Annotated in this window: 51 protein-coding genes, 2 tRNA genes and 1 pseudogene (2 of these 54 cut by a window edge); 17 read left to right on the forward strand and 37 right to left on the reverse strand. The window is 69.3% G+C overall.

The genetic code is table 11. The features are described from left to right. The 18 genes from ERL55_RS09215 to prmB all read right to left on the reverse strand — a co-directional run. Positions 1–776 carry the 5' portion of an NADH-quinone oxidoreductase subunit D gene (locus tag ERL55_RS09215; RefSeq protein ID WP_232140677.1) on the reverse strand. It extends 454 nt beyond the left edge of the window, so only the first 776 of its 1,230 coding nucleotides appear in the window; the start codon lies at positions 774–776; its stop codon lies off the left edge, out of view. Between the two features lie 92 nt (positions 777–868). Then, entirely contained in the window at positions 869–1,630 is a 762-nt protein-coding gene (locus tag ERL55_RS09220) for an NADH-quinone oxidoreductase subunit C (RefSeq protein WP_129136159.1), read from the reverse strand. Then, a complete protein-coding gene (locus ERL55_RS09225; protein ID WP_100322415.1) occupies positions 1,627–2,211 on the reverse strand; it encodes an NADH-quinone oxidoreductase subunit B in 585 nt (194 codons plus the stop codon). Before ERL55_RS09225 ends, ERL55_RS09220 begins: the two co-directional genes overlap by 4 nt. Beyond that, positions 2,202–2,558 (reverse strand): NADH-quinone oxidoreductase subunit A, encoded by a 357-nt coding sequence (locus ERL55_RS09230; protein ID WP_100322414.1) that lies wholly within the window; start codon positions 2,556–2,558, stop codon positions 2,202–2,204. Before ERL55_RS09230 ends, ERL55_RS09225 begins: the two co-directional genes overlap by 10 nt. A gap of 385 nt (positions 2,559–2,943) precedes the next feature. Further along, positions 2,944–3,028 (reverse strand) — tRNA-Leu (locus tag ERL55_RS09235). Between the two features lie 50 nt (positions 3,029–3,078). Beyond that, positions 3,079–3,507, reverse strand: coding sequence for a preprotein translocase subunit SecG (gene secG, locus ERL55_RS09240; protein WP_129136160.1), 429 nt, complete (start codon positions 3,505–3,507; stop codon positions 3,079–3,081). A 16-nt stretch (positions 3,508–3,523) separates the two neighbouring features. Further along, positions 3,524–4,276: a triose-phosphate isomerase gene (gene tpiA / locus ERL55_RS09245; RefSeq protein ID WP_129136161.1), complete on the reverse strand. Its 753-nt coding sequence runs from the start codon at positions 4,274–4,276 to the stop codon at positions 3,524–3,526. 114 nt (positions 4,277–4,390) lie between these two features. Next, positions 4,391–5,344 (reverse strand): 2-oxoglutarate and iron-dependent oxygenase domain-containing protein, encoded by a 954-nt coding sequence (locus ERL55_RS09250; protein WP_129136162.1) that lies wholly within the window; start codon positions 5,342–5,344, stop codon positions 4,391–4,393. 12 nt (positions 5,345–5,356) lie between these two features. Beyond that, positions 5,357–6,709: a phosphoglucosamine mutase gene (glmM, locus tag ERL55_RS09255; RefSeq protein ID WP_129136163.1), complete on the reverse strand. Its 1,353-nt coding sequence runs from the start codon at positions 6,707–6,709 to the stop codon at positions 5,357–5,359. Further along, a complete protein-coding gene (gene accD / locus ERL55_RS09260) occupies positions 6,706–7,587 on the reverse strand; it encodes an acetyl-CoA carboxylase, carboxyltransferase subunit beta (RefSeq protein WP_129136164.1) in 882 nt (293 codons plus the stop codon). The genes glmM and accD overlap by 4 nt, the downstream gene beginning before the upstream one ends. A 150-nt stretch (positions 7,588–7,737) precedes the next feature. Next, positions 7,738–8,556, reverse strand: a complete 819-nt coding sequence (gene trpA / locus ERL55_RS09265; RefSeq protein WP_129136165.1) for a tryptophan synthase subunit alpha — start codon at positions 8,554–8,556, stop codon at positions 7,738–7,740. Between the two features lie 160 nt (positions 8,557–8,716). After that, on the reverse strand, positions 8,717–9,919 hold the full coding sequence (trpB, locus tag ERL55_RS09270) for a tryptophan synthase subunit beta (RefSeq protein WP_129137295.1): 1,203 nt from the start codon (positions 9,917–9,919) through the stop codon (positions 8,717–8,719). A 22-nt stretch (positions 9,920–9,941) separates the two neighbouring features. Further along, positions 9,942–10,622: a phosphoribosylanthranilate isomerase gene (locus tag ERL55_RS09275; protein ID WP_129136166.1), complete on the reverse strand. Its 681-nt coding sequence runs from the start codon at positions 10,620–10,622 to the stop codon at positions 9,942–9,944. Then, positions 10,619–11,401, reverse strand: a complete 783-nt coding sequence (gene truA / locus ERL55_RS09280; protein ID WP_129136167.1) for a tRNA pseudouridine(38-40) synthase TruA — start codon at positions 11,399–11,401, stop codon at positions 10,619–10,621. Before truA ends, ERL55_RS09275 begins: the two co-directional genes overlap by 4 nt. Positions 11,402–11,475: 74 nt before the next feature. Then, complete coding sequence (locus ERL55_RS09285) at positions 11,476–13,266, reverse strand: FimV/HubP family polar landmark protein (RefSeq protein WP_129136168.1); 1,791 nt, start codon at positions 13,264–13,266, stop codon at positions 11,476–11,478. Between the two features lie 97 nt (positions 13,267–13,363). Beyond that, complete coding sequence (locus tag ERL55_RS09290) at positions 13,364–14,392, reverse strand: aspartate-semialdehyde dehydrogenase (RefSeq protein WP_129136169.1); 1,029 nt, start codon at positions 14,390–14,392, stop codon at positions 13,364–13,366. 123 nt (positions 14,393–14,515) lie between these two features. Further along, on the reverse strand, positions 14,516–15,616 hold the full coding sequence (aroC, locus tag ERL55_RS09295) for a chorismate synthase (RefSeq protein WP_129136170.1): 1,101 nt from the start codon (positions 15,614–15,616) through the stop codon (positions 14,516–14,518). Positions 15,617–15,637: 21 nt separating this feature from the next. Continuing rightward, positions 15,638–16,597: a 50S ribosomal protein L3 N(5)-glutamine methyltransferase gene (gene prmB, locus ERL55_RS09300; RefSeq protein ID WP_129136171.1), complete on the reverse strand. Its 960-nt coding sequence runs from the start codon at positions 16,595–16,597 to the stop codon at positions 15,638–15,640. 101 nt (positions 16,598–16,698) lie between these two features. Between prmB and ERL55_RS09305 the strand changes: the two genes are divergently transcribed. Then, positions 16,699–17,337, forward strand: a complete 639-nt coding sequence (locus tag ERL55_RS09305) for an SCO family protein (protein ID WP_129136172.1) — start codon at positions 16,699–16,701, stop codon at positions 17,335–17,337. Positions 17,338–17,342: 5 nt separating this feature from the next. Then, positions 17,343–18,206 (forward strand): archaetidylserine decarboxylase, encoded by an 864-nt coding sequence (gene asd / locus ERL55_RS09310; protein ID WP_129136173.1) that lies wholly within the window; start codon positions 17,343–17,345, stop codon positions 18,204–18,206. Between the two features lie 38 nt (positions 18,207–18,244). Here the strand turns inward: asd and ERL55_RS09315 are convergent, their stop codons facing one another. Continuing rightward, a complete protein-coding gene (locus tag ERL55_RS09315) occupies positions 18,245–19,810 on the reverse strand; it encodes a transglycosylase SLT domain-containing protein (protein WP_129136174.1) in 1,566 nt (521 codons plus the stop codon). Between the two features lie 124 nt (positions 19,811–19,934). Here ERL55_RS09315 and ERL55_RS09320 point away from each other — a divergent pair, with 124 nt between their 5' ends. From ERL55_RS09320 to greB, 3 genes are read left to right on the forward strand one after another with little or no spacing between them, the layout of a single operon-like run. After that, a complete protein-coding gene (locus ERL55_RS09320) occupies positions 19,935–21,431 on the forward strand; it encodes a helicase HerA-like domain-containing protein (RefSeq protein WP_129136175.1) in 1,497 nt (498 codons plus the stop codon). A 7-nt stretch (positions 21,432–21,438) separates the two neighbouring features. Further along, on the forward strand, positions 21,439–21,924 hold the full coding sequence (locus tag ERL55_RS09325; RefSeq protein ID WP_129136176.1) for a copper resistance protein NlpE N-terminal domain-containing protein: 486 nt from the start codon (positions 21,439–21,441) through the stop codon (positions 21,922–21,924). After that, positions 21,924–22,445 (forward strand): transcription elongation factor GreB, encoded by a 522-nt coding sequence (gene greB, locus ERL55_RS09330; RefSeq protein ID WP_129136177.1) that lies wholly within the window; start codon positions 21,924–21,926, stop codon positions 22,443–22,445. The genes ERL55_RS09325 and greB overlap by 1 nt, the downstream gene beginning before the upstream one ends. A gap of 15 nt (positions 22,446–22,460) precedes the next feature. Here greB and ERL55_RS09335 read toward each other — a convergent pair whose 3' ends face one another. Next, complete coding sequence (locus tag ERL55_RS09335) at positions 22,461–22,988, reverse strand: type 1 glutamine amidotransferase domain-containing protein (protein ID WP_129136178.1); 528 nt, start codon at positions 22,986–22,988, stop codon at positions 22,461–22,463. Positions 22,989–23,050: 62 nt separating this feature from the next. After that, positions 23,051–24,436, reverse strand: a complete 1,386-nt coding sequence (gene rimO / locus ERL55_RS09340; RefSeq protein ID WP_129136179.1) for a 30S ribosomal protein S12 methylthiotransferase RimO — start codon at positions 24,434–24,436, stop codon at positions 23,051–23,053. Between the two features lie 142 nt (positions 24,437–24,578). On the opposite strand from rimO, the gene ERL55_RS09345 reads away from it, so the two are divergent. Next, a complete protein-coding gene (locus ERL55_RS09345; RefSeq protein WP_129136180.1) occupies positions 24,579–24,845 on the forward strand; it encodes a hypothetical protein in 267 nt (88 codons plus the stop codon). Between the two features lie 4 nt (positions 24,846–24,849). Then, positions 24,850–25,278 (forward strand): HIT family protein, encoded by a 429-nt coding sequence (locus tag ERL55_RS09350; RefSeq protein WP_129136181.1) that lies wholly within the window; start codon positions 24,850–24,852, stop codon positions 25,276–25,278. Positions 25,279–25,284: 6 nt separating this feature from the next. Here ERL55_RS09350 and dcd read toward each other — a convergent pair whose 3' ends face one another. After that, positions 25,285–25,857: a dCTP deaminase gene (gene dcd, locus ERL55_RS09355; protein ID WP_129136182.1), complete on the reverse strand. Its 573-nt coding sequence runs from the start codon at positions 25,855–25,857 to the stop codon at positions 25,285–25,287. Between the two features lie 177 nt (positions 25,858–26,034). Between dcd and ERL55_RS09360 the strand changes: the two genes are divergently transcribed. Continuing rightward, positions 26,035–29,013, forward strand: a complete 2,979-nt coding sequence (locus tag ERL55_RS09360) for a TonB-dependent receptor (RefSeq protein WP_241685739.1) — start codon at positions 26,035–26,037, stop codon at positions 29,011–29,013. A gap of 102 nt (positions 29,014–29,115) precedes the next feature. Here the strand turns inward: ERL55_RS09360 and apbC are convergent, their stop codons facing one another. Continuing rightward, complete coding sequence (gene apbC, locus ERL55_RS09365) at positions 29,116–29,964, reverse strand: iron-sulfur cluster carrier protein ApbC (RefSeq protein ID WP_129136184.1); 849 nt, start codon at positions 29,962–29,964, stop codon at positions 29,116–29,118. A 228-nt stretch (positions 29,965–30,192) separates the two neighbouring features. Here apbC and ERL55_RS09370 point away from each other — a divergent pair, with 228 nt between their 5' ends. From ERL55_RS09370 to rnfB, 5 genes and pseudogenes are all read left to right on the forward strand, one after another. Beyond that, complete coding sequence (locus ERL55_RS09370) at positions 30,193–32,949, forward strand: TonB-dependent receptor (RefSeq protein ID WP_129137296.1); 2,757 nt, start codon at positions 30,193–30,195, stop codon at positions 32,947–32,949. 186 nt (positions 32,950–33,135) lie between these two features. Beyond that, positions 33,136–33,498, forward strand: a pseudogene (locus tag ERL55_RS09375) (DUF2147 domain-containing protein); the annotation flags it as partial. A 147-nt stretch (positions 33,499–33,645) separates the two neighbouring features. Further along, a complete protein-coding gene (metG, locus tag ERL55_RS09380) occupies positions 33,646–35,709 on the forward strand; it encodes a methionine--tRNA ligase (RefSeq protein ID WP_129136186.1) in 2,064 nt (687 codons plus the stop codon). An 11-nt stretch (positions 35,710–35,720) separates the two neighbouring features. Further along, positions 35,721–36,326: an HAD family hydrolase gene (locus tag ERL55_RS09385; protein ID WP_129136187.1), complete on the forward strand. Its 606-nt coding sequence runs from the start codon at positions 35,721–35,723 to the stop codon at positions 36,324–36,326. Positions 36,327–36,385: 59 nt separating this feature from the next. Next, positions 36,386–36,892: an Rnf electron transport complex subunit RnfB gene (gene rnfB / locus ERL55_RS09390; protein ID WP_129136188.1), complete on the forward strand. Its 507-nt coding sequence runs from the start codon at positions 36,386–36,388 to the stop codon at positions 36,890–36,892. Here the strand turns inward: rnfB and ERL55_RS09395 are convergent. The 7 genes from ERL55_RS09395 to ERL55_RS09425 form a co-directional block, all read right to left on the reverse strand. Then, the gene (locus tag ERL55_RS09395; protein WP_129136189.1) at positions 36,823–38,403 is read right to left on the reverse strand and encodes a sulfotransferase; all 1,581 of its coding nucleotides are present in this window, start codon (positions 38,401–38,403) and stop codon (positions 36,823–36,825) included. The two genes, rnfB and ERL55_RS09395, sit on opposite strands and share 70 nt — an antisense overlap. Beyond that, a complete protein-coding gene (locus ERL55_RS09400; protein WP_129136190.1) occupies positions 38,400–39,362 on the reverse strand; it encodes a TraB/GumN family protein in 963 nt (320 codons plus the stop codon). Before ERL55_RS09400 ends, ERL55_RS09395 begins: the two co-directional genes overlap by 4 nt. Before the next feature lie 25 nt (positions 39,363–39,387). Further along, positions 39,388–40,335, reverse strand: coding sequence for a DUF1684 domain-containing protein (locus ERL55_RS09405; RefSeq protein ID WP_241685740.1), 948 nt, complete (start codon positions 40,333–40,335; stop codon positions 39,388–39,390). Beyond that, the gene (gene mutL / locus ERL55_RS09410) at positions 40,335–42,152 is read right to left on the reverse strand and encodes a DNA mismatch repair endonuclease MutL (RefSeq protein WP_129136191.1); all 1,818 of its coding nucleotides are present in this window, start codon (positions 42,150–42,152) and stop codon (positions 40,335–40,337) included. The genes ERL55_RS09405 and mutL overlap by 1 nt, the downstream gene beginning before the upstream one ends. 67 nt (positions 42,153–42,219) lie before the next feature. After that, complete coding sequence (locus tag ERL55_RS09415) at positions 42,220–43,839, reverse strand: N-acetylmuramoyl-L-alanine amidase (RefSeq protein ID WP_129136192.1); 1,620 nt, start codon at positions 43,837–43,839, stop codon at positions 42,220–42,222. 87 nt (positions 43,840–43,926) lie between these two features. Continuing rightward, a complete protein-coding gene (tsaE, locus tag ERL55_RS09420) occupies positions 43,927–44,400 on the reverse strand; it encodes a tRNA (adenosine(37)-N6)-threonylcarbamoyltransferase complex ATPase subunit type 1 TsaE (RefSeq protein WP_129137298.1) in 474 nt (157 codons plus the stop codon). A 14-nt stretch (positions 44,401–44,414) separates the two neighbouring features. Then, positions 44,415–45,908, reverse strand: a complete 1,494-nt coding sequence (locus ERL55_RS09425; protein ID WP_129136193.1) for an NAD(P)H-hydrate dehydratase — start codon at positions 45,906–45,908, stop codon at positions 44,415–44,417. Between the two features lie 47 nt (positions 45,909–45,955). Here ERL55_RS09425 and queG point away from each other — a divergent pair, with 47 nt between their 5' ends. Then, the gene (gene queG / locus ERL55_RS09430; protein ID WP_232140674.1) at positions 45,956–47,008 is read left to right on the forward strand and encodes a tRNA epoxyqueuosine(34) reductase QueG; all 1,053 of its coding nucleotides are present in this window, start codon (positions 45,956–45,958) and stop codon (positions 47,006–47,008) included. Between the two features lie 94 nt (positions 47,009–47,102). Here the strand turns inward: queG and pgi are convergent, their stop codons facing one another. The 6 genes from pgi to pcnB form a co-directional block, all read right to left on the reverse strand. After that, complete coding sequence (pgi, locus tag ERL55_RS09435; protein WP_129136195.1) at positions 47,103–48,626, reverse strand: glucose-6-phosphate isomerase; 1,524 nt, start codon at positions 48,624–48,626, stop codon at positions 47,103–47,105. Then, entirely contained in the window at positions 48,626–49,006 is a 381-nt protein-coding gene (gene panD / locus ERL55_RS09440; protein WP_129136196.1) for an aspartate 1-decarboxylase, read from the reverse strand. Before panD ends, pgi begins: the two co-directional genes overlap by 1 nt. Positions 49,007–49,106: 100 nt before the next feature. Further along, the gene (gene panC, locus ERL55_RS09445) at positions 49,107–49,958 is read right to left on the reverse strand and encodes a pantoate--beta-alanine ligase (RefSeq protein WP_129136197.1); all 852 of its coding nucleotides are present in this window, start codon (positions 49,956–49,958) and stop codon (positions 49,107–49,109) included. A 145-nt stretch (positions 49,959–50,103) separates the two neighbouring features. Then, complete coding sequence (gene panB, locus ERL55_RS09450; RefSeq protein ID WP_129136198.1) at positions 50,104–50,904, reverse strand: 3-methyl-2-oxobutanoate hydroxymethyltransferase; 801 nt, start codon at positions 50,902–50,904, stop codon at positions 50,104–50,106. Between the two features lie 23 nt (positions 50,905–50,927). Next, complete coding sequence (folK, locus tag ERL55_RS09455) at positions 50,928–51,482, reverse strand: 2-amino-4-hydroxy-6-hydroxymethyldihydropteridine diphosphokinase (RefSeq protein WP_129136199.1); 555 nt, start codon at positions 51,480–51,482, stop codon at positions 50,928–50,930. A 6-nt stretch (positions 51,483–51,488) separates the two neighbouring features. Next, complete coding sequence (pcnB, locus tag ERL55_RS09460) at positions 51,489–52,841, reverse strand: polynucleotide adenylyltransferase PcnB (RefSeq protein ID WP_129136200.1); 1,353 nt, start codon at positions 52,839–52,841, stop codon at positions 51,489–51,491. A gap of 153 nt (positions 52,842–52,994) precedes the next feature. On the opposite strand from pcnB, the gene ERL55_RS09465 reads away from it, so the two are divergent. Both ERL55_RS09465 and fdxA read left to right on the forward strand, forming a co-directional pair. After that, positions 52,995–53,070, forward strand: a tRNA-Glu gene (locus ERL55_RS09465). A gap of 133 nt (positions 53,071–53,203) precedes the next feature. Then, entirely contained in the window at positions 53,204–53,527 is a 324-nt protein-coding gene (gene fdxA / locus ERL55_RS09470; protein WP_129136201.1) for a ferredoxin FdxA, read from the forward strand. Positions 53,528–53,681: 154 nt separating this feature from the next. Here fdxA and ERL55_RS09475 read toward each other — a convergent pair whose 3' ends face one another. Continuing rightward, positions 53,682–55,019, reverse strand: a complete 1,338-nt coding sequence (locus tag ERL55_RS09475; RefSeq protein ID WP_129136202.1) for a DEAD/DEAH box helicase — start codon at positions 55,017–55,019, stop codon at positions 53,682–53,684. A 434-nt stretch (positions 55,020–55,453) separates the two neighbouring features. Between ERL55_RS09475 and ERL55_RS09480 the strand changes: the two genes are divergently transcribed. Next, positions 55,454–57,146 carry the 5' portion of a M13-type metalloendopeptidase gene (locus ERL55_RS09480; RefSeq protein WP_241685741.1) on the forward strand. 416 nt of this gene lie beyond the right edge of the window, so only the first 1,693 of its 2,109 coding nucleotides appear in the window; it begins with the start codon at positions 55,454–55,456; its stop codon lies off the right edge, out of view.

Below are 57,146 nucleotides of genomic sequence, written 5' to 3' on the forward strand. Positions count from 1 at the left end.
TCGACTTCGGCGTACTTGGCGTAGGGCTGGGTCTTGCGCAGATCCCAGGCCACGCCCGAGCCGCGCAGCATCGGGCCGCTCATGCCCCAGGCCTTGGCCTGCTCCGGCGGAATCACGCCGATGCCGACCGTGCGCTGCTTCCAGATGCGGTTGTCGGTGAGCAGGGTCTCGTACTCGTCGACGCGGCGCGGGAAGTCGTCGGCGAACTGGTCGAGGAAATCCAGCATCGAGCCTTCGCGCCATTCGTTGAAACGCTTGAGCTTGGCACCCTTGCGCCACGGCGAGTCGCGGTACTGCGGCATGTGGTCCGGCAGGTCGCGGTACACGCCACCCGGGCGGTAGTACGCCGCATGCATGCGCGCGCCCGACACCGCCTCGTAGACGTCCATCAGCTCTTCGCGCTCGCGGAACGTATACAGCATCACCGCCATCGCCCCGAGGTCGAGGCCATTGGAGCCGAGCCACATCAGGTGGTTCAGGATCCGGGTGATCTCGTCGAACATCGTGCGGATCCACTGCGCACGTTCCGGCACCTCGATCCCCATCAGGGTCTCGACCGCGCGGACGTAGGCGTGTTCGTTGCACATCATCGACACGTAATCCAGCCGGTCCATGTACGGGACCGACTGGTTGTACGGCTTGGACTCGGCGAGCTTCTCGGTGCCGCGATGGAGCAGGCCGACGTGCGGATCGGCACGGACGATGGTCTCGCCGTCCATCTCCAGGATCAGGCGCAGCACGCCATGCGCGGCCGGGTGCTGCGGGCCGAAGTTCATCGTGTAGTTGCGGATCTGCTGGCGCAGCGCGGCCGGGCCGCCCGTCGCCGCCTGATCCGTGGAGTACACCTGGTTCACAGGCGAAGGGGTGCTCATTTCTGCGTCTCCGCGCCCCGCGCCCGCGATTCGCCGGCAGCGGTCAGGTAGCGTGCGTCGTCGCGGATCACGCGGGGCACGCCCACGCGCGGCTCGACCGACGTCACGGGCTCGTACACGACACGCTTCTTCTCGGCGTCGTAGCGGACCTCGACATTGCCGATCAGCGGGAAGTCCTTGCGGAACGGATGGCCGACGAAACCGTAGTCGGTCATCAGGCGGCGCAGGTCCGGGTGGCCCGCATAGACGATACCGAACAGGTCGAACGCCTCGCGTTCGAACCAGTTCACGCCTTCCCACACCGGCACCAGTGAATCCACCACCGGCATCGCATCGTCTTCCGGATACACGGTCACGCGCAGGCGACGGTTGTGCTCGATCGACAGCAGCTGCGCCACCGACGCGAAGCGGTTCACCGGCACCGACAGCGGGCCTTCGCTTTCCGGTGAATCCAGCTGGCGGCTGGGCGCCTGGCCATAGGCGAAACGACCCGGGCCGCGCCCTTCCACACCACGGCTGAAGCCGGCGGACGACACTTCGGTGTCCCACTCGTCACTGCCGTAGCCGAGGTTGTCGACGCCGCACAGATCGATCAGCGACTCGAATGCGAACTCGTCGCGCAGCGCCCGGCAACCGGCGAGGTAGTCCGCCGGGGCGAACACGATGCCGACTTCGCCCCGCGGCTCGGCGACCGTCACCGTCGCATCCGCGAAGCGCGCACGCAGCTGCGCGGCAAAGGCTTCAGCGGTCCCGCTCATTCGCGCAGCCCCGTCTTGTTCTCGCCGAAGTTGGTGCCGCGACGGATCTTGCGCTGCAGCTGCAGGATGCCGAACACCAGCGCCTCGGCCGTCGGGGGGCAGCCCGGCACGTAGATGTCAACCGGCACGATCCGGTCACAGCCGCGCACCACCGAGTACGAGTAGTGGTAGTAGCCACCGCCGTTGGCGCAGCTGCCCATCGAGATGACCCACTTCGGGTCGGGCATCTGGTCGTAGACCTTGCGCAGCGCCGGGGCCATCTTGTTGACCAGCGTACCGGCCACGATCATCACGTCGGACTGGCGCGGCGACGGGCGGAACACCACGCCGTAGCGGTCGAGATCGATGCGCGCGGCACCGGCGTGCATCATTTCCACCGCGCAGCACGCCAGACCGAACGTCATCGGCCACATCGAGCCGGTGCGCGCCCAGTTGAGCAGCACGTCGGAACTGGTGGTCAGGAACCCGCGCTCGAGCAGCGGATTGTCGCCCTCGGGCCGCAGGATGTCCTCGACGCGCCCTTCCGGCAGCGGATTGCTGGCGAAGTCCGCGGCCTTCTGGATGGACTGGATCACTCCCATTCCAGGGCTCCCTTCTTCCATACGTAGATGAAGCCGAGCAACAGCATGCCGGCGAAGATGCCCATCTCGACCAGGCCCACGACGCCGAGGTCGCGGAACACGGTGGCCCAGGGCACGATGAAGATGATTTCCAGGTCGAAGATCAGGAACTGGATCGCGATGAGGTAGTAGCGCACGTCGAAACGCATGCGCGCGTCCTCGAACGCGTTGAAGCCACTCTCGTAGGGCGACAGCTTCTCGGCCGTCGGACGCTTCGGTCCCAGGACGTTGCCGATCACCAGCAATGCAATGCCGATGCCGGTGGCAACGATCAGGAACAACAGGGTCGGCAAATATTCGGCCAGCACGTGATGTTCTCTCGGCTACTTGCCACCCGCAGGTGGCCGTTGCTCGGCGCTTTGCGCCGCTCGCACATGGCGCCGGAGCGCCGCGTGCGTCGTGTTTACTCAGGGGTGACCGACATTCCGTCGCTTCCGGCCACACCCGGCGCGGGTGCTACGCGGCTGGCCCTTCCTGGGCGGTTCCGGTCGCTGCCGGACACCGTCCTCGAAACCAGCCTATTGTACCGTTTCGTGAACTGACGAGTAAACCAATTCGGTCCCGCAAACGCATTGCACGCACGCGCCGCGTGCACGCACCGTGTAACGCCGGAAACCCTCGGCGCACACGCCCGGATACGCAAACACCCCGCGCTGGGCGGGGTGCTGGCGCTGGCGGCAGAACCGCCGGTATTGGTGCCCAAGGGGGGACTCGAACCCCCACGACTCTCGTCGCTACCACCTCAAGGTAGTGCGTCTACCAATTCCGCCACCTGGGCAAGGTGTCCGCGGCGATGGTGCCTGCCGCGGGGTGCGCATTGTACGCGCTTTACTGCTCGTTTTGCGGTGCCGGCGCAGGAATTTCCGCATCGGCTGCCGGCTGCGCCGGAGGCGCGGCAGGAACCGCCTGGTCACCCTGCTGGGCAGGCGCCTGCGGCACGCTGGCATCGGCCGCCGGAGCGGCGGGCGCCTGCGGAATTGCCGACATCACACCGAGATCCTGCTGCTGCACCACCGGCTGCGCCTGGCGGGTCGCGTACCAGGCCATGAACAGTGTCAGAGCGAAGAACGAGATCGCCAGCCACTTGGTCGCCTTGGACAGGAAGTTGGACGACCCACGCGCACCGAACACGGTGGACGACGCGCCGCCACCGAAACCGGACCCGGCCTGGGCGCCGGCGCCGCGCTGCATGAGGATCAGCGCGATCATCGAGATCGCGATGAGGACGAAGAGGACGTTCAGGACGAGCAGCAGCATCGTGGCTAGACCGGGTTCAACGCGCGGCGGCTGCCGCGGCGATGGCAAGGAAGTCGGAGGCCACCAGCGAGGCACCCCCGATCAGGCCGCCGTCCACGTCGGGCTGCGCGAACAGCTCGGCCGCATTGGCGGGCTTGACGCTTCCACCGTAGAGGATGGGCAGCGAATCGGCGATCTTAACATCCCGCGCGGCAACCTCGCTACGGATGAACGCGTGCACGGCCTGGGCCTGTTCCGGGCTGGCGGTGCGGCCGGTGCCGATGGCCCAGACCGGCTCGTAGGCGACCACGGCGTTGGCGAACGCGGCGGCGCTGACGAGGTCCAGCACCGGGCGAAGCTGCGAGGCGATGGTGTCCTCGGTCATCCCCGCCTCGCGCTGCTGCAGCGACTCGCCCACGCACAGGATCGGACGCAGGCCGGCGTTGACCGCCGCAAGGAACTTGCGCGCGACATGCTCGCTGCTTTCGTTGTGGTACTGCCGGCGCTCGGAATGCCCGACCAGGCCGAAGCGCGCGCCGACATCGACCAGCATCCGCGCCGACACCTCGCCGGTGTAGGCGCCCTCCTGGTTGCTGCTGACGTCCTGGGCGCCGAACGCGACCGGGCGGCCCTCGAAGTCCTCGACCAGGTCGCCGAGATAGGGCAGTGGCGGCAGCACCACCACCTCCACGCCGGCGGGCACCGCATCGGCAACGCGGGAAACCAGCTCGGTGGCGAAATCGCGGCTGCCGTGCAGCTTCCAGTTGCCGGCGACGATACGTGGACGCATGACCTACCTCGGGATGTGGACAACCGCCCATTCTAGGCGGTGGGCGCCTTGAAGACATGGCCGTACCGGGTTGCGGGGCCGACGCGGCTGCGCCCTGCCCCGCGTGACGCGGCGCTACTTCAGCTTGATCTCGCGCAGGCGCTCCTCGAGGAAGCCGTGCGCGGTGATCGGCTCCGGATAGCGGCTGGGGTTGTCGTCGCTGATGCACGACGGCAGCACGTCGATCAGGTAATCGGGGTTGGGATGCAGGAAGAACGGCACCGAGTAACGCGGCTGGCGCGCCTGCTCGCCCGGCGGGTTGACCACGCGATGGATCGTCGACGGGTACACATGGTTGGTCAGGCGCTGCAGCATGTCGCCGATGTTGACCACGATGGTGTCGGCATCCGAGGTGAACGGCACCCACTCGCCCTCATGCGACTGCACTTCCAGCCCGGCCGCGCTGGCGCCGACCAGCAGGGTGATGAAGTTGATGTCGCCATGCGCGCCGGCACGCACGTTGGGGATGTCGTCGGCGGTGATCGGCGGGTAGTGGATCGGGCGCAGGATCGAATTGCCGTTGTCGGTCTTGTCGGCGAAGAACTGCTCCGGCAGGCCGATGTGAAGCGCCAGCGCCGACAGCACCTGCGACCCCAGCGCATCCAGGCGCTGGTAAAGCCGGTAGCCGTGCTCGCGGAACTCCGGCACCTCGTCGGGCCAGAGGTTCGGAGGCATCACCTCGCGGTAGGGCGAGTCGTCCGGGATCTCGCGGCCGATATGCCAGAACTCCTTGAGGTCGAAATGCTTCGAGCCCTTGGCGGTCTCCACGCCGAACGGCGTATAGCCGCGCGCGCCGCCGCCGCCGGGCACGTGGTACTGCTTCTTGACGTCCTCCGGCAGCGCGAAGAACGCCTTGAACGCGGCGTAGGCGGCATCGATCTCGTGCTGGGCGATGCCATGGCCGTTGATGCCGGCAAAGCCCCACTGCCGGTACGCCGCGCCGAGTTCGGCGACGAAGGCGTCGCGGTCGGCCGGGCTCTGCGGCCGGGTGAAACGGCGGATGTCGAGGGTCGGGATGCGGGAGGTCATGGGGGTCTACCGTCAGGAAGCGGCCGCCGCGCGCACGGCGTCGGCCAGTGAATCGAGGGTGGTCTGCATCAGGGCGGTGTCTTCGGCCTCGACCGTGACGCGCACCACTGGCTCGGTGCCGGACGGGCGCAGGAATGCGCGGCCCCTGCCCTGCACCTGCGCCTGGGCCTGCGCGAGTGCGGCCAGCACCGTCGGCGCATCGGCGGGCCTGGCGCCCGCAGGACAGGCGACATTGATCGTGCGCTGCGGATAGCGCTGCAGGCCGTCGAGGGCCTGCTGCAGGGTGATGCCACGGCGCTGCAGCACCTCCAGCACCTGCAGCGCGCTGACGATGCCATCGCCGGTGCTGCTGCGATCCAGGCACAGCAGGTGGCCGGAGGCTTCGCCGCCGAGCACGCCGCCGTGTTCGGTCAATGCGTGGTGCACATGGCGATCGCCGACCTTCGTGCGCACGAAATCGATGCCCTGGCGCTCCAGCGCCTGCTCCAGCCCGTAGTTGGTCATCAGCGTGCCGACCACCGGGCCCTGCAGGCGACCACTCGCCTGCCAGTCCAGCGCGAGGATGTAGATGAGGTCGTCGCCATCGACGACGCGGCCCTCGCCGGTGACGAACATCACCCGGTCACCGTCGCCGTCGAAGGCGATGCCGAGCGCGGCGCCGCAGCTGCGCACATGCGCGGCCAGTGCCTCGGGATGGGTCGAACCGACGCCGGCATTGATGTTGACGCCGTTGGGCTCGATGCCGATCGCATCGACCTGGGCGCCGAGTTCGCGCAGCACCAGCGGCCCGATCTGGTAGGTGGCGCCGTTGGCGCAGTCCATCGCGATGCGCAGGCCGTCGAGGTCGAAGCCGCGCGGCAGCGAGTTCTTGCAGGCTTCGAGGTAGCGGCCGACGGCATCGCGCGTGCGCACCGCCTTGCCGAGCTGTTCCGACGCAACCGTGCGGAACGGCTGTTCCAGCGCCGCCTCGATGGCGAGTTCGGTGGCGTCGTCGAGCTTCTCGCCGTCGGCGGAGAAGAACTTGATGCCGTTGTCGTGGTGCGGGTTGTGCGAGGCGGAAATGACGATGCCGCCATCGGCGCGCAGCGAACGCGTGAGGTGGGCAACCGCCGGCGTCGGCATCGGGCCCATCAGCTGCACGTCGACACCGGCAGCCACCAGGCCCGCTTCCAGCGCGGCCTCGAACATGTAGTTCGAGATGCGCGTGTCCTTGCCGATCACCACCAGCGGCTTGCGCCAGGTGGGATCGCCCTCGCGCAGGGCGTGGCCGTAGGCGTTGCCCAGGCGCAGCACGAAGTCCGCCGAGATCGGACCCTCGCCCACCCTGCCGCGGATACCGTCGGTGCCGAAGTACTTCCGGCTCATGCGGCGGACTCCGCGGCCGGCGGCGCCTTCATCAGCAGCGCGACCAGCGACGCGATGCGGTCACGCAATTCGCGACGGTCGCAGATCTGGTCGATGGCGCCATGCTCGAGCAGGAACTCCGAACGCTGGAAGCCTTCCGGCAGCTTCTCGCGCACGGTCTGCTCGATCACCCGCGGGCCGGCGAAGCCGATCAGTGCTTCGGGCTCGGCGAGGTTGATGTCGCCCAGCATCGCGAACGATGCCGACACCCCGCCCGTGGTCGGGTGCGTCATCACCGAGATGTACGGCAGGCCCGCGGCGCGCAGGCGGCCGAGTGCGGCGGACGTCTTGGCCATCTGCATCAGCGAGAACAGGCTTTCCTGCATGCGTGCGCCACCACTGGCGGCGAAGCACACGAACGGCGAGCCGATCTCCAGCGCACGTTCGGCGCCCAGCGCGAAGCGTTCGCCCACGACCGAGCCCATCGAGCCGCCCATGAAGGCGAAGTCGAACGCGGACGCCACGATCGGCCGGGCCTTGAGCGTGCCTTCCAGGGTCACCAGCGCGTCGCGCTCGCCGGTGGCCTTCTGCACCGCCTTGATGCGGTCGGCGTACTTCTTCTGGTCCCGGAAGCGCAGCACGTCGACCGGACCCAGCTCGCCGCCGATCTCGCTTCCGGTATCCGGATCGAGAAAACCGCGCAGGCGCGCACGCGCGCGGATCGGGCGATGGAAGGCGCACTTCGGGCACACCTCGAGGTTCTCCTCGAGCTCCGGGCGATACAGCGCGGCACCGCAGCGCTCGCACTTCTCCCAGAGACCTTCGGGCACGCTGCGCTTGCGCGGGGCGCCTGGTTCGGTGCGGATGCTGGATGGCATCACTTTCTTGAGCCAGCTCAAATCGTCGTACTCCGGTAGCGGCCGGCGACTGCGTCGCCCGGCCGGGACAAGGGCGCAAGTCTAGCAGGCGGAGGGCCGGAGCCCGGCACCCGCTTCCCCGCGCAAGTCCATGATTCGAAAGGGTTACCCCGTACGCCGGCGCATGCCGGCCTATGCGCCGGCGGAGGCCTTGTCCAGCGCCGCGCGCAGCGGGGCGAAGAATGCCGCGCCACGTGCGGCGGCGTCGGCGGGATCGCCGGCGTCGGCCATCGCGGTGACCAGCGCGCTGCCGATCACCACGCCGTCGGCGGCAGCGGCCAGCGCGGCGACGCCGGCGGCATCGCGGATCCCGAAGCCCGCCACCACCGGCACCGCGGTGGCGGCACGGATGCCTCGCAGGCGCGCGGCCACCGCGCCGGTGTCGAGCCGCTCGGATGCGCCGGTGACCCCGGCAAAGCTCACGTAGTACAGATAGCCCTGCGCCTCGGCCAGCAGCCGCGCCATCCGCGCATCTCCGGTGGTCGGCGAGACCAGCAGGATCAGCGCCACGCCGTGCGTGGTGAACGCCGCACGGAATTCCGCCGCTTCCTCGGGCGGCAGGTCCACCAGCAACATGCCGTCCACGCCGGCCGCAGCCGCGTCCGCGGCGAAACGCTCCGGTCCGCGGATCTCCACAGGATTCAGATAGCCCATCAGCACCACCGGCGTGTCGCCATCACGCGTGCGGAATTCGCGGACGCAGTCGAGCACATGTCCGAGCCCGCCCCCACGCGCCAGCGCGCGTTCGGAACTGCGCTGGATCGTCGGGCCATCCGCCATCGGGTCGGAAAACGGCACGCCCAGCTCGATCACGTCAGCACCCGCCTGCACCAGCGCATGCATCACCGGCACCGTGGCCTCCAGCGACGGATCACCCGCGGTGATGAAGGGGATCAGCGCCTTGCGGCCGGTGGCGGCGAGTTCGGCGAATCGGGCATCGATACGGGACATCTGGGGTTTTCCTGGTATCGCCTGCTGGCGCGATGTCCGCGGCAAAGCGCGGATCACCGGTAGCCGCCGGCGGGAGCTGGATGGCACGCAGGGCGGCGGCCATCGAGGGTCGGTGCTTTCTGGATCCGCACGTGTCCGCGCGGATTCCCCGGCAGCGTCGCTACACCTCGACACCCTCGCGCGCGGCGATGGTGTGCACGTCCTTGTCGCCGCGCCCCGAGAGGTTGGCAAGCACCAGCGCGTCCCGTGGCAGTTCGCGGGCAAGCTTGATCGCCTGGGCGATGGCGTGGCTCGACTCGAGGGCGGCGAGGATGCCCTCGGTGCGCGCAAGCAGGTGGAACGCGGCGAGCGCCTCGTCGTCGGTCACGCCGACGTATTCGGCGCGGCCGGCATCGGCCAGGAACGCGTGCTCCGGGCCCACGCCCGGATAGTCGAGACCGGCCGAGACCGAATGCGTCTCGATGATCTGGCCATCGTCGTCGCACAGCACGTAGGTGCGGTTGCCGTGCAGCACGCCCGGTCGGCCGGCGGCGATCGATGCGGCATGGCGGCCGCTGGCGATGCCGTCACCGGCGGCCTCGGCGCCGACGATGCGCACGTCGCGGTCGTTGAGGAACGCGTGGAACAGGCCGATCGCATTGCTGCCGCCGCCGACGCAGGCGGTGATCGCATCCGGCAGGCGCCCGTAGTCCTCCAGCATCTGCGCGCGCGCCTCGCGCCCGGCCACCGCATTGAAGTCGCGCACCATGCGCGGATACGGATCCGGGCCGGCGACCGTGCCGATGATGTAGAACGTCCCGGCGACATTGGTCACCCAGTCGCGCATGGCCTCGTTGAGTGCATCCTTGAGCGTCGCCGATCCGCTGGTCACCGGCACCACCGTGGCGCCGAGCAGCTTCATCCGGTAGACGTTGATCTTCTGCCGCTCGATGTCGGTGGCGCCCATGTAGACCACGCACTCGAGGCCCAGGCGTGCGGCGACCGTCGCGCTGGCCACGCCGTGCTGGCCGGCGCCGGTCTCGGCGATGATGCGGGTCTTGCCCATGCGGCTGGCGAGCAGGGCCTGGCCGATGGTGTTGTTGATCTTGTGCGCGCCGGTGTGGTTGAGATCCTCGCGCTTGAGCAGGATGCGCGCGCCGCCGACCTCGCGGCTCAGCCGCTCGGCCTCGTAGATCGGGCTCGGCCGGCCCACGTAGTGCTTGAGGTCGCGGTCGAACGCCGCCACGAACGCGGGGTCGACGCGCGCCGCGTCGTAGGCGGCGGCAAGCTCCTCCAGCGGGCCCATGAGGGTCTCGGCCACGAAGCGCCCGCCGTAGCGGCCGAAGCGGCCCTGTGCATCGGGCCAGGCATGGAAATCCATCATGTCCGGGGTGGTTGCGGACTCATCACGCATCACAGCTCTTTCCAAGTTCGGCGCAATCGGCCCGTCGCACTTCCTCGACGAAACGGCGCATGAGGTCCCCGTCCTTCAGCCCGGGCGAACGCTCGATCCCGCTGCTGACATCCACGCCCCAGGGCAGCAGGGCCAGCGCCGCCTCATGGACGTTGTCGGGAGTAAGCCCGCCGGACACGAAGAATGGCGTCTCGATCCCGGGCTTGAGCCGCGCCCAGTCGAAGGTCCGGCCCTGCCCCGGCGATTCGCCGGCGCCATGGCTGTCGAACAGGAATCCGGACGCGCCGGCGTAGCGCACGCGCAGGGCGATGAAGTCGACCGCACCCTGTCCGCTGCCGGCACCCATCGCCACCGCCTTGAGGTAGGGCAGGCCGAAACTCCGGCAGAAGGCGTCTTCCTCGTTGCCGTGGAACTGCAGCAGCACCGGGCGCACCCGGCGGACCACGTCGCGCACTTCGTCGGAGGTGTTGTCGCGAAACACCGCCACCGGGCTCACCATCGGTGCCAGCGCCACGCGCATGGCGCGGGCTTCCTCGGCATCCACGCGGCGCGGGCTGTCGGCGGCGAAGATGAAGCCGACGGCGTCCACCCCCAGTTCGCCCGCCAGGCGGACATCGCCGGGGCGCGTCATTCCACAGAACTTGATGCGCGTGCGGAACAGGGTGCGCTTCACTCGGTGACCTCGTCAGGCAGTCCCCATTCGGGGGGATACAGGGGGCCGACGAAGACCAGCCCCGCGGATGGGGCGGTCGGGCCGGCCAGGGTTCGGTCGCGTGCGGCCAGCACCTCGGCGATCCAGGCCTCGGGCCGTTCGCCGGCACCGACTTCCATCAGCGAGCCGACGATGTTGCGCACCATATGATGCAGGAAAGCATTGGCCTGCACATCGATGACGATCTCCGCCTGCTCGCGGCGGACCTCGATGCGCTGCAGGTTGCGCCGGGCATGCAGCGCCTGGCAGTGCACGGTGCGGAAGCTGGAGAAGTCGTTCTCGCCCAGAAGCGCCTGCGCGGCGCGATGCATCGCGTCGGCATCCAGCGGCCGGCGCGACCACGCGAGGTACTGCCGGCCCAGCGCCGGCCGCACCATGCGGTCGAGCAGGCGATAGCGGTAGCGGCGCGCGCGTGCCGAGAACCGGGCATGGAAGTCGTCGCGCACCGGTACGCACCAGCGCACGGCGATACCCTGCGGCATGCGCCCGGTGGTGCCCAGCACCCACGCACGGGGATCGCGCACCACATCGGTGTCGAAATGCACGACCTGGCAGAGACCATGCACGCCGGCATCGGTGCGACCGGCGCAGACGGTGTCCACCGGAACATCCGCCACGCTCGACAGCGCGGCTTCGAGGGCGGCCTGCAGTGTCGGCGGGCCGTCGGTGCCGGGCTGGCTCAGCCGCTGCCAGCCGAGAAACGCGGTGCCGTCGTATTCGACACCCAGGGCAAAACGCATGGAAATCCCGATCGCTGGGGGACCGGCATCCTAGAACGCGGGGCTGCCGGCGTCATCCGCCGGCACCGGTCCGTTCAGGCCAGTTCGCTCAGCAGCTGCGCGGCCTCGCCACGCACCGCCGGCGTGCCGCAGTCCACCACTTCCTGCAGCAGCGTGCGTGCGGTCTCGACGTCGCCCAGTTCCACATAGGCGCGCGCCAGCTCGATGCGCTCCTGGCCCTGCGCGTCCTCGAGCGCGTCGGCAACCGCTTCCCCATCGCCCGTCGCACCGGCAGCGGTGGGCACCGCGGTGGCGATGGCCGGCGGCGTGACCGCGGCGCGGCGACTGGCGGTCATGGCTTCCGCACGTGGATCCACGGCCCCGGGTGGGGGTTCGGCGGCAACGGTGGAGGTCGCAGCCCCGGTCGCGTGCCAGGTCGGCTTGCCTGCGACCGGTACCGGCGCAGGTGCCGCAGGCCCGGCCGGAGCGTCGACGCGCGGCGAGGCGGCGGACGGTGCGCGGAACGCCGGCTGCCGGGCGTTGCGACGGCTGAGCAGCCAGAACACCAGCGCGCCCAGCAGCAGCAGGCCCAGGCCGCCCAGGACCCACGGCAGCGCACCCGCGCCTTCCGCGGCCGCCTGCTGGTTGCTGGTTTCCAGCCGCTGCTGCGCTGCTGCGAGCTCGCTGTCCTTGAGCGCGATCAGTTGCTGTTGCTGCTGCTGCAGGCGTTCGAGCTCCGCCAGCCGCGCCTTGAGTTCCTCGACCTCGGCCTCGCGCGCGGCCACGGTTTCCTGTGCCTGTTGCAGTTCCTGTCGAAACATGTCGCCCTCGCCGCCGGCGGAAATGCCCGACCGGGTTGCTGCCTGTTGGGTGCCGCCCGCTCCGGGCGGCACGATCTCCAGCCGCGCGTCCTGCGCTGCCGGCTGTGGTGCTGCCGCGGTACGGCCATCGGCATCGCCATCCGCGGGCGCTGCGGCCAGCTCGGGCTGCGGCGCCGGCTGCGACAGTTCGCGCCAGCGCGCGACCTGCGCACGCACCTCGGCGGTCGCCTCGCGCGTGCTGATGCTCAGCGCCTCGTCGTGTGCCGGAATGCGTAGCACGGCGCCCTGGCGGAGACTGTTGATGTTGCCGCCGATGAACGCCTCGGGATTGCTGCGCAGCAGGGCCAGCATCATCTGGCTGACGCTGACGCTGTCGTCCGGGGCGATGCGCTGGACGATCTGGCTCAGGGTATCGCCGGCCTGCACCGGGCCGTATTCACCCGGCGTGGAGCGCGGCGCGGTGGCCGCGACCGGCGCCGCGGGCTGCGTGGCAGGTGCCGGAACCGGCGCGGCGTCCGCCGCTGCCGCGGGTTCGGCAGGCTCCAGCGTGGCCGGCGGGGTATCCCCACCGGCGAGCGGTTCGGCCTCGCGCACGATGCGCCCTTCGGTGGTCGGCTGCGCCGGCAGCGGCGCCTGGATCGGCGGCTGCGCGGGCGCGGCGATGGTGTCGGGCGCATCCAGCAGCGCGGAATATTCGCGCACCAGCCGCCCCTGCCCCCAGTCGACCTCGACCAGGAAGGTCAGCAGCGGCTCCTGCACGGGCTGCAGCGTGGTGACGCGGATGACCGGTCGCCCCTGCGCATCCAGCGCGACGTTGAACTGCAGGTCGGAAACCGCACCCTGCGGGGCCTGCAGGCCGATCCGCGCAAAGGTCTCCGGCGAGGCAAGCCGCGCCCGCAGCTGCTGCAGTTCCGCGGGATCGCTGGACACCACCGGGATTTCCGCGAGCAACGGCTCGCCGGCCTGCGAGCGCACCTGGATCTGCCCCAGGCCAAGCGCGAACGCCGGCGCACAGACGCACAGCGCCAGCCACAGCAGCAGGATGGACTGCCAGATCCTCGACATCACGACTCCCCTCGGGGCCCAGACTCTATCCGCGTGTGCTTGCGCGGTGCAACGTCGGTCACGCCACGCCGCCGGGCAACGCTGCGACGGCAACCGCTCAACCGCCCTGCCCGGCCACCAGCTCGGCGATCTGCACGGCGTTGAGCGCGGCACCCTTGCGGATGTTGTCCGACACCACCCACAGGTTGAGCCCGCGCGGATGCGAGATGTCCTCGCGGATGCGGCCCACGTACACCGGGTCGTTGCCGGAGGCATGGGTCACTGGTGTCGGGTAACCGCCCGGCGCGCGGTCGTCGACCACCACCACGCCGGGCGCGGCCTCGAGCAGTTCGCGCGCGCGCGCGGCGCCGAGCTTGTCGCGGGTCTCGATCGCCACCGCTTCCGAATGGCCGTAGAACACCGGCACCCGCACCGCGGTCGCGTTCACCTGGATGCTGTCGTCGCCGAGGATCCTGCGGGTCTCCCAGACCAGCTTCATCTCCTCGCGGGTGTAGCCGTTGTCCTGGAACTCGTCGATCTGCGGGATCAGGTTGAAGGCGATCTGCACCGGGAAGTGCTCCGGCTCCGGCGTCTGGAAGCTCAGCAGCGCCGCGGTCTGGCGGCCGAGCTCCTCGAGCGCCGCGCGTCCCGCACCCGACACCGACTGGTAGGTGGCGACATTGATGCGCTCGATGTGCGCTTCGCGGTGCAGGGGCGCCAGCGCAACCAGCATCTGCATCGTCGAGCAGTTGGGGTTGGCGATGATGCCCCGCGGGCGGTTGCCGATGTCTTCCGGGTTCACCTCGGCCACCACCAGCGGCACGTCGTCGTCCTGGCGGAACGCCGAGGAGTTGTCGATCACCACCGCGCCGGCCGCGGCGAACTTCGGCGCGTATTCGCGCGAGACGTCGCTGCCGGCGGAGAACAACGCGATGTCGATGCCGGCCGGATCGAAGCCCGCAAGCTCCTGCACCAGCACTTCGTCATCGCCGAAGTCGACATAGCCGCCGGCCGAGCGTCCCGACGCGAGTGCCACCAGCCGGCCCACCGGGAACTGCCTCGCGGCGAGGATGGACAGCATGGCTTCGCCAACGGCACCGGTGGCGCCGACGATGGCGACGTTGAAGAGACGGGCTTGCTCTGACATGGGGAACTCTCGAAGAAGCGGGTAACAGGACCCGGACGATGCCGGGGAAAAATGCGCGCCGGATGCGGCCTGCCGGGTGTTACGTGACGGGCGCCGCGGCTTACGGCCACGCCGCAGCGCGGCTCAGACACCACCGGCCGGCGGCACGCGTGGTGCGACCACGCCGACATCGCCGCACTGCGCACGATGGCGCAGCGCCTGGTCGATCAGCACCAGCGCCAGCATCGCCTCGCAGATCGGCGTGGCACGGATGCCGACGCAGGGGTCGTGGCGGCCGGTGGTGACCACGTCGACCACGTTGCCGTCCACGTCGAGCCCCTGCACCGGCAGCCGCAGGCTGGAGGTCGGCTTGAACGCCGTGCGGACCACGATCTGCTGGCCGGTGGAAATGCCCCCCAGCACGCCGCCGGCGTGGTTGCCCAGGAAGCCCTGCGGTGTCATCACGTCGCGATGCTCGCTGCCCTTCTGCGCCACGGCCGCGAAGCCTGCGCCGATCTCCACGCCCTTGACCGCATTGATCGACATCATCGCCGCGGCGAGTTCGGCATCGAGCTTGCCGTACACCGGCTCGCCCCAGCCGGGCGGCACGCCGTCCGCAACCACGGTGACCTCGGCGCCGACCGAGTCGCCGGACTTGCGCAGCGCATCCATATAGGCCTCGAGCGCCGGCACGTCGGCCGCGGCCGGCCAGAAGAACGGGTTGGCCTCGACCGCCGCCCAGTCGTGCGCGCTCGGCACGTGTTCGCCGAGGCGCGAGAGATGGCCACGGACCTCGACGCCATGGCGCTCGCGCAGCCACTTGCGTGCGATCACCGCGGCGGCAACGCGCATCGTGGTTTCGCGCGCGGACGCACGCCCGCCACCGCGCGGATCGCGGATGCCGTACTTCTGCCAGTAGCTCCAGTCGGCATGGCCGGGGCGGAACTGTTGCGCGATCGCCGTGTAATCCCTGCTGCGCGCATCGGTATTGCGCACCAGCAGGGCGATCGGCGTGCCGGTGGTCAGCCCTTCGTACACGCCGCTGAGGATCTCGACCGCATCGTCCTCGCGGCGCGCCGAGGTGTGTCGGCTGCGGCCGGTCGCGCGTCGTGCGAGGTCGTGGGCGAAGTCGTCGGCGGCGATCGCGATGCCCGGTGGGCAACCATCGATCACGCAGCCGATGGCCGGCCCATGCGATTCGCCGAACGTGGTAACGCGAAACAGCTGGCCGGTGGTATTCGACATGCAATCAGGACGGCATGGGGCTCAGAACAGCGCGCCTGACGCCGCCGCCGGCACGGCGCCGGCAGCCTCGCGCTCGGCCGCCAGCGCACTGATGCGCGCGTTGTGGGTGACCAGGTCGCGGCGCTCGGCCACGAACACGCCCATCTGCCCGACCTTGAATTCCACCCACGCCAGCGGCAGCTCCGGCAGCAGCGCGTTGACCGCGCGCTCGGAATCGCCGACCTCGCAGATCAGCAGGCCGTGCTCGGTGAGGTGCAGCGGTGCATCGCGCAGGATCTTCAGCACCAGGTCCAGGCCGTCGTCGCCGGCACGCAGCCCGAGCTCCGGCTCGTAGCCGTACTCGCGCGGCAGCGCGTCGGTCTCGTCGTTGGTGACGTAGGGCGGATTGGTCACGATCAGTTCGTAATGCTCGCCCTGCAACCCGGAGAACAGGTCCGAGTGCAGCAGCCGCAGGTTGTCGGCCAGCAGGCGCGCCCTGTTCTCTTCCGCCAGCGACAGCGCCTCGGTGCTGATATCGGCGGCGTCGACCTGCCAGTCCGGGTTGTAGTGCGCGATGGCGATGCCGATGCAGCCCGAGCCCGTGCACAGGTCCAGCGCGCGCCGCACCTCGCGCCCGCCCAGCCACGGCTCGAAGCCGGACAGGATGAGCTCGGCGATTGGCGAGCGCGGCACCAGTGCGCGACGATCGCTCTTGAAGCTGAGCCCGGCGAACCAGGCTTCCCCGGTCAGGTAGGCCGCGGGCACGCGTTCCTCGATCCGGCGCAGGAACAACCCCAGCACGTCCTCCTTCTCCGCCAGCGTCACCCGCGTCTGGCCGTACACCGGCGACAGGTCGTGCGGCAGGTGCAATGCGTGCAGGGTGAGCTGGGTGGCCTCGTCGAGCGCGTTGTCGTAGCTGTGGCCGAAGGTGAGCCCGGCCGCGTTGAAACGGCTCGCGCCGTAGCGGATCAGGTCGATGATCGTGTGCAGTTCGTCGGTCATGCGGGATGCCGCCCGGGTACGGGCGGCCTGGGGAAGCCGGGTGACCGGAAAGTATATGGGGCGGCGGGTATCATGGGCGCAAAACCCCAGTGGATATCGCCTTGTTCAGTCGTACCACCATCGTCATCCTCGTGTTCGCGCTCGCCGCCGGCCTTGGCCTGCTGGTTGCGCAGAAATACTTCGCCGATTCCGACACGCGTCCGCCGCAGACGCAGGCGGTCACCCTGTTCCCGCAGCCGCGTGCATTGCCGCCGTTCTCGCTGCAGCAGTCCGATGGCACCCAGCTGGTGCCGGGCGAACTGCAGGGCCACTGGACCGTGGTGTTCATCGGCTTCACGTTCTGCCCCGATGTGTGCCCGACCACGCTGGCGGAGCTCGGCCAGGCGCAACGGCAGTGGGAGGACATCCCCGACGCGGTGCGCCCGCGCGTGCTGTTCGTGTCGGTGGATCCGGAACGCGACACCCCCGAACGCACCGGCGAGTACGCGGCTGCGTTCCATGGCGACACGCTCGCAGCCACCGCCGACATCCCGGCGCTGGAAGCGTTCACGCGGTCGCTCTCGCTGGTGTTCATGAAGGTCCCGGGCCCCGATGGCGCCGCGGCCAACCAGTACACGATCGATCACTCGGCCGCGCTGGCGGTGCTCGACCCGCAGGCGCGCATGGCCGGGGTGATCTCGCCGCCGTTCGATCCGGCGGCGATCGCCGCCGACCTGCGCCTGCTCACCGGATCACGCTGACGCCAATGGCCTTCGACCCGATCACCCCGCTCACCCATGTCCTGCCGCACCGGATGCTGTCGGGGCTGGCCCGGCGCCTGGCCTATTCGGAGAACCCGCGGGTCAGGCGCTGGCTGATCCGCACCGTCGTCAGCCGTTTCGGCGTGGACCTGGCGGAAGCCATCGAGTCGGACCCGGAGGCCTATGCCAGCTTCAATGCCTTCTTCACCCGCGCGCTGCGCGAAGGCGTGCACGTGGCCGATCCGGACCCGCGTGCGCTGCTGATGCCGGCGGACGGGCGCGTCAGCCAGTGCGGCGCCATCGGCCATCCGGATGAGCGCGGACGCATCTTCCAGGCCAAGGGCCGCTCGTTCACCGCCGGCGAACTGCTGGGCAGCGATGCCGACGCCGAGACCTTCGATGGCGGCGTGTTCGCCACCGTCTACCTGTCACCACGCGATTACCACCGCGTGCATATGCCGTGGACAGGGCAGCTGCGCGAGACGGTGCACGTGCCCGGGCGGCTTTTCAGCGTGGGGCCATCGGCGGTGGCGGCGGTACCGCGCCTGTTCGCGCGCAACGAACGCCTGGTCTGCCACTTCGACACCGACTTCGGGCCGATGGCGATGGTGATGGTGGGCGCGCTGCTGGTGTCCGGGGTGGAGACCATCTGGAGTGGGGTCGAGATCCCGAAATACGCACGCACCGTCACCCGCAAGGATTACCGCGGGCGCGGCATCGTCATCGAGCGTTTCGCCGAGATGGCGCGCTTCAACTACGGCTCCACGGTGATCGTGCTACTGCCTCCGGGGGTGGCCGAACTGTCATCCGCACTGGGCCCAGAGGTGGCGGTACGCCTCGGCCAGCGCCTGGCGACGCGCACCGCGTAGTCCAGTGCGCGGCATCCACACGGATCCGCGGCAACTGTTCATCCGCTGCAGCCTGCCAGGGTCAGCTCCTGCCCGGGACGGATCGCATACGACGGCGCACGCAGCTCATTGGCGCGGGCGAGCACGCCAAGGTCGCAGCCGTAGCGCTGGGCGATGCGCCCCAGCGTCTCGCCACGGTTGACGCGATGCCTGCGCGCGGCGGGCGTTGCATCCGCTGCCGGCCCGGTGGTGGCGGATACGGGCGTCGTACTTGCTGCGCGCATCGGCTCCACCGCACCCAGCCGCACCACCGCATGGGCGGGATCGCTGCGCACCAGCTCGTGGGCGAGCTGCGCACGCGAGCCGCGCGTGCACCAGCGGTTGTAAAGGTTGACCATGCGCGCGGTGACATTGAGCTGGGTGCCCGCCGGGATCACCTCGTCGGCGCGGTAGCGCGGGTTGAGATTGCGCAGCACGCGCATGTAGCCGGGCGCCGAGCCGCTGCTGCCCAGGCAGATCGTCAGTTCGTAGATCGAGGCCGGTTTCTGCAATGCCAGCACCGCCGGGCGCGTATCGACGTCGGGAAATTCCAGCCCGTAACGGCGCGGATGCAGGAACAGCCACGCCGCGGCGATCACCATCGGCACGTAGTCGCGGGTTTCGGGCGGGAACTGCCTGTAGACAGACTCGTCCCAGAAGTTGACCCCACCCTCGTTGAAGACACGTCGCGCCCGGCCCTCGCCGCCGTTGTAGCCCGCCAGCGCGAGCTCGATGTTCTTGTCGAGTTCGCGCATGCGCTCGGTGAGGTAGGCCGCGCTGGCCTGGGACGCCGCATACGGGTCGTAACGGGTGTCGAACCCGGTGGCGTCCGGGCCGATGCCGAAGCGGCGGCCGGTTGCGTACATGAACTGCATCGGGCCGGCCGCGCCCGCGCGCGACGTCGAATGCACCCGGCCGTTGGACTCCTTGGCGAGGATGCCGAACAGCAGCGCCTCCGGCAGCCCCGCCTTCTCGAAGTTGGGCCACATCTGCGGGCGCATGTACTGGTAGTTCTCGTAGCTGGTCAGCAGCTGCACGCGCATGTCGGTCAACCAGCGGCGGATGCCTTCCTGCACCGCCGGATTGAACTGCACCATGGTGGCGAAACGCTGGCCGTCGGTCAGCAGCGCCGCGGCCTGTGCGCCCGCCGGCACGCTGGCACCGCCAGGCAGCGTGCCCATGCCGTCGGGATCGGGATCGAAGGGATCCGCCTCCTCGCCCTCGGCCGGCACGTTCGCGGAATCGGCGCCGGCCTTGAGCAGGCGCTTGAAGGTGGTGACGTAGGTCACCGGGTCGCAGCCACGCTGGCGGCCGCATTCGACCATCACGTCCTCCATGTCCTCGAGTGCGGCATCACCGTCCGCGGCGGCACCCGGTTCCTCGTTGCGCACCCGCACCATCGCCTCGCGATAGCGCAGTTCGGCCTGGTCCATGCGCGCCTGCAGCGCCTCGACGGCGGCGCGGTCGCGACGCGACTGCGCGGATGCGTCGGCCACCACGAAGGCCGGCGCAATGGCGACGGCGAGCAGCAGGCAGACCGGGAGACGGCGTGCGGGCGATACGGAGCAGCTGGATGCGCGGGACATGCGGTGTTCGACGGCGACGGGAGCGGCAGGGTAGCGGCGACCGGCGCGCGTGGGCAAACCGGTCGCGGCCAGCGCAACGGGCGGCTCACGTAGAATCGCCGGGGTCAGATGCGCGGGAGCGTTCATGGATCCGATCCTCGTTGGCAGATCGACGACCACCGCCGCGGGTGCACCCGTGGTGCTGCAGCCCCGCTATGGCAACCGCCACGGCCTGGTGGCCGGTGCCACCGGCACCGGCAAGACCGTGACCCTGATGACGCTGGCCGAAGGCTTCTCGCGGATCGGGGTGCCGGTCTTCATCGCCGACGTGAAGGGCGACGTCGCCGGCCTCGCCATGCCCGGCGAAGACACCGCGAAGCTGCGCGAGCGTGTCGCTGCGATCGGCATCGACGACTATCGCCCCGGGGGCTGTCCCACGATCTTCTGGGACCTGTACGGGCGCCTGGGCCACCCGGTACGCACCACCGTCAGCGAGATGGGTCCGTTGCTGCTTTCGCGCATCCTCGAGCTCAACGACACCCAGGCCGGCGTGCTCGACATCGTGTTCAAGCTCGCCGACGACCGGGGGCTGCTGCTGCTCGACCTCGCCGACCTGCGCGCCCTGCTGGCGCTGGTGGCGGAGGAACGCAAGGCGGTTTCGTCCGAATACGGGCTGGTCAGCGCGCAGACGGTGGCGGCCATCCAGCGCGCCCTGTTGCGCCTGTCACAGGATGGCGGGGAGGCCTTCTTCGGTGAACCCGCGCTGGAACTGCACGACCTGATGCGCGTCGACCACACCGGCCGCGGCGTGGTCGGCATCCTCGCCGCCGACCAGCTGGTGCTCAGGCCACGGCTGTATTCGACCTTCCTGCTGTGGCTGCTGTCGGAGCTGTTCGAGACCCTGCCCGAGGTCGGTGACCTCGACCGGCCGAAACTGGTGTTCGTGTTCGACGAGGCGCACCTGCTGTTCCGCGATGCCCCGGCATCGCTGCGCCAGCGCATCGAGCAGGTGGTGCGGTTGATCCGCTCCAAGGGCGTCGGCGTGTACTTCTGCTCGCAGTTCCCCGACGACGTCCCCGGCGAAATCCTCGGCCAGCTCGGCAACCGCGTGCAGCACGCGCTGCGCGCGTTCACCCCGCGCGACCAGAAAGCCGTGCGCACCGCGGCGGAGACTTTTGTCGCAAACCCCGCGCTCGACGTCGAGCAGGCGATCGCGCAGCTCGGCACCGGCGAGGCGCTGGTGTCCACCTTGCAGGACACCGGGCGTTCGCGCGCGGTGCCTTCGCCGGTCGAGCGCACGCTGATCGCGCCGCCGCGCTGCCGGATGGGGCCGATCAGCGAGGCGGAACGCGCAACCCTGCGCGCGGCCAGCCCGGTCGGTACGAAGTACGACGCCGCGGTGGATCGCGAATCCGCCGCCGAACTGCTGGCACGGCGCGCGACCATGCAGACGGAAGCAGCCGAAGCGCCGAAGGCGGCAGAACGCAACGAAGGAGGCGTTGGCCAACGCATCAACGAGTGGCTGTTCGGCACCAGTCGCCGCCAGGGGGTGATCGAGGCGGCGGGCAAGCAGGCCGCGCGCACCATCACCAGCCGGATCGTGCGTGGAGTGCTCGGCAGCTTCCCCGCAGGGCGCCGCTGAGGCCGCCATGCGGATCGCGCCTGTCCTGCTGATCACCCCCTCGGCCGTCCTGTGCCTGTCGCTGCTGGCGGCCTGCACCCGCGAACCACCCGCGGAGCCCGCCGCTGCCGCCGCGCCTGCGCTGGCGACGGCGCCACCGGCACCCGCCGCCAGCGCGCCCGCCGACGACCCGGACGTCCCGCCGGCGGAGGGCGTTTTTGCCGGCACCCTGCCCTGCGACGGTTGCGAGGAGGCACTGGCGGTCGATGCCACCCTGCACCTGCGCGCCGACGGCGGGTTCGAACTGATCGAACGCCAGGCCGCGGGTGGCGAAACCATCGAGCATGCCGGGGTCTGGTACGCCAGTGACGACGGCCGCGCGATCCTGCTCGCCGATGATCACGGCCATGGCCACCGCGTGTTCGAATGGCATGGCGATGATGCGCTGCGCCTCCTGCCCGACGCACCGCCCGTGGACGATGCCGACCCCGTGCTGCTGGTGAGGGCGGACTGATGGGCCGCTGGCGCCCGCCGCCGGAGAAGAGCACCGCGCTGATCACCCGCGAGGGGCACGAACGGCTGAAGCGCGAGCTGGACGAGCTGTGGCGCCAGCGCCGCCCGGAGGTCGTGCGTGCCCTGGCGGCCGCCGCGGCCGAGGGCGACCGTTCCGAGAACGCGGAGTACACCTATCGCAAGAAGCAGCTGGCCGAGATCGACCGCCGCGTGCGCTACCTGTCGAAACGGCTGGAGCAGCTGCGCGTGGTCGACGAGGCACCCTCGGATCCCGACGCGGTGTTCTTCGGCGCCCGGGTCGAACTTGAAAACGCCGGAACCGGGGAGCTTCACCATTACCGCATCGTCGGCCCGGACGAAACCGACGCGCGCGACGGTCTGATCAGCATCGACTCGCCGCTGGCACGTGCGCTGCTGCGAAAACGCCTCGACGACGAGGTCGAGGCGATGCTGCCGGCAGGGCCGGTGACGTTCGTGATCGTCGACGTGAGCTACGCGGACGGCACCCCCGCGCAGCCCTGAGCGTCGCCTGCGCCGTCAGCCCAGCGCCCGGATCACCGCGTCGGTGAACGCCGGGATGTCATCGGGCTTGCGGCTGGTGATCAGGTGCCCGTCGGTCACCACCCCGGCATCGCGCCAGTCGCCACCGGCGTTCTGCATGTCGGTACGGATCGACTGGTAGGAGGTCACCTGGCGGCCCTTGACCACGCCGGCCTCGACCAGCAGCCAGGGGCCATGGCAGATCGCCGCAAGCGGCTTGCCCGCGCGGTCGAAGGCCTGCACGAACGCGACGGCGTCGGCCTCCGTGCGCAGGTTGTCGGGATTGATGACGCCACCCGGCAGCACCAGGGCGTCGTAGTCGTCGGCATTCGCATCGCCGAGCACCCGGTCGACCGCCACGCTGTCGCCCCAGTCCTTTTCGTTCCAGCCGCGGATCTCGCCCTTCTCGGGCGAGATCACCTCGACCTCGAAACCGGCCTCCTTCAGGCGGCGGCGCGGTTCCAGCAGTTCCGACTGCTCGTAACCATGGGTGGCGAGGATGGCGACACGCTTGGCATTGGCCATGGGGGCTCTCCGGTGAAGGGGGGCAGCAGAGCCTCGCCCACGCGCGGTCTCCCCGCCGTGAATCACGCGGTGCCGAGCACCGGCAGCCGCGCGGCCTCCACCTCGCCGTAGAGATCGTGCTCGTCGCTGCCGAGGATGCGTACGTCGACGAAATCACCGGGCACAAGACCGGACGCGCCGCCATCCTGGATCTGCACCAGGCCATCGATCTCCGGTGCATCGGCCGCCGAACGCGCGAATGCGAGGTCGCCGTCGATCGCATCGACGATGCAGCGCTGCACGCTGCCCACCCGGGCCTCCAGCCGCGCGGCGGACACCGCCGCCTGGCGTTCCATGAAGCGCGCGAGCCGCTCCTGCTTCACCGCTTCGTCGACAGGATCAGGCAGCAGGTTGGCCGCGGCACCGTCGACCGGCGAGTACGCGAAGGCACCGACGCGGTCGAGCTGGGCTTCGTCGAGGAAATCCAGCAGTGCCTCGAACTCGGCGTCGGTCTCGCCCGGGAAGCCCACGATGAAGGTCGAGCGGATGGTCAGCTCGGGGCAGATCGCACGCCAGCGCTGGATGCGCTCCAGGGTGCGATCGACGGCGCCCGGGCGCTTCATCAGCTTGAGGATGCGCGGGCTTGCATGCTGGAACGGGATGTCGAGGTACGGCAACAGCTTGCCCTCGGCCATCAGCGGAATGATCTCGTCGACATGCGGATACGGGTACACGTAATGCAGGCGGGCCCAGGCATCGAGCTCCGCCAGCCCCTCGCACAGCGCCTTCATCCGCGTCTGCCACGCACGGCCACGCCACTCGCGCTCGGCATAGCGCAGGTCCACGCCATAGGCCGAGGTGTCCTGCGAGACCACCAGCAGTTCGCGCACGCCGCCGCGCACCAGGCGCTCGGCCTCGCGCAGCACCTCGTCGACCGGCCGCGACACCAGGTCGCCACGCATCGACGGGATGATGCAGAAACTGCAGCGGTGGTTGCAGCCCTCGGAAATCTTCAGATAGGCGTAGTGCTTGGGCGTCAGCTTGATGCCGGTGTCGTCATCACTGCGCAACGGCACCAGGTCGAGGAAAGGATCGACGCGCGGCGGCGCGGCCGCATGCACGGCCGTCATCACGCTGGCGTAGTCCTGCGGCCCGCTGATCGACAACACGCCGGGATGCGCCTCGCGGATCAGCGCCTCGCGCTTGCCGAGGCATCCGGTGACGATGACGCGACCGTTCTCGGCCATGGCCTCGCCGATGGCATCGAGTGATTCCTCCACCGCGGCGTCGATGAAGCCGCAGGTGTTGACCACCACCACGTCGGCATCGTCGTAGCTCTGCACGAGGTCGTAGCCCTCGACCCGCAACTGGGTGAGGATGCGTTCGGAGTCGACCAACGCCTTGGGGCAGCCGAGACTGACGAAACCGACCCTGGGGCCGGGGTTCCGGGAAGAGATGGGGGTGGACATGGGGACCGTGTGAGGTGACGCGCGCGACCGGCGATTATACGGCGCCAGGCGCTCGGCACCCGCTGCGGGCCGAAGGCGGTTCAGCCACGCAACGCGTCGTGCCGCGTCGCTAGAATCCCGTTGATCGGAGCGGGAGCACGGCATGGGCTGGGATATCGCGATCGGCCGGGTACACGGCACTGCCGGTGGACGGCGCTCGCAGCCGCCGGGTGCGCCCCGCGGCGGGCTCGTGGTGGTGGACATCGAACACGACCGCACCGCGCATCCCCACGCCGAGTCGCACGCCCACGTCCATGTCGGGCACGGTTCCAGCGGCGCGGTCGATCCGCGCCACAGCGTGCCGGCAGCGGCATCGCTCGCCCACCAGCGCACGCTCGCATTCCTGCGTTGCGCCCTGACCGAGACCTGATCGCATGGATTCCCATTACCACCTGCACCCGCAGCTCGCCACCGATAGCCACCCGGTGGCGAACCTAGCGCTCTGCGAACTGCGGCTGATCGACGACGCCAACTATCCTTGGCTGGTGCTGGTGCCGCGGGTGGCGGACGCCGTCGAACTGATCGATCTCGGCCGCGAGCAACGCCGGCAGCTGACCGACGAAATCGACTTCGCGTCCCGCCTGCTGCGCGCCGCGGTGCGCCCGGACAAGCTCAACGTCGCCGCGCTCGGCAACATGGTGCCGCAGCTGCATGTGCACGTGATCGCGCGTTTCCACGGCGATCCCGCATGGCCGGCGCCCGTCTGGGGCCGCGTTGCCGCGAGGCCGTACGCGCCGGAAGCACTCGTGGAGCGGATCGTCGGCTTCCAGCGCGCGATGGCCGGCCTTGCCGGCGAGGGCTAACGCCGCTCAGGTGCGCGGCAGGGTCACCCCGGTCTGCCCCTGGTACTTGCCACCACGATCGCGGTAGGACGTCTCGCAGACCTCGTCGGACTGGAAGAACAGCATCTGCGCAACGCCCTCGTTGGCGTAGATGCGCGCCGGCAACGGCGTGGTGTTGCTGAATTCCAGGGTCACGTGCCCTTCCCACTCGGGCTCGAGCGGCGTCACGTTGACGATGATCCCGCATCGCGCATAGGTGCTCTTGCCCAGGCACACCACCAGCACGTCGCGCGGGATGCGGAAGTATTCCACCGTGCGCGCCAGCGCGAACGAGTTCGGCGGGATGATGCAGACGTCGGCTTCGATGTCGACGAAGCTCTTCGGGTCGAAGTGCTTGGGGTCGACGATCGTCGAGTTGATGTTGGTGAAGACCTTGAATTCGCGCGAGCAGCGCACGTCGTAGCCGTAGCTCGAGGTGCCGTAACTGACGATCCGCTGGCCACCCGCATCCTGCTTGATCTGCCCCGCTTCGAACGGCTCGATCATCCCGCCGGGCTGCTCGGACATGCGGCGGATCCAACGGTCGCTCTTGATGGTCATCGGCGTGGCTGTGCTCGGAACGGAAGGGCTGGGATTGTAGGGCGATGGTCAGCCGATGCCATGCCTCCGCATGGCCATGGCACGGTCGACGCATTGGAACTTTGTTACGACGGTGTTAACTTCGGGTTCAGGCCTTCTTTCCAGCGCCTGCTTCTGTCCATTTCCAGGGGAATTCCAGTGTCCCGATCCAAGACCATCCGGCGCAGCCTGCTCAGCAGCGCCATCGTCCTGTCGCTGCTGCCTGTGGCAGGTGTCGCACTCGCGCAGGAGCAGCAGGCGGGTGAAGCCACCCAGCTCGACCGCATCAGCGTCACCGGCAGCCGCATCGTGCGCGAGGGCTTCGTCACGCCGTCGCCCGTGGTCGGCGTGACTGCCGAGGAAATCCGCGCGACCGGAGCCGTCAACATCGGCGAGCTGATGAACAAGCTCCCGCAGCTGACGCCGAGCTACTCGCTGGGCAACTCCACCCGCTTCATCGGCACCGCCGGCCTGGGCCTGATGGACCTGCGCGGCATGGGCAACTCGCGCACGCTGGTGCTGGTGAACGGCCGCCGCCATGTCGGCGCCTCGCCGGGCTCGACCTCGGTCGACGTCAACACCATCCCGGTGGAGTGGATCGAACGCGTTGAAGTCATCACCGGCGGCGCTTCGGCCGTCTACGGTGCCGACGCCGTCGCGGGTGTCGTCAACTTCATCATGAAGAAGTCCTTCGATGGCTTCGAACTGCGCGGCCAGCGCGGCTCGGCCTCGGAAGGCAGCTTCGGGCGCAGCTTCGTCAGCTTCTCCGGCGGCGGCGACTTCGCCGATGGCCGCGGTACCGCGGCCATCGCGATCGAGCACAGCGAGCAGGACCGATTCAGCCGTGGCGACCGCGCCATTGGCCGGCAGTTCCGCGTGTCCGTGCCGAACCCGGACTTCGACCCCTCGCAGCCCCCCAGCGAAAGCAATCCGCAGACGATCATCAGCGGCCCGGGTGGCAACCACTCGATCTCCTACGGCGGCACCTTCACCATCGGCGCGTTCAACTTCCGCAACCCGTCGACCTGGGGCAACCGTTACATCTTCAACGATGACGGCACCTTCCGTCCCAACCGTTACGACGGCGTCATGCCGAGCAACACCTCGTGCGTGGACTGCGACTTCGCCGACCTGAACGCCGTTGCGGACCTGGAGCCCGCATTCGAGCGCCAGAGCGTCAACACGGTGCTCGGCTTCGACCTGACCGATGACCACCGCCTGTTCTTCGAAGGCAAGTACACCAAGACCGAGTCGAACTTCTACGGCCAGCCGGCGTTCGACCAGCCGATCCGTATCCGCCGCGACAACGCCTATGTGACGCCGGAGCTCGGCGCACTGATGGACGCCAACGGGCTGACCCAGCTGCAGATCAGCCGCTTCAACGTCGATGCCGGCCGCCGCGGCGAAGTCGTCGACCGCTCGACCCGCCGTGCCGTGCTTGGCGTCGAAGGCTATTTCGGCAATGACTGGTCCTACGAGGTGTCGGCGAACTACGGCGAGACCAAGATCGACCGCCTGAACCTCAACAACCGCATCAACCAGCGCTGGCATGCAGGCCTGGACGCCGTGCGTGACGCCAACGGCAACATCGTGTGCCGCGTGTCGGTCGATCCGAACGCCGTCAACCCGCATACCGGCGCGGCGTATCTCCCGATCGCCCGTGACGGGTGCGTGCCGTTCTCGGTGTTCGGCAATGGCGCGGTGTCTCCGGAAGCCGCGGCGTGGTTCAACGTGGCCGGCGTCAACGAGTCCAAGCTCTCGCAGACGGTGTTCAGTGCATCGGTCGCCAACAGCGCGCTGTTCTCCCTGCCGGCCGGCGATGTCGGCTTCGCCGGTGGCCTCGAGCACCGTACCGAGAAGAGCCAGGAGAACACCGACCCGCTGGCAGCGCAGGGGCTGACGTTCCTCAACGCCATCCCGAGCCGCGGTGGCGAGTACGACGTGAGCGAGGTGTTCGTCGAAACCTCGATCCCGCTGCTGGCTGACCTGCCGGGCGTACAGCGCCTCGCGCTCGACCTTGCGGGCCGCTATTCGGACTACAGCACCATCGGTTCGGCCAAGACCTGGAACGTGGGCCTCGACTGGCAGGTGCTGTCCTCGCTGCGCTTCCGCGGCACCGTGGCACAGGCCGTGCGCGCACCGGCGATCGGCGAGCTGTTCAATCCGCAGTCGGAGAACTTCGCCACGATCAACGACCCGTGCAACTACCTGCCGACCAACTCCAACCGTCCGGACACCGCGGCCGACCCGGCCCTGCGCCGTGCCAACTGCTCTGCGCTGGGTGTGCCCGAAGGCTGGATCGATACCTATTCGGCGAACCGCCCGGGCGTGAGCGGCGGCAACCCCGACCTCGCACCTGAAACGGCGGACTCGGTGTCGTTCGGCGCCGTCTGGCAGCCGGAGTTCGTGCAGGGTCTTGGCGTGTCGGTCGACTACTGGCGCATCACTCTGCACGACGCGATCGGTGCTGTGAGCGGTCAGACCAACGCCACGCGTTGCGTCGATGCCCCGGGCGGCATCAACAATCCGTTCTGCGCCGCGATCCAGCGTGCGCCGGTCGGGGGCTACATCGACCCGAACGGTCGTGACTTCCCCGCCTACAGCATCTACCGCTGGACGGCGCTCAACGAGAACCTGGCCAAGTCCCGCCGCGCCGGCGTCGACTTCGAGGTCGACTACCGCTTCGACATGCTCGGCGGCAACACCGTCGCCCGTTTCGTCGGCACGCGGATGATCCAGTCGCGCGAATGGGCGTTCCAGGACTTCCCGGACGAGTATCGCGAGTGGGTGCGCTACTTCACCGATCCGCGCTACCGCGCCAATCTGGACCTGACGCACACCAACGGTGACTGGAAGGCCACCTGGACGATGAACTACGTGCACCACAACCTGCGCGTGGCACCGGACAGCTTCCAGTCCAACCCGGGGCAGACCAGCCCGATCCGCAACGGCACGTTCCTGTACCACAACGCGCAGATCAACTACACCTACCCGGACAGCGGCATCAGCGTCTATCTCGGCGCCAACAACCTGTTCGACAAGGATCCGCCGCTGAACTACTTCGGCGCGGATGCAGGCCAGTCCCTGTATGACAGCGTGGGCCGCTACGTGTACCTCGGCGCCACCTACCGCTTCTGATCCAACTGCGTCATTTCTCTCTTTGGAGCCCGGTTCGCCGGGCTCCTTTTTTTGGCCGCTTTCCGCCGCTTCGGCGGCTCATGGCGGCGGCCCGACGCCCTGTCAGAGCAGCGCGGCGCCAATCGGCATCGAAGCCCGCGGGCGCTTCTCCAGCTCCTCCACCAGACGGCGGGCCACATCGCGGTATGCCATCGCCGCCGCGGAATCCGGCGCGGCAACCACCACCGGCGCGCCCGCATCGCCCTGCTCCCGGATCTTCCGCTCCAGCGGCAACGAGCCGAGCAACGGCACGCCATACTCCGTCGCCATCTTCTGTCCGCCACCCTCACCGAACAGATGCTCGGTATGGCCGCAGTTCGAGCACACGTGCTGGGCCATGTTCTCAACCAGGCCAAGTACCGGGATCGACACCTTCTCGAACATCCGCAGCGCCTTGCGTGCGTCCAGCGTGGCGACGTCCTGCGGCGTGGTGACCACGACCGCTCCGGCCACGGGGATCTTCTGCGCCAGGGTGAGCTGGATGTCGCCGGTGCCCGGCGGCAGGTCCACCAGCAGGTAGTCCAGGCCCGTGTCGCCACCCCACAGGGTGTCATTGAGCAGCTGCTGGAGCGCGGAGGTCGCCATCGGGCCGCGCCAGATCATCGGCGTGTCCGCTTCCACCAGGAAGCCGATCGACATCGCTTCGATCCCATGCGCGCGCATCGGTTCGATGTGCTTGCTGTCGGGGCTTTCCGGCCGGCCCGAGAGGCCCAGCATCACCGGAATGCTCGGGCCGTAGACATCGGCATCCAGCACGCCGACGCGGGCACCCCCCGCCGCCAGCGCAAGCGCCAGGTTGACTGCGGTGGTGGACTTGCCCACGCCGCCCTTGCCGGAGCCGACGGCGATGATGTTGCGGATGCGGGGCAGAGGGGACAGGGTGCCCTGCGGCGCCCGGGCCTTGATTTGCATGGGAGGGACACATCCGGCAGTGGAGGGAGCCGCATTGTCCCATCCATCCGATGTGACATCGCCGTTACGCTCGTGTTAGGTTCGGTCCGTTGCCGGCGGAATGCGTCTTGACAACATGGCTGTTGAAGAAAAGCTTTTGTTTTTCATCCACTTGCAGAACAGGATTACTGAATGAGAGTTCATGCAGCACGCCGCTCGCGGCTGAGCACGGCGCTTGTCGCCGCTCTGATGCTTCCCTCCGTCGCGGTCATGGCCCAGGAGCAGGCCGCGCAGGATTCGCAGGACGCGCGCACCCTGGACCGCGTCACCGTCACCGGCTCGCTGATTCCGCAGTCACAGATCGAGACGTTCACCCCGGTGACAGTGGTCACCGCCGAGGACATCCGCGCACGCGGTTTCGCTTCGGTGTCCGACGTCCTGCAGCGCAGTTCGTTCTCGACGGGCGGCGTGCAGGGCGCGCAGTCATCCGCGTCGTTCACGCAGGGCGCGGAAACGATCAGCATGTTCGGCCTGCCGCCCGGATACGTGAAATACCTGATCGACGGGCGGCCGATGGCCAACTACCCCGCCCTCTACAACGGCAGTGACACGTTCAACAACATCAGCGGAATCCCGATCGATCTCATCGAGCGGATCGAGATCCTGCCGGGCGGCCAGTCCTCGCTGTATGGCTCCGATGCGATCGCCGGCGTGATCAACGTCATCCTCAAGAAGGAGATGAACGGATCCAGCCTCAGCATCCGCGGCGGTACCCACAGCGAAGGTGGCGGCAACAGTTTCCGGGCGAGCTTCGCCACAGGCTTCAGTTCACAGGATGGCCGGACCAACGCGCTGTTCGGCATCCAGTACGAGGACCGCGACGCCATCTGGGCCTACGATCGCGACATCACGCGCCAGTTCTTCACCGATGGCACCAGCCCGCCTGCTGCCAGCCGCGACTACCTCGTCAACAGTGCCTTCACCGGCTACGTCTTCGAGGATCCGGCGAACTGCGCCAACGTGACCGGCCAGTTTGGCGGCACGGTGGGCCTGCGTACGCGTCCGGGCTTCGCCGAGCCCTACTGCGGCAGCTTCTATTCGCCCGGCTACCGCACCCTGAACAATGCCAAGGAAGCGACCCAGCTCTACGGCAACATCAGCTTCGACATCAACAACAGCGCCCGCCTTTACGCGAACGTCCTGCACAGCGAGGAAGAGGTCCGCTATCACGTCGGCTCCGGCTACACCTGGTGGGGCACCTCGGTCGAATGGGGATACTTCTACGATCCGGAAGCTGACGATTTCCGCAACCTCCAGCGCGCGTTCGCGCCCGAATACATGGGCCCCGGCGGGTTTGCCAACTCGATGAATGTCGACGAGAGCACCTCGACGCGCGTCGCGTTCGGTATCGACGGCGCCCTGGGCGACTCCAGCTGGGACTACGACGTCGGGTTCACCCGGACCGACTACAAGCTCGACGAGAACGGCTTCGTCCGCTGGAACGATCCGATCAACAACTACTTCATCGACCGCGTGCTGGGCCCACAGCAGGGTCTGGATCCGTACTACGGCGCCTACCCGGTGTTCTCGCCCGACTACGCCGCGTTCTACCAGCCGATGTCGGCTGCGGATTTCCGCAGCTTCACGGGATACGCGACCTCGCGATCGAAGACGGTCGACCAGATGGTGCGCTTCCAGCTCACCAATTCCGATCTGTTCCAGCTTCCCGGGGGCAGTGCCGGCGTGGCCGTGGTGGCCGAGGCGGGTCAGCAGGAATGGCGCTACGACCCGCACCCCGGTTATCTCGACGGCAGCGTGTGGGGCACCACGGCGGTATCGGGTGGCGGCGAACGGGATCGTTACGCGGTCACCTCCGAGCTTCGCATGCCGGTCTTCGATCCGCTGACCGTCACGCTTTCGGGTCGCTACGACGCTTTCAAGCCGGATGGTGGCTCGACGATCGACAACACCACCTACAGCCTTGGCCTGGAGTACCGGCCGATCGAGTCCCTGCTGGTTCGCGGCAAGTACGGCACTGCATTCCGCGCGCCGACGCTGTCCGACCTGTTCCAGGGCCGCAGCGGGTACTACACCAGCGTCACGGACTACTACCTGTGCTCGCAGCTGGGCATCGAGCCGGGAGACGCCTCCGCCCAGTGTCCGTCGGCGCTGGCCAATCGCCAGGTCTTCGGCACGCAGGCGGGCAACGTGAACCTGCAGCCCATCGATGCGGATGTGTGGAGTGCGGGTATCGTCTGGGCCCCCACGGCGGACCTGTCGCTCACGCTCGATTACCACAACTGGGACATCTCCGACGAGGTGACGCAGCAGAGCGTCGATGGCCTGATGCGACAGGAGTACCGCTGCCGTACGGGTATCGACGACATCAACTCGCAGCTGTGCGTCACGGCGCTGTCGCAGATCACCCGCAACCAGCTCAACAACTACGTCGACGAGGTGTTCACACCGAAGATCAACGTATCCCGGCAGACACTTGAAGCCGTGACCGCCGGGGTCAACTACGAGCTCGGTATCGGTTCGGCCGGCGATCTGCTGTTCCGCGGCAACTACACGCAGAAGATCAGCCACAAGTACCAGCAGTATGCCGAGGATCCCGAGGTCGACCAGCTGAACGATCCGTACTGGAGCACGGATCCCAAGCGCAAGGGCGATATGTCGGTGACGTGGGCGACCGACCGATGGGCGACCACCCTCTACGCCAACTGGTTCAGCGAAACCCCGAACTACCGGGCCTGGCTGGTCGGCAACTACGAGGCCGCCGACACGGGCCGACTGGGTTCCTTCACGACCTATAACGCGTCGGTGTCGTTCTCGCCCATCGATGAGCTCAGCTTCTCGCTGCTGGTGAACAACCTCACCAACAAGATGCCGCCGCTGGACACGAGCTACCCCGGCACGAGTGGCGCCCCGTACAACTCGTCGAACTTCAACGCGTACGGGCGCGCGGTCTACCTCGAGGCACGCTACCTGTTCGGCCAGCGTTGATCCGCTGAGTTGCGTCATCCAGCGACCCCGCCCCGGCGGGGTCGCTGTTTTCATGGACTCGCCTACGCGAGGCGCTTATCTTTCCGGCCCAGGCGGGCCATCCGCGATACGGAGAACACGATGAAACTTTCCAAGTGGGTCCTGCTCCTGGGTCTTTTACCCGCCGTGGCGTTCGCCCAGTCCGGCCCGACCGGCCGCTGGAAGACGATCGACGACGAGACCGGCCGCGCCAAATCGATCGTGGAAATCCGCCAGCTCGACGACGGCTCGCTGTCGGGCACGGTGGTCGAGATCCTGCAGTCCGACCGCGGTCCCAACCCGACCTGCGACCGCTGCACCGGCGCCAACAAGGACAAGCCGATCCGCGGCATGACCATCCTGTGGGGCCTGCGCGCGGACGGTACCAATGCCTGGGCCGGCGGCACCATCCTCGACCCGAGCAAGGGCAAGACCTACCGGTCCAAGGCCCAGCTGATCGATAACAACCGCCTGGGCGTCTCCGGCTGTGTGGCCTTCATCTGCCGCGAGCAGGTCTGGCAGCGCGAGTAACCGACTCCAGGCGTGCATTCCGACGCGGCCCGGCACATGCCGGGCCGTTCTGTTTCCAGGGACCGCACGCGGCGTCCGCCCTGCCGGCGCGCCGGCCCTGCCGGGCGCGCATGCGATAATCGCCGGCCTCCTGCACCGATGCCGTCCATGTCGCGCCACGCCCTCGTCACTACCGCCCTGCCCTATGCCAATGGCCCGCTGCACCTGGGGCATCTGGTCGGCTATATCCAGGCCGACATCTGGGTGCGGGGGCGCAGGCTCGCCGGTGACGTGGTCCGCTTCGTGTGCGCCGACGACACCCACGGCACGCCGATCATGCTGGCCGCCGAGAAGGCCGGGGTGACGCCGGAAGCCTTCATCGCGAGCGTGCAGGCCGGCCACGAAGCCGACTTCGCCGCCTTCGGCGTCGCTTTCGACCATTACGACTCCACGCACTCGACGACCAATCGCGAGCTGACCGCGCGGTTCTACACGCGGCTTGACGCGGCGGGCCATATCAGCCGGCGCTCGGTGGCGCAGTTCTATGACCCGGCCAAGGGCATGTTCCTGCCGGACCGCTACATCAAGGGCACCTGCCCGAAGTGCGCGACGCCCGACCAGTACGGCGACAACTGCGAATCCTGCGGCGCCACCTATTCGCCCACCGACCTGAAGGAACCGCGTTCGGTGCTGTCCGGCGTGGCGCCGGAACTGCGCGACTCCGAACACTTCTTCTTCGAGGTCGGCCACTTCGAAGCCTTCCTGCGCGAGTGGCTGGCAGGGGACGTGGCGCTGCCCGGCGTCAAGGCCAAGCTGATGGAGTGGCTGGATGCCGAAGGCGGCCTGCGCGCATGGGACATCTCCCGCGACGCGCCGTACTTCGGCTTCGAGATCCCGGGCCACCCCGGCAAGTATTTCTATGTGTGGCTGGACGCACCGATCGGCTACCTGTCGAGCTACAAGGCGCTGTGCGAGCGCAACGGCGAAGACTTCGAACGCGTGCTGGCGCCGGATTCCGACATCGAGCTGCACCACTTCATCGGCAAGGACATCGTCAACTTCCACGGGCTGTTCTGGCCTGCGGTGCTGCACGGTGCCGGCCACCGTGCACCGACCCGGCTGCACGTCAACGGCTACCTGACCGTGGACGGCGCCAAGATGTCGAAGTCGCGCGGCACCTTCGTGATGGCGCGCACCTTCCTCGACAGCGGTCTCGAACCCGAAGCGCTGCGCTACTACTTCGCCGCCAAGTCCTCGGGCGGCGTCGACGATCTCGACCTCAACCTCGGCGACTTCGTCGCCCGGGTGAATGCCGACCTGGTCGGCAAGTTCGTCAACCTGGCGAGCCGCTGCGCGGGCTTCATCCACAAGCGCTTCGACGGCCGACTGGCCGGGGAACTCCCCGATCCCGTGCAGTACCAGCGCTTCGTCGCCGCACTGGGCCCGATCCGCGAGGCATACGCCCGCAACGACCCGGCGAGCGCGATCCGCCAGACCATGGCGCTGGCCGACGAAGCCAACCGCTACATCGACGAACGCAAGCCGTGGGTGATCGCGAAGCAGGACGGCGCCGATACCGGGCTGCAGGCGGTGTGCACCCAGGGCCTCAACCTGTTCCGCGTGCTGGCGGGGGCCCTCAAACCGATCCTGCCGCGCACCACCGCCGAAGCCGAAGCGTTCCTGTCAGCACCCGTCGCCGGTTGGGACGAGCTCGCACAACCGCTGCGCGACCACATCATCCAGCCCTACACGCCCCTGTTCACCCGCATCGACCCCAAGCTCATCGACACCATGACCGAAGCCTCCCGCGACACCCTCAACCAGGCCGCAGCCCCCGTCGCCACGCCTGCGCCCCAGGCGAAACCTGCGCCCGCTCCGGCGGATGCCGCCGCGGGCGCTCCCACCATCGGCATCGACGACTTCGCGAAGCTCGACCTGCGCATCGGCAGGGTGCTCGCCTGCGAGTTCGTCGAGGGCTCCGACAAGCTGCTGCGCTTCGAACTGGACGCCGGCGAGCTCGGCACCCGGCAGATCTTCTCCGGCATCCGCGCAAGCTATGGCGAACCGCAGCAGCTGGTCGGCCGCAACGTGGTGTTCATCGCCAACCTCGCGCCGCGCAAGATGCGTTTCGGCCTCAGTGAAGGGATGATCCTGTCGGCCGGCTTCGATGGTGGCGCGCTTGCGCTGCTGTCCGCCGACGAGGCCGCCGCGCCCGGCATGCCGGTGCGCTGAACCACGACGCCATGGATGGCCCGTCGCGGCAGCTGGCGCTGTTCGATTTCGACCACACGGTCACCCATTGCGATACCTATTCGCGGTTCCTGCGCCGCGTCGCGACGCCCGCGCAGCTGGTGCGGGCGCGCTGGGCGATCGGGCCGTGGCTCGTCGGTTATCGCGCCGGCGTGGTCCCGGCGGCCGACATCCGCCGCCGGGTGACGCGTTTCGCCTTCGCCGGCCGTGACGCTGGCGAGATCGCCGAACACGCTGTCGACTATGCGCGCGACGAACTTCCCGGGCTGGTGCGGCCGGAGGCGTTGCGGCGGATCGAATGGCACCGCGAGCAGGGCCATGCGCTGGTGCTGGTATCGGCCTCGCTCGACCTCTACCTCGCGCCATGGTGCGAGGCCCACGGATTCGACCTTGTCTGCAACCGGCTCGAACAGCTCGACGGTCGCCTGACCGGGCGCTACCAGGGCGACGATCTTGGCGCCTGCAAGGCACGCGAAATCCGCGCGCGATTCGATCCCGCGGCATTCGAGCGCGTGTACGCATATGGCGACAGCCGTGAGGACCGGCCGATGCTGGCACTTGCCCACGAACGCTGGTACCGCGGCAGGCGCATTGCCTGAACCCGGCAGGGCGCGCCCGCGGCGGCGATAATGCCCACCTGTCCGCGCACCCGCATCGAATGACCGCTCCCGCCCTGCTTGTCGAACGCCTCGACCGCCTGTTGCCGCAGACCCAGTGCGGCCAGTGCGGCTTCGACGGTTGCCGCCCGTACGCGGAGGCGATGGCGATGGGCGAGGCCGATATCGACCGTTGCCCGCCGGGTGGCGATGCCGGCGCCCGCGCGCTTGCACACGCGACGGGTCGCGTGCCGCGTCCCTACGACCGCGCTCGCGGGCTGCACAGGCCGCCGCTGGTGGCGCTGGTGGTGGAGCCCGACTGCATCGGCTGCACCAAGTGCATCAGGGCCTGCCCGGTCGACGCCATCATCGGCGGCGCCAAGCGCATGCACGTGGTGGTCGAGCCGCTGTGCACCGGCTGCGAACTCTGCGTGCCGGCCTGCCCGGTGGACTGCATCGTGCTGGTGCCGCCGCTGGGCGACGCGCCTGCCGACGCCGCTCAGGCCGACGTATCGACCAGTCCCGCCTCGCGCAGCACCGCGAGCGCATCGTCGAGCCCGTCGCCGTAACGCTTCCAGCGGCCGATCGAGGTGTCGTAGATCGGCGAGCGCACCTGCACCAGGCTCGCGGTCGCCACCGGTGCCGCGTTCTTCTCGAAGGCCAGGCAGACGTCATCCCAGGGCAGGCCGCAATGGTCGAGCAGCCGCCGCGTCTGCGCTTCCTGGTCGCGGACGACGTCCTCGTATCGCACCTCGAGGATGCGCCCGGGCAGGCGCTCGTGCCAGAACGCCATCAGCCGGTCGAACAGCACGTAGTAGCGGGCGGTATCGACGACGTCGAACGAATAGTCGTAGTACGGCGACGACAGCGCGAACAGCTGCCTGAAGTTGCCGAGCACGGTGTCCATCGGGTCGCGTCGCAGGCAGATCATGCGCGCCTCCGGCAGCGCGCGTGCAATGAATCCGGCATACAGGAAGTTGTGCGGCAGCTTGTCGATGAAGTGCGGGCTGCTGCCGGTGAGCGGACGCGTGCTGTCGATGTACTGCCGGCCGAGCACGGCCGGATCGACATCGACCGCACGCGCGAGCGTGTCCTCGTCGAGCATCGGCGGCGTGGTGCTTGCGGAGAGGCGCTTGAGCGCCACTCCGAAATTCTGCAGCTCGCCGGCCGAGGCGACATCCGGATGGCTGGACAGGATCCGCTCGACCAGGGTGGTCCCGGAGCGCGGCATGCCGAGGATGAAGATCGGCTCCGCGCTCTGGTGCCCCGTGCGCTGCGGTGCGGCGTCGTACGCGCGCCGCACCGCGTCGAAGACCCGCTGGTCGCGGCCGATGTCGTAGTCCAGGGTCGACCGCCAGGCGGCCTTGCCGGCGCGCAGATGCTGCAGGGAGCGCGCATGCTCGCCAAGATCCGACAGTTCCTTTTCCAGCGCGAGGTTGATGTAGAGCCTGCCCGCGGGGCCGTCGACCGTGGCCAGCAGAGCCTGCAGCCGCTCGATGTGGTTGCTTCCGGGTTGCTGGCGCCGCAGCTGGGACAGCGCCAGGTGCGCCTTCCAGTAACGGGGGTCGAGGGCAAGACAGGCTTCGTACTCGCGCTCGGCCCCGTCGAGGTCACCGACGAACATCAGCGCCGTCGCCAGGTTGAAGCGCATGTTGGCGGCACCCGGCTGCAGCTGCACCGCTTTGGCGAACATCGCCGCCGCATCCGCATAGGCATTGCACTGGCTGAACACCACGCCCAGCGTATCGAGCGAGATCGGATCCGAAGGTTCCAGCGTCACGGCGTGTCGCGCTGCCTCCAATGCCTCACGCATCGCCCGTGCGCCGGCCAGCACGCGCGCGAGCTGGGCGAGGTAGTCCGGGCGCGTGGGACTGAGCTGCACGGCGCGTCGCAGGTGCGCATACGCGCGACGGTTGTCGTGCTGGTGCACCGCCGCCACGCCGGCGACGAAATGCACGCCGCCGTGGTCGTCGCAGCGCGGCAGCAGCGAGGACGCGAGTGCGTAGGCGCGCGGCCAGTCGCTGCGGTTCAGCGCATCGACCGCCTGCCGGTAGACGGGCGCGGGATCGGGCGGGTTCAAGGCGTCGCCGGTTCCACGCGCTCCACCTCGTAGCCACGCTGCTGCAGCTTGTGGACCACGCCGTCCTCGCCGAGCAGGTGCAGCGCGCCGACCGCGACCAGGCTGTCGCCGGGCTCGGCGAACAGCGCCTCGATCTTCGGCAGCCACGCGTCGTTGCGGGCAACGTTGATGCGGTGATAGAGCGCCGGGTATTCGGTACGCATGCGCACCGCCATCTCGTTCCACAACGTGCGCTCGTCGCCGCGACGCCAGGCGTCATGCAGCCGGTCGAGTTCCTGCGCGCCCTTCTCGCCGCTCGAGTCCAGCGCCTCGCGCAGGAACTGGAGCTGTTCGGGGCGGTGCATGCCGTCCAGGAAGGCGATCTGCGCCTCGCCGGTTTCCAGCCCGACGGTCTCCTTGCCGGCCTCGGCGGCACGCTGCGCGAGGTGGCTGTCGAGCCCGAGCGAAGGATCGAGGCCGTGGCCGGTCATCTCCACCAGGGTGACGGTCAATGCGATGAACCACGGCTCGAACATCTGCACGCTCTGCGCGGTCAGCCCCATCGGCTGCACGCGGGCCGCATTGCCGGCCAGCCAGGTCTGCAGTGCCTTGGCGGTTTCCGGCGGCAGCTCGCTGTCGAGCAGGGTGCCGTCGGTGCGCATGCCCGCCTGCGCCATCTTCAGACCGAGCGTGGGCGAGTTCATCTCGGCCGGATCGAGTTCGAGCACCAGACGTTGCGAGGCCTGGAGTGCGTCGTCGATTGCCGCGGCGACCGGATAGTCGTCGGGCCGCAGCAGATGGAAGGTGCCGAGCAGGTACACGGCGTCCTCGCCCTTGCTGGCCTTCCACAGCAACGGCACCGGCGGCGCCTTCGCGGCCGCGGTCGGCGCCGGGCCCGGGGCAGGCTGCGCGGCGGTCGGGCCACCTGCGGCGAGTGCGCCCAGCAGCGTCAGTGCGGCGAACGATGTTTTCAGGTTCATGCGAGGTCCTTTCGATCGAGGAATTTCAGAGCACTTCGCCCGGATACGCCTGTTCGCCCGCTTCGATCGCCAGCCGCAGGCGGTTGCCTGGCGGCGGTAGCGGACAGGTGGCGTGGCGGACATAGGCGCACGGCGGGTTGTAGGCACGGTTGAAGTCGAGCACGAGCCGGCCGCTGCCGTCCGGATCCGGGGCATCGAGATAGCGTCCGGCGCCGTAACTGCCATGGCCGCTGGTGCCGTCGGCGAACATCACCAGCAGGCCGTCGCCGCCGTCCACGGCCTCCAGCCGCCATGACTGGCCGTCGCGGTCGAACTCCACCGCGCCGGGGTTCGGCATCGCGTCCACCTGGCCCACGATGTTGACGATGTCGAGCGTCTGTCCGGGCGGGTGCGGCACCCACGTCGCCTGCATCCTCCATGAGGGGTCCGGCGACCAGAACCGCAGGCCGGCGAACCGGCTGCGTGCCGGCGCGTCGAGGTGGCGCACGCGCAGGGCGTGGCGGCCACCGCGTTCGATCAGGCCGAGCTCGCCGCGGCCGTTGTCGAAGCCGATCCGCGTCGGTGCTTCATCGCGATCCGGATGCAGCCGCACCCGTCCCTTCAGCGGCTCGCCGTTGACGGTCAGTGCGACACCGCGCTCGGGGGTGAGGTACACCTCGCCCGCTTCCTGCTGCACCAGCGCCAGCCGCGGCGGGCCGATGCCCAGGTCGATGCCCGCGCGCGGCCCGTTGCCGATGTAGTGGGCCCTGAGTTCGAGCCAGTGCAGCCCGACCAGGGTGGTCCAGCCATCGTCGGCCTGCAGCGCGCGCGCACGCTCCAGCCGCCACTGCTGTTCGCCGCCCACGTAGTCGGGGTCGATCGCTGCGGGGCCGATGTCGCCGCCTGCGTCACGCGTGCACGCCGCGAGCAGCAGCAGCGGCAGTGCCAGGCACAGCCAGCCCCATCCCCACCGACGTTCCCCGTGTTTGCGCATCAGCGTCCCCGCATGAACCAGCGATCGATCTCGGCCAGGCTGAACCGCGTCCAGGTCGGACGCCCATGATTGCACTGGCCGGAGCGTTCCGTCTCCTCCATCTGCCGCAGCAGGGCGTTCATTTCCGGCACGGTGAGGCGGCGGTTGGCACGGACGGAACCATGGCAGGCCATCGTCGACAGCAGCTCGTCGCGCGCACTGCGCACGCGGCGGCTGTGGCCGTGTTCGCGCAGGTCGGCGAGCACGTCGCGCAGCAGCGCCTCGGTATCGCCCTGCGCCAGCAGCGCCGGCACGCCACGCAGCAGCAGCGACTGCGGGCCGGCACGCGAGACGTCGAAGCCGAGTTCCGCCAGCACCGCGGCCTCGCGTTCGGCGATATCGGCCTCGCGTTCGGCAACCGCCACCGTCTGCGGCACCAGCAGCGGCTGCATGCGCAGGCCTTCGCTGTCGTGCGCGGCCTTCAACTTCTCGTAGCCGATGCGCTCGTGCGCGGCATGCATGTCGACGACGATCAGGCCGTCGGCGGCCTGGCTCAGGATGTAGATGCCATGCAGCTGCGCCAGCGCGAACCCCAGCGGCGGAATGCCGCGCTCGTCGGCATCCGCCATCGCCTGGCTGCCCGCGACCACGGCCCCGCCATCGGCGAGCGCCGGCGTCGTCGCGCCATACAGCGCCGCGTAGCCGGCACGCAGTTCGTCGACCCGCAGCGACAGATTGGACTGTTCGCGGGGCTCTACGCGGCCTGCCCAGGATGCTGGAAACGCCGAGGTCGGGGACGGCTGCAGTGATGACGCATCCGATGCCACCGCTGCGCCGAGACCTGCTCGGGTGTCGGCCAGCGCGCCCTGCAGGGTGCGGTAGACGAACTCGTGCAGCAGGCGTCCGTCGCGGAAGCGCACCTCATGCTTGGCCGGATGCACGTTGACGTCCACGCGCGTGGGGTCGAGTTCCAGGAACAGCACGTACGCCGGCTGGCGCAAGTGGTACATCACGTCGGCGTACGCCTGTTTCACCGCATGGCTGATGCTGCGGTCGCGCACCGCACGCCCGTTGACGTAGAGATGCTGCTGGTCTGCACTGGCGCGCGAATACGCCGGCCGCGCGATCCAGCCCGACAGCCGCAGCCCCGCGGCGCTGTGGTCGACGCGCAACGCCTGGCGCGCGAATTCGGCGCCCAGGGTTTCCTCAAGCCGGCCGTCCTCGAACAGCGAGCCACCACCGCGGTAGCGCCGCAGCGGCTTGCCGTTGTGGCTGATGCGCAGCTCGACGTCAGGCCGGGCCAGCGCCAGCGAGCGCAGCCAGTCCTCGACATGGCCGAGCTCGGTGCGCTCGGCACGCAGGAACTTGCGGCGTGCCGGCACGTTGTAGAACAGGTCGCGCACCTCGACGGTGGTGCCGGTCGGGTGCGCCTTGGGCTCCAGCGCGCCCAGCTGGCCGCCTTCCACCGCGAGCGCGCTGGCATGGGCGGCATCGACGGTACGCGACACCAGCAGGAAGCGGCTGACCGACGCGATCGACGGCAGCGCCTCACCGCGGAAGCCGAGGGTGGCGACCGCCTCGAGATCGTCGAGCGATGCGATCTTGCTGGTGGCGTGGCGCGAAACCGCGAGCGGAAGCTCGTCGGGCGGGATGCCGCCGCCGTCGTCGCGCACGCGGATCAGGCGTACGCCGCCTTCCTCGAGTTCGATGTCGACGCGCCCTGCCCCCGCGTCCAGTGCGTTCTCCACCAGTTCCTTGACGACGGATGCCGGGCGTTCGACGACCTCGCCGGCGGCGATCTGGTTGGCGAGGGTCTCGGGTAGCTGGCGGATGCGCACGGGGTCTGCTGCAACGGATCAACCGCGATGATAGCGGCTGCACCCGCGCGTGCGCCCCGCGGCCGGCTCAGGGGCTGCCGCCCTGCCCGTTGTTGCCTGCCGCGGCCGCAGCGCGCGCGGCATACAGCGTGCCCGGCGGCGGCTGGTTGGAGAAATAGGTGTTGACGCCGTCGAGCACCGCACGCGCCACGGTGGACTGGAAGCGCGGATCGATCAGCCGCTGCTCCTCTTCCGGGTTGGAGAGGAACGCAGTCTCCACCAGCATCGCCGGCATGTCGGAGGTGCGCAGCACCGCGAAGTTGGCGCGCTCGATATGCGGCTTGTGGTTGTTGCCGATGCGCTTGAGCCCGGCGAGCACATGCTGGCCGGCATCCTCGGATGCTTTCATCTGCCCGCTCTGGGTGAGGTCGAGCAGCACCGATGCCAGCGTGCCATCGGCTTCCTGCAGGCGCACGCCACCGATCAGGTCGGCCGCGTTCTCCTTGTCCGCCAGCCAGCGCGCGCGCTGCGACGACGCCCCGCGCAGCGACAGCACGTACACCGACGAACCCTTGGCATTGCGGTTGGGAGCGGCATCGGCGTGGATCGAGATGAACATGTCGGCGCCGGCCTGGCGCGCCAGCTGGGTGCGGCGGTTCAACGGCAGGAACACGTCGCGGTCGCGGGTCAGGTAGGCCTTGAGGCCCGGCGTGGCATCCACCTGCCGCGCGAGTTCCCGGGCGATGGCCAGGGTGATGTCCTTCTCGCGCTGGCCGGTCGGGCCGACCGCGCCGGGATCCTGCCCGCCATGCCCGGCATCGATGGCGATCACCAGCGGGCGCGTGCCGGCGGGGCTGATGGCGCGCGCGAGGGGCGGCGCCGGCGTGGCGCTGGCCTGCGGTGCGCGCGTCGCGGGCGCCGGGGATTGCTGTGAGGCCGCGGGAGTGGCCGCGGGGCGCGCTGGCGGCGGTGTGGCGGCCGCGACCTGCGCCGCGGCGGTTGCGGGAGGCGTGGCGCGGGACGCGGCGATTTCCGAGATCAGCCGCGAGGTGGCCGCACTCGACGCGGCGACGTCATCGCCTTGCGGACGGGCCGCAACCGACGCCGGCGCCGGCCGTGGCGTGGGAGGCGGCTGCACGCTCCCGGCGATCAGCCGCGAGGTCGCGTCGTTTGACGCCGCGACCGGATCGACGCTGGGCGCAGCAGGTACGGCCACAGCGGGCACCGGGGCCGGAGCCGGAGCCGGAGCCGATCCGGCGCCTGCCACGGCCGCGGCGACCGCCGGGCCGGACACGACATCGCCATCGTCCGGCCATTCCAGCACCAGCCGCACGCCATTGGCGGCGGGCTCGAAACGCGGCTTCAGCGCGACCACCGGCTGGTGCAGGTCGAACACGATCCGGCTGGTACCGGGCTGGGGCTGGCCGCTGCGGACCGCCTTCACCAGGCCTGCCGGCGCCGGCAACTGCAGGTTCCGTGGCAGCGTGGTGCCCGGGAGGTCGACCACCAGCCGATGCGGATCGGCGAGGTTGAGGGTACGGAACTCGACTTCGGCGGGCAGCACCAGCTCGGCGCGGGTGCCGGTGGCGCCGGCAGCGAGCTGTACACCGCCGACTTCCGCGGCTTTGGCCACGACACTCCAGACAAGGCCGGCCAGGAGGGCCAGCCCCAACAGAAGTTCCTGGATTCGAGCTCCCCGGGCGCGCATTGCCGTAGTCAAGCACCAGAGGGTTTTGTTTGCAAGATGTTTTCCCTTATGAATCCGCCACCTGCCGGCCCTTCCTGCGCCGGTGGTTCAGGAAACCGTCACAAGTGCGGCATCGTCCAGCCGATCCAGCCAGGCCCGGCCCGTGGGCGAACAGGCGTCGATGCGGATCGCGCGGCCGTCCCCCGCGATCGCCAGATGCACGGCCAGATCCGGGGCGGGCAGTGCCCCGGCCCCGCGCTGCGGCCATTCGACCAGCCACAACGCGCCTGCGGCCTCGTCCAGACCGAGGAATTCCAGTTCACCGGGATCGCCGATCCGGTACAGGTCGAGATGCAGCGCCTCCCGCCCACCGGCCAGCGGATAGCGTTCGACCAGCGTATAGGTCGGGCTGCGCACCGTGCCCTGCACGCCGAGGTGCCTGAGCCAGGCGCGGGCGAGCGTGGACTTGCCCGCACCCAGGTCGCCATGCAGATGCACGACCGCGCCACCCTGCGGTTGCGATTCCGCAAGCCTCGCCGCCAGTGCGGCGGTGGCGGCAGGATCATCGAGCTGCAGCTCCAGGGTGTGGCCGGTACTCACGGATTCGCAGCCCTGCGCAGATGGGAAAACAGGTCCGACGGCAGCAGGCCACGTTCGCCGCCGCCGTCGGCCGCGCGGTCGCCGGCATGCGCGTGCAGCAACGCACCCGCGGTCGCGGCGTCGAACGGATCCATGCCCTGCGCTCGGAGTGCCGCCACGCAGCCGGTCAGCACATCGCCCATCCCACCGACCGCCATGCCCGGGTTTCCGGCCGCGATCAGCCGTGGCATGCAGTGCGGTATCGCCACCAGGCTGCCGGCGCCCTTCAGGGTCACGCAGCAGCCGTAGCGCGCTGCCAGCGCCTGCACCGCAGCGTAGCGGTCACGCTGCACACCGGCGACATCGCATCCAAGCAGGCGCGCGGCCTCGCCCGGATGCGGGGTCAGCACCGTATCGGCCGGCAGGCGATCACCACGGCGGGCGAGCAGGTTCAGCGCATCGGCATCGAGGACCAGCGACCGGCCACTTGCGAGCGCCGCCGCGTACAGCGCCTCGCCCCAAGCTGCAGTCCCCAGCCCGGGGCCCACCGCGACGACGGTGGCGGCATCGAGCAATGGCTGCAGCGAGGACACATCGTCCACCGCGTGCGGCATGGCTTCCGGGCGGCGCGCCAGCATCGGCGCCACGTGCGTTGCGCGCGTCGCCACGCTGACCAGCCCGGCACCGCTACGCAGCGCGCCCTCGGCGGCCAGCAGTACCGCGCCGCCCCTGCCATGGTCGCCCCCGACGCACAGCACATGGCCCGCATCGCCCTTGTGGCTGTTGCGCGGCCGCCGCGCAAGCCACCCGCCCAGCGCTGCCGGGCCGAACCACTGCGCATCGGCCTGCACCCGCGCGTGCACTGCCGCAGGCACGTGCAGCGTGTCCAGCAGGCGCTCGCCGGCATGGTCGATCGCCGGGCCGGTCTGCAGCCCCAGGTGCGCGGCAAGGAACTGCAGCGTCAGCGTGGCGCGGACAGCGCCGTCGTGCACTTCACCGCTGCCGGCATCCACGCCGCTGGGCACATCGAGCGCGAACACCGGCGCATCGGCTGCGTTGATCGCGTGCAGCAGCGCGGACAGGTCCGCATCCGGCGCGCGCGCGAGGCCGATGCCCAGCACCGCATCCACGACCAGGTCACAGGGCTCAAGCGGGCCCTCGAACGTTCCGACGCTGCCGCCTGCGGCGATGAATTCCCGCGCAGCACGTTGCGCCAGCGCGCTGCGCGGCATGTACGCCTGCGCGTGCACCACGCGCACGTCGCGACCGGCCTGCAACGCATGCCGCGCGAAGACATGGCCATCGCCGCCGTTGTTGCCGGGGCCACACACCACCACGATCCGTCTTGCCTGCGGCCAGCGCGCCAGCGCGACCCTGCAGGCGGCTGCACCGGCGCGCGCCATCAGCGCAAATCCGTCGCCACCGGCATCCTCGATCGCGGCCTGCTCCAGCACCCGCAGCGCGGCGTTGGCGTACAGGAAACCGGACGCGCCGGGTGCGGATTCGCTCATGGGCGCGATTCTATACTTCGCCGGTGAACGCGCCCGCGCCCCGTCCGATCGATCTCGACGCCCATGCACTGGTCGCACAGATCCGCGATCTTGCGCGCGATGCGGGCTTCCAGCGCATGGGCATCAGCGGCATCGAGCTCGGCGAGGACGAAGCGCACCTGCGTTCGTGGCTCGCCGAAGGCCTGTACGGCACCATGGAATGGATGGCGCGCCACGGCGATCGCCGCGCGCGACCGGCGGAGCTGGTGCCGGGCACCCTGCGGGTGATCTCGGTCGGTCTCGACTACGGCCCGGACGACCACGACGACAGCTGGCGCACACTGGCCGACGGCAGCCGTGCCTACGTCGCCCGCTACGCGCTCGGCCGCGATTACCACAAGCTGATGCGCAACCGGCTGCAGAAGCTCGCCGACCGCATCGCCGGCCTGGTCGGGCCATTCGGGCACCGGGTGTTCGTCGATTCCGCACCGGTGCTCGAACGGGCGCTGGCACGCAATGCCGGCCTGGGCTGGATCGGCAAGCACACCTGCCTGATCGACCGCGACGGCGGTTCGTGGTTCTTCCTCGGCGAGATCTACATCGACCTGCCGCTGCCCGTCGACCCGCCGGCAACCGCGCACTGCGGCACCTGCACGCGCTGCATCGACATCTGCCCGACCGGTGCCATCGTCGCGCCGCAGCGGCTGGACGCGCGGCGCTGCATCAGCTACCTGACCATCGAGCACGACGGGCCGATTCCCGAACCGCTGCGCGCGCCGATCGGCAACCGCATCTTCGGTTGCGACGACTGCCAGCTGGTGTGCCCGTGGAACAAGTTCGCCCGCCGCCACGACGAGCCCGACTTCCGCGTGCGCAACAACCTCGACACGGCGACGCTGGCGGAACTGTTCGCCTGGACCGAAGAGGAGTTCCTGCAGCGCACCGAGGGCTCGGCGATCCGCCGCAGCGGGCACCGGCGCTGGCTGCGCAATATCGCGGTGGCCCTGGGCAACGCGCCGACCACCGCGGAAACGCTCGAGGCTCTGCGCTCGCGCCGGCATTCGGGCGACGCGCTGGTCGACGAGCATGTCGACTGGGCATTGCGCCGGCACGGCGTGTAGCGGGTAGACGGGGCACCGCGCCCCGGCCGAATACGCGGGGTTATCCGATCGCCGTTCTTCCCCGATCGCGCGCGACCCGCGATCGCTGCGGGCATCAGCGCCGCGAGGCGATCTCGGCCAGCAGCGCGCGCGTCACCGGGTCTTCCACCCGCGCGGGATCGCCCTTCACCGCCGGCAGCAACTCGCCGGCGATGCGCTTGCCCAGCTCCACGCCCCACTGGTCGAAGGCGTTGATGCCCCACAGCACCGACTGCAGGTAGACGCTGTGCTCGTAGAGCGCGATCAGCGCACCCAGCGAATGCGGCGTCAGCGCGTCGAGCAGCAGCAACGTCGACGGCCGATTGCCGGGATAGCGCTTCTGCGCATCCTCGGCCGCATGGCCATTGGCCAGCGCCTCGGTCTGCGCCAGCAGGTTGGACAGCAGCGCGGCATGGTTCTCGGCATAGGGGTGATCGGGCCGCACGGTGCCGATGAAGTCGGCCGGCACGCTCTGGGTGCCCTGGTGCAACGCCTGGAAGAAGCTGTGCTGCGAATTGGTTCCGGCACCACCCCACAGCACCGGCACGGTGTCCACGTCCGCCGGTTCCCCATCGGGGGTGACCGACTTGCCGAGGCTTTCCATCACCAGCTGCTGGAGGTAGGCCGGCAGCAGCGCGAGGCGCTCGTCGTAGGGCAGCACGGCATGTGTCGGCAGGCCGAGGCCGTTGCGGTTCCACACCGCGGTCAACGCATGCAGCACCGGCAGGTTGGCGTCGAGCGGCGCCTCGAGCACGTGCGCGTCCATCTCCGCCGCGCCTTCGAGCAGTGCGTCGAAGCCGTCCATGCCGATCGCCAGTGCGATCGCGAAACCGACCGTCGACCACAGCGAATAACGCCCGCCCACCCAGTCCCACATCGGCAGCACGCGCGCGGGATCGACGCCGAACGCCTGCGCCTTTTCGACGTTCGCGCTGACGGCATAGAGGCGTTCCCCCCCACCCAGCCAGTCACGCAGGATGGTGCCGTTGAGCAGGGTTTCCTGGGTGCCGAAACTCTTCGACACCAGGATCGCCGCGGTCTTCGCCGGGTCCAGCCCACGCAGGCGATGAAAAGCATCACTGCCGTCGACATTGGTCAGGAAGTGCACGCGGAAGCGCCCGCTGTGCGCATCCTTGAGGGCATCGACCACCAGCCGCGGGCCGAGATCGGACCCGCCGATGCCGACGTTGACGATATCGGTGACGTCCGACGCCGCCAGCGCATCCACCATCGACGCCATGCGCGCACGCGCACCCCGCGCCTGCGCATGTGCGTCCTGCGCCACCGGCGTGGTGCCGAGCGCGGAGCGCAGTGCCACGTGCAGGGCCGGGCGCTGCTCGGAAGGATTGACCATCGCACCGTCGAACAGCGCGCGCAGCGCGTCCTGCAGGCCTGCGTCCGCAGCGAGTGCATACAGGCCGGCCAGCGCCTGGTCATCGAAGCGCTGGCGGGCGAAGTTGGCATACAGCGGACCGACACGCAGCGACAGTGCGGTTGCCCGCGCCGGATCGGCACCGACCAGCCCGGCGATCCGGGTATCCGCGAGGCGGCGCGCGTGCGGCGCCAGCGCCTGCTGAAGCCGTCGCGCCGCCGCCGACATCAGGCTGCCTGCGCCGGGATCGAGTCGTTGGTGTGCGTCATCCGGTTCTGCCGGTCGACATACACCAGGCTCGGCTTGAACACCGCGGCTTCGGCCTCGTCGCAGGCGCCATAGGCACAGATGATGACGAGGTCGCCGCAGGCCGCCTTGTGCGCGGCCGCGCCGTTGACGGAAATGATCCCGCTGCCGGCTTCGGCGCGGATCGCATAGGTCGCGAAACGCTCGCCATTGTCGATGTTGTAGATCTCGATGCGCTCGTATTCGCGGATGCCCGAGAGCTCGAGCAGGTGCCCGTCGATCGCACAGGAACCTTCGTAGTGCAGCTCCGCGTGGGTGACGGTGGCGCGGTGGATCTTGGCTTTGAGCAGGGTCAGTTGCATGGCGTCGGCCCGCGCGAACGGGAGCTGCGGGACGTGGGGTCCGCGGAAGACGCCAGTATATGCACCCCCTGCCGCATCGCAACAAACACCACGGCGGGATTCAGCCGCCGCTGCCGAACTCGAGGTTGTCGATCAGCCGGGTGGTTCCAAGGCGTGCCGCGACCAGCGCCACGCGCATGTCATCGCCGTCCTCGGGTATGCCGAGTGCGGGGGTGCGCACCACCGCGTAGTCCACCCCGAAGCCGGCGGCGTTCAGGGCGTCCCGCGCCTGCGCCTCCACCACCTCGCGCGGCGCGCCGGCGAGGCTCTGCCCCCGCATGCGCTGCAGGGTGGCATGGATCAACGGTGCGATGGTGCGCTGTTGCGGAGTCAGGTACTGGTTGCGTGAGCTGAGCGCCAGGCCGTCGCTGTCACGCACGATGGCACCTGCCAGCAGCTCGACCGGGAACGCCAGATCGCGCACGAGGTGGCGGATCACCGCCAGCTGCTGGTAGTCCTTGAGCCCGAACGCAGCGACGTCGGGCTGCACCTGCAGGAGCAGCCGCGACACCACCGTCGCCACGCCGTCGAAGTGCCCGGGGCGCTGCGCGCCTTCGAGCACCCCGGTCACCCCCGGCACCGACATGCGCACCGCATTGTCGACACCCAGCGGGTACATCGTCTCCACCGAAGGCGCCCACATCAGGTCGCAGCCGGCGGCGGCAAGGCCGTCGGCATCGGCTTCGGGCGTGCGCGGATAACGCGCGAAATCCTCGTTCGGCCCGAACTGGGTCGGGTTCACGAACACGCTGGTGACGACGCGATCGGCATGCGCACGGGCGAGGCGCACCAGCGAATGGTGGCCGCTGTGCAGGTTGCCCATCGTCGGCACCAGGCCCACGCGCAGGCCCTGCTGCTTCCAGCTGCGGATGCGCGCGCGCAGGGTGTCGAGGCTGTGGACGATATCGATCATGCGGCAGGTGGTGGCGGGAGGCAGGGAATTCTCGCAGATCACCTGAGGGCAGCACGCGGTCTGCGCTCAAAATCGGGATTGCGCAAAACCAACCCGCGCGTGCGTCACCGCGCTCCCTTCGATCCGCGCATCTCGCGGCAACCCGTTACCTGTACGAGTGCTCCGCCGCCGGAAAGCTGCCATCGCGCACCGCGGCGACAAAGGCCTGCACCGCACCGGCCACCGAACCGCCCTCGGCAAGGAAATCACGGACAAAACGCGGTCGGCGGTGGCCGCTGTCGAGGCCGAGCATGTCGTGCAGCACCAGCACCTGGCCGTCGCAATGCGCGCCGGCGCCGATGCCGATCGTCGGCACCGCGCTTGCCGTGGTGATGTCGGCCGCAAGCGGGGCCGGCACGCCCTCCAGCACGATCAGGGCCGCACCGGCCTCGGCCACCTGGCGGGCTTCCTCGCGCAGCCGATCGGCGGCGGCGGCCTCGCGGCCCTGCACCTTGAAACCACCCATCCGCAACACCGCCTGCGGAGTCAGCCCGAGATGCGCGCAGACCGGAATCTCGCGCTCAACCAGGAAGCGGATCACCTCGAGCTTGGGACCGGCGCCCTCCAGCTTCACCATGCCGGCGCCGGCCTGCAGCAGCCGGGTCGAGGCGTCGAGCGCGCGCTCGGGCGTGGCGTCGGCCTGGAACGGCAGGTCCGCGACCAGCAGTGCGCGGCGGATGACCCTCGCAACGCAGGCCGTGTGATACGCGATGTCGTCGACGGTCACCGGCAACGTGGAGGCGTGGCCCTGCACCACCATGCCAAGCGAGTCGCCGATCAGCAGCAGGTCGACGCCGTTGGCGTCGAGGACGCGCGCGAAGCCGGCGTCATAGGCGGTGAGCATGCTGAGCTTGCGGCCGGCGCTGCGCGCGGCGAGCAGGTCGGGAACGGTGATGGGCTTGTCCATGGCCGGAGTGTAGCCCTGCCCGCTTACAGGTGCCGCCCGGGCCGGGGGCCGTCCTCGTCCAGACGCACCACCCCGCCGTCATCGATGGCCGGCAACAGCTCGCGCGCAGCGCCCACGCCCGGGATCGACGCATCCGCCCACACGTCCAGCAGCGGACGCAGCGCGAACGCGCGTTCGTGCAGGTGCGGATGCGGCACGCGCAGGCCCGGCATGTCGATGCGCTGTTCGCCATAGAGCAGCAGGTCGAGATCCAGCAGCCTCGGGCCCCATCGCAATGCGGGGTCGTCAGCGCGCACGCGGCCGTGTGCGGCCTCGATGCGCAGCAGCGCATCCAGCAGCGTGCCGGGTGCCAGGCCGGTCCGCAGCCGCGCAACCGCGTTCACGAACGCAGGCTGGTCCTCGCGCCCCCAGGCCGTGCTCCGATACAACGGTGAAGCCGCCAGCAGGACGGTCCCGGGCAAGGCCGCCAGCGCGTCGAATGCACTGCGCAGGGTGGCCGCGGGTTCGCCGAGATTGGCGCCCAGGCCGATCGCGGCTTCGACCGTCGGCGCCGGCCCGTCACCCGGCGATGCGCACATGCGCTGTCAGCCAGCGTCGGCGGACGCCGGGCGACGCCGCCGGCGACGGCGCTTGCGCGGCTCATCCGCGTCGCCATCACCCTCGACATCGGTTGCCGGCGGATGCGCGGCGATCGCATGGTCGGGATCGTGCTGGGCCTCGCGCCAGAACGCGACGTCCTCGGCGTGGCTTCCCGACGCGGCGTCACGCAGCACCAGGAAGTCGAACGCGGCGCGGAAACGCGGATGCGCGAGCGTGCGCACCACCCGCTTGCGCTGGCGCAGTGGCAGGCGGGTCTGCAGCAGCCAGATCTCCTGCATCGGCAGCGAGAAGCGGCGTGGCAGCGCGATGGTGGCGAGCTGGTGCAGGGTGACCCGATCGGCGGCGCGGCGCTGCGCTTCCGCGGCATGGGTGCCCGCCGCCTGCAGGCCGATCAGCGCATGGCAGTACGCAGGCCACAACAGCAGCGCGAACAGGAACGCCGGCGACACCGGTTCGTCCGCCGCCACCCGCGCATCGGTATTGCGCAGGCCTTCGAGGATGAATTCGCGCAGCACGCCGCTGCGGTTGCGCGAAAGCGCCGCGGCGCTTTCCGGGAACAGGATGGGCAACAGCCCGTGCGCCTCGAGGCCGAGGAAACTGGCTTCGCCACGTCCCGAGAGGAACAGCTTCAGGCATTCTTCGAACAGTCGCGCCGGCGCGGCTTCGCGCAGCAGTGGCGCCAGCACCGCGATCGGCGCGGCCGTGGCCGGATCGATGGTGAAGTCCAGTTTCGCCGCCAGCCGGACAGCGCGCAGCATGCGCACCGGATCCTCGCGGTAGCGCTGCTCGGGGTCGCCGATCAGCTTGAGCACGCGGTTCTGCACGTCCTCGAAGCCACCGGTGTAATCGCGCACCGAGAAGTCCTCGATCGCGTAATAGAGCGCGTTGGCGGTGAAGTCACGGCGGATCGCGTCCTCCTCGATCGTGCCGTAGACGTTGTCGCGCAGCAGCCGGCCACCTTCGTGGGTCTCGCGGTCGCCGCTGCCATCGTCGGCATTGGAGCGGAAGGTCGCGACCTCGACGATCTCGCGCCCGAACACCACGTGGGCGAGGCGGAAGCGCCGGCCGATCAGCCGCGAGTTGCGGAACAGCGCGCGCACCTCGTCGGGCGTGGCATCGGTGGCGATGTCGAAGTCCTTGGGCTGCAGCCCGATCAGCAGGTCGCGGACGGCGCCGCCGACCAGGAACGCGCCGTGCCCGGCTTCGCGCAGGCGGTAGAGCACGCGCAGTGCACCGGGGCTGATGTCCTTGCGGGAAATCGGGTGGTGTTCCCGGGCGATGGTGCGCAGCACGGGCACGGGAAGGAGCGCGGGGAGGGAATCGGGGGTCTGGGTCATCAAGTGCTTCTGGAAAAAGGTCCGCGAAAAGTTCTCTCGGGCGGACGCGGGGACGACACAACGGCGTCCTTGTGTTGCTATACTAGCAAGCTGCACGGGACATCACGCTCCGTACAGGCCGGTCGTCCAGCCGGTGGCCCCCGGGCCGACATCGCTCCCTTCGTCTAGAGGCCTAGGACGTGGCCCTCTCAAGGCTAAAACACGGGTTCGAATCCCGTAGGGAGCGCCATCTTCCGAAAGCCCGCGTCGCAGGACGCGGGCTTTCTTCTTTGTACGCGCGCGGATGCGAACCGCTCGCACCGCCGGTCGGGCACGTGGCTTAAACTTGCGGGCCTGGCTGTCGTGCTGCCACGAGGAATTCCATGCCTTTCGTCGTCACCGAGAACTGCATCAAGTGCAAGTACACCGACTGCGTCGAGGTGTGCCCGGTCGACTGTTTCCACGAAGGCCCGAACTTCCTGGTGATCGATCCGGACGAGTGCATCGACTGCACCCTGTGCGAGCCGGAATGCCCGATCAATGCGATCTACCCGGAAGATGACGTTCCCGCCGGGCAGGAGCACTTCGTGGCCTTGAATGCCGAACTCTCGCGCGACTGGCCGGTGATCACCACCCGCAAGGAGCCGCCCGCCGACGCCAAGGAGTGGGAAGGCAAGCCCGACAAGCTGCCGCTGCTCGAACGCTGAGCGCGGTACGGCGCGGGGAGCTTCGAACCGACGCCGACAACCCGCTTCACGACAGGGAAAAGGCCGCGCATGCGCGGCCTTTTCCTTTTTGCACCCGGGCAGATTGCCGCTTCCCCGCCGCGGCCTCAGCCGCGACCGGGAAACGGCCGGTGCATCAGCCGCGGACCGAAGGCCGCTGGCCGCTGCGCCCGTCGGTGCGCGAGCCACGGGCCTGGCGCGGGCCGGCGTGTGCATGCGCACCACGCTCCTGCGGCTTGCCGTGCGCGCGATGCGCCGGCTTGCGCGCGGCGCCACCCGGGGCACGTCCGCCGCCACCACGCTTGGCCGACTGCATCGGGCCGTCGAGGCGGATCGGATGCGTCGGCGCATAGCCTTCGACTTCCACCATCGAGATGTCGGCCTTGAGCATGCGCTGGATCTGCCGCAGCAGGATCGCCTCGTCGGCCGAGACCAGCGACAGCGCCTCACCCGTCGCGCCGTTGCGCCCGGTGCGTCCGATGCGGTGCACGTAGTCCTCGGCGACCATCGGCAGGTCGTGGTTGATCACCAGCGGCAGGTTCGGGATATCGAGCCCGCGCGCGGCCACATCGGTCGCGACCAGGATGCGCGCCTTGCCGGACTTGAACTGGTCCAGCGCCTTCTGGCGTTGCGCCTGGCTCTTGTTGCCATGGATCGCGACTGCCGGCAGGCCGGCCTTCTCGAGCTGTTCGGCGAGGCGGTTGCAACCGTGCTTGGTCTTGCCGAACACCAGCACCCGATCGGTGTGGCGCTTGCTGAGGATGTCGACCAGCAGGTCGCGCTTGCGGCCGGAATCGACCGGGTGCGCACGGTGCACGATGGTGTCGGCGATGACGTTGTTCGACGTCACCTGCACCTGCTGCGGGTTGCGCATGATCTCCAGCGCGAGCGCACGGATGCGCGGCTCGAAGGTGGCCGAGAACAGCAGCGTCTGCCGCTGCGCGGGCACCTTGGCGAGGATCCGCTTCATGTTGGGCAGGAAGCCCATGTCGAGCATGCGGTCCGCCTCGTCGAGCACCAGCACCTCGATGGCGTCGAGCTTGGCGTAGCCGGACTGCATGTGGTCGAGCAGGCGGCCAGGGCAGGCCACCAGCACGTCGACGCCGCGCTTCAGGTTCTCGATCTGCGGCTGCATGCCCACGCCGCCGAACAGCGTCGTCACGTTGAGGCGCAGATGGCGGCCGTACGCCTTGATGCTGTCGGCCACCTGCACCGCGAGCTCGCGGGTCGGCACCAGGATCAGTGCGCGCGGCTTGCGCGGGCCCTTGGGCGGGGTTTCCTTTGCGAGACGCTGCAGCAGCGGCAGGCCGAAGGCAGCGGTCTTGCCGGTACCGGTCTGGGCGCCACCCAGCAGGTCGTGGCCGGCCAGCACCAGCGGGATCGCCTGGGCCTGGATCGGGGTGGGCGTGGTGTAGCCGGTTTCGGCCAGCGCACGCAGCAGCGCGGGCGAAAGCCCGAGGGTTTCGAATTGCATGGATGTCTCCTTGACGCATTGCACGCCCGGCCGGATGACCGGCGTCATGGCGCACAAAGTCCGTCCCCGCGCTATCCAGAACCGCGCTGCGGGCGACGTGATGACGGCACGGACGTTTCCGTGTCGTGTCTGCGCGAGGAAGGACGTGCGGGATAGGAGACCGGGCGCGGAGGCCGCGGCGGGCATACCAGGATCGTCACTGTTCGAGAGCGGTTCGCGCTCGAGAGCAGGAGCAGCCGTATCGCAGAACGTCGAGGAGTCTACGTCATGCGACCGGCCCGCGACCAGCGCCACGAGGGTCCGGTCATCCTGGCGACAGCTGCGCATGCCGCCGACAGCCTACGGGCATGACGTTCGACACCACCGGCCCTGCCCTGGCGGGCGTACATTGCCGCGGCATCCACCAGCCATGCCCGCAACGGGCGGAGTCGAACGTGAGCGCGAACACCCCGAGAATCCTTGCCCTGTCGCTGGCCGTGTCGCTGGCGCTGGGTGCCTGCAGCCGCGACCCCGCACCGTCGGCCGACGGCACTACCGCCGCCCCGGCAGCGACCGCGGCCATCGCGCCACGACTCGACGACACCCGGCTGCCGCCGGTCAACCGCTTCCAGCTGGCCGACCTCGACGAGACCGTCAGCGCCTGCCAGGACCTCGATGCGCACGCCAACGGCAAATGGCTGGCCGCGAATCCGATTCCTGGCGACCGCACCACCTGGGGTTCGTTCGAGATGCTGGTCGAGCGGTCGCTGGCCGCACAGCGCCAGCTCGCCGAACAGGCCGCGGACGACTCCGCCGCTACCGGCGTGGCGAAGATCGTCGGCGACTTCTGGGCCACCGGCATGGACGAGGCGGCGATCGAAGCGCAGGGCCTGGCGCCGATCCAGGATCGACTCGATGCGATCGAGGCCCTGGCCGACGGCGCCGCCGTGGCGGACTACCTGCGCACCAGTGCCGCGCGCGGCGAGAGCTTCCTCGTGAGCTTCGGCCCGAACGCCGACTTCAGGGATTCGAAGGTCAACATCGCCTACGCCGCACAGGGCGGTCTCGGCCTGCCCGACAAGACGTACTACTTCGAAGCCACCCACAAGGACAAGCTGGCCGCCTACGAACGCCACGTTGCCCGCGTGCTGGAGCTTTCCGGCGTGGCGGCCGATGCCGCGGCCGAACAGGCCCGCGCGGTGGTCGGGTTCGAGACCCGCCTGGCCGACAAGTCGCGTTCGCAGGTGGAGCTGTCGCGCGATGCATCGCTGTTCTACAACCCGGTCAGCCCCGCGGATGCGGATGTGCTGACCCCGAACTTCCCGTGGACGGCGTTCTTCGCCGCGCAGGGCATCGATGCGCCGGCGACGTTCTCGCTGGCGATGCCGGAGTTCCACCAGGAAGTCGACCGCATGCTCGCCGATGTGCCGGTCGACACCTGGAAGGCCTACCTGCGCTTCCACACCGTCGACAGTGCCTCGCCATTCCTTGCAAGCGACTTCGCCAACGCCAACTACGAGTTCTACGGTCGCACCCTGCGCGGCCAGCAGGAGATCGAGCCGCGCTGGAAGCGCGCGCTCAACACCCTCAACGGCAGTGCCGGCGAAGCGCTCGGCGAGATCTACGTGCAGGCGGCGTTCCCGGCCGAATCCAAGGCACGGATGGAAGAGCTGGTCGGCAACCTCGGTGAGGCACTGAAGGTGCGCCTGCAGAACCTCGAGTGGATGGGCGAGGAAACCCGGGAGAAGGCGATGGCCAAGTGGGAGACCTTCACCCCGAAGATCGGCTACCCCGCCAACTGGCGCGACTGGAGCGGGCTTGCCACCAGCCGCGACAGCTACATCGGCAACGTGCTGGCCGCGCGCGAGTTCAATCACCGCTGGCAGCTGGGCAAGATCGGCAAGCCGGTGGATCCGGACGAGTGGTTCATGCCGCCGCAGACGGTCAACGCCTACTACAACCCGCAGGCCAACGAGATCGTGTTCCCGGCTGCGATCCTGCAGCCGCCGTTCTTCGATCCCGATGCCGACGACGCGCTCAACTACGGCGGCATCGGCGCGGTCATCGGCCACGAGATGATCCACGGCTACGACGACCAGGGCAGCCGCTTCGGGCCCACCGGCAACTTCGAGAACTGGTGGACCGGGG

This window comes from Luteimonas sp. YGD11-2, from assembly GCF_004118975.1.
In the GTDB taxonomy this organism is placed as follows: domain Bacteria; phylum Pseudomonadota; class Gammaproteobacteria; order Xanthomonadales; family Xanthomonadaceae; genus Luteimonas; species Luteimonas muca.

What these genes read in the sequence shown, in the direction of transcription:
- truA (WP_129136167.1), bottom strand. Translation starts at nt 11,401, where the DNA reads ATGCGTTTTGCCCTGGGTGTCGAATACGACGGCACCGCGTTTCTCGGC.
- ERL55_RS09320 (WP_129136175.1), top strand. Translation starts at nt 19,935, where the DNA reads ATGGATCCGATCCTCGTTGGCAGATCGACGACCACCGCCGCGGGTGCA.
- aroC (WP_129136170.1), bottom strand. Translation starts at nt 15,616, where the DNA reads ATGTCGAATACCACCGGCCAGCTGTTTCGCGTTACCACGTTCGGCGAA.
- ERL55_RS09425 (WP_129136193.1), bottom strand. Translation starts at nt 45,908, where the DNA reads ATGAGCGAATCCGCACCCGGCGCGTCCGGTTTCCTGTACGCCAACGCC.
- ERL55_RS09335 (WP_129136178.1), bottom strand. Translation starts at nt 22,988, where the DNA reads ATGGCCAATGCCAAGCGTGTCGCCATCCTCGCCACCCATGGTTACGAG.
- trpA (WP_129136165.1), bottom strand. Translation starts at nt 8,556, where the DNA reads ATGTCCCGTATCGATGCCCGATTCGCCGAACTCGCCGCCACCGGCCGC.
- ERL55_RS09220 (WP_129136159.1), bottom strand. Translation starts at nt 1,630, where the DNA reads ATGAGCGGGACCGCTGAAGCCTTTGCCGCGCAGCTGCGTGCGCGCTTC.
- metG (WP_129136186.1), top strand. Translation starts at nt 33,646, where the DNA reads ATGTCGCGCCACGCCCTCGTCACTACCGCCCTGCCCTATGCCAATGGC.
- ERL55_RS09250 (WP_129136162.1), bottom strand. Translation starts at nt 5,344, where the DNA reads ATGACCTCCCGCATCCCGACCCTCGACATCCGCCGTTTCACCCGGCCG.
- glmM (WP_129136163.1), bottom strand. Translation starts at nt 6,709, where the DNA reads ATGAGCCGGAAGTACTTCGGCACCGACGGTATCCGCGGCAGGGTGGGC.
- panD (WP_129136196.1), bottom strand. Translation starts at nt 49,006, where the DNA reads ATGCAACTGACCCTGCTCAAAGCCAAGATCCACCGCGCCACCGTCACC.
- ERL55_RS09370 (WP_129137296.1), top strand. Translation starts at nt 30,193, where the DNA reads ATGCTTCCCTCCGTCGCGGTCATGGCCCAGGAGCAGGCCGCGCAGGAT.
- apbC (WP_129136184.1), bottom strand. Translation starts at nt 29,964, where the DNA reads ATGCAAATCAAGGCCCGGGCGCCGCAGGGCACCCTGTCCCCTCTGCCC.
- fdxA (WP_129136201.1), top strand. Translation starts at nt 53,204, where the DNA reads ATGCCTTTCGTCGTCACCGAGAACTGCATCAAGTGCAAGTACACCGAC.
- greB (WP_129136177.1), top strand. Translation starts at nt 21,924, where the DNA reads ATGGGCCGCTGGCGCCCGCCGCCGGAGAAGAGCACCGCGCTGATCACC.
- rnfB (WP_129136188.1), top strand. Translation starts at nt 36,386, where the DNA reads ATGACCGCTCCCGCCCTGCTTGTCGAACGCCTCGACCGCCTGTTGCCG.
- ERL55_RS09400 (WP_129136190.1), bottom strand. Translation starts at nt 39,362, where the DNA reads ATGAACCTGAAAACATCGTTCGCCGCACTGACGCTGCTGGGCGCACTC.
- dcd (WP_129136182.1), bottom strand. Translation starts at nt 25,857, where the DNA reads ATGACCATCAAGAGCGACCGTTGGATCCGCCGCATGTCCGAGCAGCCC.
- ERL55_RS09385 (WP_129136187.1), top strand. Translation starts at nt 35,721, where the DNA reads ATGGATGGCCCGTCGCGGCAGCTGGCGCTGTTCGATTTCGACCACACG.
- pgi (WP_129136195.1), bottom strand. Translation starts at nt 48,626, where the DNA reads ATGTCGGCGGCGGCGCGACGGCTTCAGCAGGCGCTGGCGCCGCACGCG.
- ERL55_RS09285 (WP_129136168.1), bottom strand. Translation starts at nt 13,266, where the DNA reads ATGTCGAGGATCTGGCAGTCCATCCTGCTGCTGTGGCTGGCGCTGTGC.
- ERL55_RS09315 (WP_129136174.1), bottom strand. Translation starts at nt 19,810, where the DNA reads ATGTCCCGCGCATCCAGCTGCTCCGTATCGCCCGCACGCCGTCTCCCG.
- prmB (WP_129136171.1), bottom strand. Translation starts at nt 16,597, where the DNA reads ATGACCGACGAACTGCACACGATCATCGACCTGATCCGCTACGGCGCG.
- rimO (WP_129136179.1), bottom strand. Translation starts at nt 24,436, where the DNA reads ATGTCCACCCCCATCTCTTCCCGGAACCCCGGCCCCAGGGTCGGTTTC.
- trpB (WP_129137295.1), bottom strand. Translation starts at nt 9,919, where the DNA reads ATGATGGATTTCCATGCCTGGCCCGATGCACAGGGCCGCTTCGGCCGC.
- ERL55_RS09415 (WP_129136192.1), bottom strand. Translation starts at nt 43,839, where the DNA reads ATGCGCGCCCGGGGAGCTCGAATCCAGGAACTTCTGTTGGGGCTGGCC.
- ERL55_RS09325 (WP_129136176.1), top strand. Translation starts at nt 21,439, where the DNA reads ATGCGGATCGCGCCTGTCCTGCTGATCACCCCCTCGGCCGTCCTGTGC.
- ERL55_RS09345 (WP_129136180.1), top strand. Translation starts at nt 24,579, where the DNA reads ATGGGCTGGGATATCGCGATCGGCCGGGTACACGGCACTGCCGGTGGA.
- panB (WP_129136198.1), bottom strand. Translation starts at nt 50,904, where the DNA reads ATGGACAAGCCCATCACCGTTCCCGACCTGCTCGCCGCGCGCAGCGCC.
- ERL55_RS09405 (WP_241685740.1), bottom strand. Translation starts at nt 40,335, where the DNA reads ATGCGCAAACACGGGGAACGTCGGTGGGGATGGGGCTGGCTGTGCCTG.
- folK (WP_129136199.1), bottom strand. Translation starts at nt 51,482, where the DNA reads ATGTGCGCATCGCCGGGTGACGGGCCGGCGCCGACGGTCGAAGCCGCG.
- tpiA (WP_129136161.1), bottom strand. Translation starts at nt 4,276, where the DNA reads ATGCGTCCACGTATCGTCGCCGGCAACTGGAAGCTGCACGGCAGCCGC.
- ERL55_RS09350 (WP_129136181.1), top strand. Translation starts at nt 24,850, where the DNA reads ATGGATTCCCATTACCACCTGCACCCGCAGCTCGCCACCGATAGCCAC.
- panC (WP_129136197.1), bottom strand. Translation starts at nt 49,958, where the DNA reads ATGATCGATATCGTCCACAGCCTCGACACCCTGCGCGCGCGCATCCGC.
- pcnB (WP_129136200.1), bottom strand. Translation starts at nt 52,841, where the DNA reads ATGACCCAGACCCCCGATTCCCTCCCCGCGCTCCTTCCCGTGCCCGTG.
- secG (WP_129136160.1), bottom strand. Translation starts at nt 3,507, where the DNA reads ATGCTGCTGCTCGTCCTGAACGTCCTCTTCGTCCTCATCGCGATCTCG.
- ERL55_RS09475 (WP_129136202.1), bottom strand. Translation starts at nt 55,019, where the DNA reads ATGCAATTCGAAACCCTCGGGCTTTCGCCCGCGCTGCTGCGTGCGCTG.
- asd (WP_129136173.1), top strand. Translation starts at nt 17,343, where the DNA reads ATGGCCTTCGACCCGATCACCCCGCTCACCCATGTCCTGCCGCACCGG.
- ERL55_RS09290 (WP_129136169.1), bottom strand. Translation starts at nt 14,392, where the DNA reads ATGTCAGAGCAAGCCCGTCTCTTCAACGTCGCCATCGTCGGCGCCACC.
- ERL55_RS09225 (WP_100322415.1), bottom strand. Translation starts at nt 2,211, where the DNA reads ATGGGAGTGATCCAGTCCATCCAGAAGGCCGCGGACTTCGCCAGCAAT.